This window comes from Bacillus sp. XB1, assembly GCF_053557995.1.
The window spans coordinates 173,014-230,684 of sequence record NZ_JBNRIL010000003.1 but is presented as its reverse complement, the minus strand read 5'-3'; the positions used below and the strand labels follow the sequence as shown (position 1 = coordinate 230,684).

The window sequence follows — 57,671 nt, the reverse complement described above, 5'->3', positions numbered from 1 at the left end:
AATACTGCACCTTCAAGTGTTTCCTTTTCATCTGCAGCATTCACTTTTGTTAACTCAATACCGCCTTTTGTTAAGCTGTTTTTAGCGGTAACAGTAGCCTGAGTTGTTTGACTTTCTGTAATCGTAAATTTAATTGGTTTTGTATTTTTGTCGTAATACTTCGGTGCTGTTACTTCGATAAATTTATAATCGCCAGGGCGTAAGCCAGTAGCGATAGCTTTACCATCCGCACCAGTTTTTACATTTTCGCGAATGACTTTCTTTTCATCATTTGCATCAACAATTTTAAATACAGCACCTTCAAGAGCTGTACCATCGATATCATCAACTTTTGTTAATTCAACATCTCCTGGTTTTAAAGCATTTTCAGCTTTCACAAGTAGAGTTTCTTTCTGACTTCTATCGATTGTAAATTCAATAGGTTCTGCTCGTAAAACGTAATGTTCAGGAGCAGCTATTTCAATGAATTTATACGTACCAGGACGTAGGTTACTAACTTTAACTTTACCGTGTTTATCAGTAGTTAAGTTAGTGTAAGGGGAAACGTCATTATTATTTGTATCGACAAGCTTGAATACTGCACCTTCAAGTGGTTTTTTCTCACCAAACTCATCAACTTTTAATAATTCAACTTCGCCCGTTTTTAAGCTGTTATTTGCCGTAACAGTAGCAAGAGCTTGTTGGCTTTTATCAATTGTAAACTCGATAGGGTTTGTACTTAACGTATAATCCTTAGGAGCTTCTGTTTCGATAAATTTATAAACACCAGGCTCTAGATCTTTAATGGTAACTTTTCCATCTGAACCTGTTTTTATATTTTCACGAATTACTTGTTTCTCGTCATTCGCATCGACAATTTTAAATACAGCACCTTCAAGGGCAGTGCCATCGACATCATCGACTTTCGTTAAAGTGACACCACCTTTAATGAGGTGATTTGTCGCGGTAACAGTAAGTGCTTTCTGTTGGCTTTTTTCAATTGTAAATTTAAGCGGTTTTTTATCTATTTCATAATGTTCAGGTGCTTTCTCTTCAACAAACTGGTACTCTCCAGGAAGTAAATTTTTCGCTTCGATTTGTCCGTTACCATTTGTCGTTAATTTGGTATAACCAGGAATTCTTTTGTTATTTTGGTCCCGTACACTAAATACAGCACCTTCTAAAGTATTACCCTCTTTATCAACTTTTGTTAGGATAGCTGAGCCTCTAATTAAGCTGTTTTGGGCCGTTTTATTGATTACTGTTGTTTGATCTTCCTCGATTGTAAATTCAATAAGTCGATCATCTAATTGATAATGCTCAGGAGCCTTTATTTCTTTTAAATAGTAAGTTCCTGGTTTTAAATTATCTACAGTAATTTGCCCTTTATCATTTGTTGTTAATTTTTCGTGTTCTGAAATTATTTTTTTATCTTTATCAAGTAGTGTGAAAACGGCACCTTGCAGTGTGACGTTTTTATTCAGGTCATCAGACTTTGTTAAAACTACTTTACCGACAAACTTCTTATTTGCAAGTTTATATGTTGTAGTCTCTTGTGTACCAAGTTCAACAATTTTCCCTTGTTTTAAATCCCAGCTAATTACATAGCCTTCAGGAGCCTTTGTTTCTTTTAATAAATATTTATCGCGTTTTAAATTATTAAATTTAGCGATACCGTCTTTGTCTGTTGTAATTTTACGGATAACAGTTTTACCTGTACGATCGTATAAAGTAAATTCTGCCCCAGCTAATAGTGCGTTTTTATTGTCGTTATCTACCTTTATAATTTCAAGGTTTCCACGGCCTTTAGTAGCAGATCCTCCGCCTGAACCAGAAGACATTCTCACTTCAATCGTTTCAGTAGTTTCTGTGTTTTTAACTGTCAACTTATTGCCTGTGATTTTCGCTTTATTACTTACTTTTTCTTTATCGTCTGCATTAATAAGTGAGCGATATTCTAAAATATAAGCTCGATCAATTTTTTTCAAGAAGGCAATTTCGAAATGTTGCTTTCCGGTATTATTGTCTGTTGTTATTTTGAGTTTATAGTCTGTTCCTTCTTTTAATTCGTTTACTGTATCTTTTGTTAAATTTCCATATGGATCAACAGTTGTAGGATATAAGTGGAATGAATCTTCCACAATTACCTGATTTTCGGTTGGGTCATCTGTTACAACGGCATCTGCAATGGTTGATTGGCTTTCGTTAATTGCGATACTCCAATTAATATAGTTGTCGTCTTGCACAGCTTTTTTAGTAACGAAGCTGCCACCTTTATTTACTTGAGTGTCACCTGTAAGGGTGTTTACAATTTTAGAGCCATCTTTTAAATCTGCCTCGTTTTTGTAGGTGCCTTGGATAAGTTCACCATCAAGGCTTGTTTTAAAGATAATATAGTAAGGTGAATTAATTGATTGTTTGAAATGAACCTTTAGGGTGTTTTTATTGTTCTCTGTAGGTTCTTCAAGTTCATATTGCTCAGTTGGTACAGCATTACCAGGTTGTGCATTATTAGGATTTCCATTTAAAATCATATCGCGCACTTCAATGGATCCAGGCACTAACTTTTGTTTATCTTGTATGACGTCTATAACATAAGGATCTTTAATCTCAACATTATTATAGTTAAAGCCTATTATCCAAGTAATTTCCTTCGTTTGGGCGTTATAAGAACCGTATTTATAACCATTTGCTTTTGTGAAAGTATCAGGATCAAAATTAGCTTCAACCTTATTTGATTGTGGATTAGAATCCGTATCTATCCAAGATAGGTTACCTGTATTTTTAAATGAAGTTTTACCACTTTCTAGCTTTGTATAATCAAAGTCTGTCGTATATTTTACGACTAATGTCTTTGTCATATTAGACTGATACGTACCTATAAGAGTAATTTTGAAGCCTTTATCTGTTGTATCTAAAATATAGTCAGTCCCAGCCTGAAGGGTATAATTTCCGTCTTTAATTTCTAGTTTCTTATCTTTTAATTGTAATCCACCATGATCAAAGGTGTCCGTAATGATCGCGTTGTTTAATGGATAGTTGTTATTATTTACTATAATTGTCCAAGTTGTTGTTTTGTCTTTATAATTTGTTTCAGCTTTATTATTAGATTTAATAATATTTTGCTGCTTGAAGCTAGCTTCATTTTCTTTACTTGAATCATTATCAGCTGTAACTTTATTTTTTACTTTTCCATCTTCTATAACTTTATTAGTTGGCTTGGTTTTATAGGTAATCACATAAGCACTATTAATATCATCATTAAACTGTAAATCGAAGCCATTCTTCTTGTTACTTACAGTGTAATTATTAACAGCGTCTCCTGTTACAAGCGTTCCTTTTTCATTATATGAAGCGTTTTTTACAACAATAGAATTTGCATCTAGTTCGTGTGTATCGTCAAAAATATCTTTTAAAATCGCATCTGCTTTTTTGATCTCTCTTTGATCACCATTGTAAGTAATTGTCCACTCAATTGTTTGCGTCTTTGGATCATATTTACTTGTTTTATTTAAGTGTGTACCATGAGAAACCGTTACAGTAGAGCTTGCGTTTTGTTGCTTTTGATTATCACTCGTTATCGTAACGTTATTTCGGAAACTTTTAATATTTTCATCAGTAATTTTTGTGGCATATTCGATTTGATATGCTTTATTGATAGAATCTTTAAAAGCAATCTCCAATTTTGAGCCATCTGATGAAATAATATTGTAATCTGTTGGCTCAGCTTCTGCACCACGCGTTACATTCCCATTAACATCAACTTCTAAATAATAAACTTTAATAGAATCTTTATTTAAGTTTGTACCTTGTGGAATGTTATCTTTAAAAACAGCGTTTTTAAGGGTGTCTTGCGTTTTGTTCATCTCTACTTTCCAATTAATTTCATTTGTATTAATTGGTCTATCAGGTAATCCTTTTTTATTCGTAGCTGTTTGTACATTAGGCTTAAAGTCAACTGTAATAGAAACATCCTTATCTTTAATCGGGAAAGGAATTTCTTGTGTTGTTGTACCTTTAATTTCAGCTTTATTAAATTCTGTCTTTAATTGTAGGTTACCAGCAACATCTGGATGCTCTTCAACATAATCGTTGAATGTCATCGTGACTTTTCCATCTTTTGTAACAGTAAAATTACCAATTTGATGGTTTTCACTATCATATAAAGGACTGTTAATTGTATTGTAAATCTTAAAATGTTTAGGAAGATCAAAAATATAGTAATCTCCATTTTTCACATTCATTGACTTTAAAAGTTCCCATGTAAACTCAATATTGGCAGGGGAATCTGTACTTGGACGGTTATCCTCTGTAAATGGTTTTCCGTCTTTATCCGTCAACTTTACACCGGTTAAAATGTTTGTTGTTATTTGCTTTGGACCTGAATTTGTATTCTCAGCAGGGTCGCTTGATAGCTTTTGTTCTGGATTGTCAGTAGCAATTTTAGCTGCTAGGTTTTGTTCCGGATTATCAGTGGCAGTTTTAGCTGCTGGGTTTTGTTCCGGATTATCAGTGGCAGTTTTAGCTGCTGGGTTTTGTTCCGGATTATCGGTAACAGTTTTAGCTGCTGGGTTTTGTTCCGGATTATCAGTAACAGTTTTAGTTGCTGGATCTTGCTCCGGATTGTCAGTAACAGGTTTAGCTACTGGATCTTGCGCTTGTTTATTAGTATCCTGTTTGGTGCCATCTTCTTTAGAGTTTTCTACTTGAACAGGAACTGATATAGGCTGAACCATTGTTCCTAAAGGAAAAGCGATTTGAACTGATTTTTCCCCAGGTTTTAAAGTTGAGTTAAACACGGTATCAACTTTAATTTTTCCTTTAGCGTCTTTCAAATTTTCTACTTGATCATTAAATATTAATTTTAATTTATTATCTTTAGCTGTTATAAAATATTGACCAATATTTTTTTGATCTGTTACTAAATCCCCTTGCAAATCTTTAGATACTTTTAATGCAAGTGGTATTTGAACTACTGCTGTATCATTTGCGTGTGCAACTTGTTGATCCTTTATTGACCAAGCGTATTCTACTTGAATGGTTGATCCTATCTTTATTAAATTGTTAGGATTTTTTGATTCGTCAATAATATGATTCGTCGCATCTTTCATTTCAACAGTGTCAAATAAGGAATCTCCTGTTAAGGTTTCCGCTCTTACTTGATTGTATGGAAAACTAGCAAGTTGCGAAAATAGTACGAATACAATTAAACATACATTAAAAAGTTTTTTCATTTTTCCTCCTCTGAACATTCATTTGTCCATTGGGGACTTATTCCACATGAACAAATGGAATATTAAAAGTATTTGTTATAAGCTATTTATTTTTGTTATCCCTCCGTTTCTATACGCGTTCTCAGACAAACAGAATTATGTTCAAAGCAATATTATTTAACGTAAAACAAAATGTATATTTACACAGTTCTATGGAAATATACACAATTCGACAAAAAATGTCGAAAAAAATACTGATATAAATAATGATATCAGACCTTTATATGTGAGATAGTTTTCATGTATATCTAGTAAAAAAGAATGGTTATAAAGGTAAGTTTTACGATACATACTAACCAATGTAGTGTATCCCTTTGTGAAGGCTTATTTTTGCCTTAAAGTTATGTGGAAATAAAAATCTAGATAGGGTTGGTTTTGGTCAGAATGAAGACAATATGTACTTTGAAAATAGTCATTTATTTTGTCTAAAGAGAGTTGTGCGATTAGTGGACCGAAGTTGAAAGGTGATAGTTTCTTACATTGTTAGAGAAATATAAGGATTACAGAATATTCGACTAACACGTTACTGCGGTCATTTTTGAGCCTGTTTAAACAATAGGAAAGAAGGTGTTTTACTCCTTAGTTACAATATCTTTTTAGTAAAGATAAGCTTAAGTAACCTCCGCTAAAGATTATATACTTAAATGATAAAGAGTTCAACACTAGTTCACATATTTTCCCAAAAATAAAAAACGGCTGTTTTATGTGGAATAAATCTACAAAACAGCCGTTTTTGGTATTAGATTTCTGTTAAGATTATTGGTTCACCGCGTGTTACGACAACGGTATGTTCACATTGTGCAACAAGACTTTTATCTGGTGTAACGAATGTCCAACCATCGTCACCACGTTCAATAATATGATCAGCTTTCATAGAGATGAACGGTTCTACAGCGATAACAAGACCGTCTTTTAGAAGCGCATTATCCATTGGGTCATAGTAACTTAAAATGTGATTTGGTGCTTCATGTAAGCTAAGACCAATGCCGTGACCAGTTAAGTTTTGGATAACATTGTATCCACTTTTATGTGCGAAGTTTGAAACAGCACGACCAATTTGATTTTGTTTTGAGCCAGCTCTAACCTTTTTCATTGCTGCCCAAAATGCATCAACCGCTGCTTGGCAAAGTTTTTCTTTTGCCTCGTCTTCTCCAAGAACAAATGAAATGCCTGTATCTGCATAATAGCCATCAAGTGCAGCGGATACATCGACGTTTACTAAGTCGCCTTCTTTTAATACACGATCTCCTGGAATACCATGAGCAACTTCTTCATTTACACTAATGCAAGTTACACCTGGAAAATCATATTCTTTTTCAGGTGCAGAAATAGCACCATGCTCATCTAATACTTTTTTACCGATCAAATCAAGCTCTTTCGTTGTCATACCTGGCTTCGCTTGTTTTTTCATTTCTTCACGTGCAAGCGCAACGATGCGGCCGATTTTTCGTAAGCCTTCTAAATCTTGTTCATTACGAATAATCATGAAAACCACTGTCCTTCCTCGAATATATATCTTATCCGATTGTATCATGTTTATTTTCGTCCTGCTACTCGCTTGCGGTATGCAGGTTGATTCCTCTCATAAAGAATACATGACAATTGTCATATCGATGTCATGACGCATCATACTGTTTCCTAAGTTTTCCAAGGAATACAATGTAAATATAAGAAACAGCGGGGGTGGAGAGATGGAAAAGATTATTGAAGTAAATGATGTTTCTAAAACATTTAAACATAAAAACGCAGTAAATAATGTTTCATTTCATGTAAATAAAGGGGAAATAGTAGCGTTGCTTGGTCCAAATGGTGCGGGGAAAACAACGACGATGTCGATGATGCTTGGATTAAAGGAACCAACGGAAGGTAAGGTCTCTATATTTGGAAAGAGTCCAAAGCATAAAGATGTTCGTAATAGCCTCGGTGCGATGCTGCAAGAAGTAAGTGTCATTGATAGTATTACGGTGGAAGAGGCAATTGAGTTATTCCGTAGTTATTATACGAATCCTATAGAGAAAGAAACATTACTGCAGTTATCAAATTTAGAATCAGAGCGAAAGCAAAGATGTGAGAAATTATCAGGTGGGCAAAAAAGAAGGTTAAACTTTGCACTTGCACTTGCGGGAAATCCGGATTTGTTATTTTTAGATGAGCCGACAGTCGGAATGGATATTACGTCTCGAAGAACGTTTTGGGAAACGATTCGAAAGTTAGCAAGTGAAGGGAAAACGATTATTTTAACGACGCATTATTTAGAAGAAGCAGATGCTTTAGCAAATCGTATCTTATTATTTGCGAACGGAAAGATTATCTCAGATGGTACACCAGACGAAATGAAAGCAACGATTTCGAGAAAAACAATCACATTTTACTCAAAGGAAAGCATTCCTACAAAATTACTAAAGGAATTACCAAATGTAATAGAAGTAAAGTCAAACGAAGGCCGCTTCATTTTAACAACGGAGGATACGGATGCAACTTTAAAAGCCATTTATCAAAGGAGTTTACCTGTAACAGATGTTTCAGTTGAGCGTGGAAGTCTTGATGAGGCATTTGAACAATTCGTTGCAAATCAGAAGGAGGAAATCGCATGAGAGCGTTATGGATGCAGTGCAAAATAGAAATTTTACGTACATTCCGCAATAAATTATTTATCTTTTTCTCATTATTAATGCCTGTTATGTTTTACTACATTTTCACAAATGTTGTTCAAGTACCACAAAACGGAGATGCGTGGAAAGCACATTATTTAATTTCGATGGCAACTTTCAGTATTGTAGGGACTGCACTCTTTAGTTTCGGTGTAAGGCTTTCTCAGGAAAGAGGGCAAGGATGGACACATCTTCTAAAAATTACACCGCTTCCAGAGGGAGCATATTTAACAGCAAAAATTATCGCTCAAACAGTAGTAAATGCTTTTTCAATATTAGTTATCTTTATTGCAGGGATACTAATTAATCATGTTGAGTTAACGGTAGGGCAATGGATTGGTGCGGGGTTATGGTTATTGTTAGGGGTAACACCATTTTTAGCGTTAGGAACAGTAATAGGTTCCATTAAGAAGGCGGACGCAGCTGCTGGCTTAGCTAATATTTTAAATATGAGTTTAGCTATAGTTGGCGGGTTATGGATGCCGATTGAAGTATTCCCAAAAATATTAAGAACGATTGGTGAATGGACACCAACATACCATTTCGGAAGTGGTGCGTGGGATATTGTAGCTGGAAAATCAATTGGATGGGAAAATATAGCGGTATTAGGAGGTTATTTCCTTATATTTGTTGTAGTATCAATATATATAAGAAAAAGACAGGAAGCGGTATAAATGATAGAGAAGAAGAGGATTGAGATTTTTCCGAAACATATGGGATTCTTTCCGTACATGTGGTTTGTTTATCTATTATTTCCAATTTATCACTTAGCACAAGCATCAGGATGGAAGCTTGTGCTAGGGAGCGGTATGTTGATACTTTTTATTATCACATACCGTCAGCTTTATTTTGTTCAGAAGACGTTTATTTTATGGGCATGCATTCAAATGATACTCATTTTTTTATTTGCTTTATTTTATAATCCTTTTATGATATTTTTTGGCTTTTTCACAGCAAGTGCGATGGTATTTGCGCCGAATAAGAAAGTATTTCAAGTGCTGTTATGCTCGTTAGTTATAATGCTTGGAGCATTTGTATTTGTAAATATGAATCAACTAACACCAACAAGTTTAGTAAATATCGTCCCGATGTTTATTTTAATGCTTCTTACGCCATTTGGTATGCGTAATTTTAATCAGAAAAAGATGTTAAGAAATCAATTAGATGAGGCGAACGAGCAAATTAAAGACTTAGTAAAACGTGAAGAACGGCAGCGGATTGCAAGAGATCTTCATGACACATTAGGACATACGCTATCTCTTATTACTTTGAAAAGCCAGCTTGTAGAGAAGTTAATTGTGAAAAATCCGGAGCGTGCAAGTGTGGAAGCGAAGGAAATTACACAAACGTCTCGTACAGCCTTAAAACAGCTGAGAGAATTAATTTCTGATATGCGTATGATTACGGTAGAAGAAGAGCTAGAGCAAATAAAAGCAATCTTACAAGCAGCTAATATTGAATTAGAAGTGAGGCAAGAAGCAAGATCGAGCTCGTTATCACCAATTGAACAAAATATTGTCGGGATGTGTTTACGTGAGGCCGTTACAAATGTTGTAAAACATAGTAAGGCGACGCGGTGCGCAGTTTCTGTATTAGAATCACAAGGTGAACTAATTTTGAAAGTAGAAGATAACGGAATTGGTTTAACAGATCAAAATCATGATGGAAATGGTATTCGTGGCATGAAAGAACGAATTGCTCTTATTGATGGATTTGTTGAACTAGGTACAATCAATCCAGGGACGTTGTTAACAGTAAAAGTTCCAGTTGTTATTAGAACAGGAAAAGATGAGGTGAGGGCATGATCCGAATTATTATTGCAGAAGATCAGCGGATGCTTCGTGGTGCGTTAGGGGCTCTGCTTGATCTAGAAGATGATATCGAAGTAATTGGACAAGCGGCAAACGGGGAAGAGGCGCTAAAATTAATTGAATCGTTAAAACCGGATATAAGTATTATGGATATTGAAATGCCGATTCAAAGTGGATTAGATGTTGCTGAAGCGTTAAAGAAAGAAAAATCATCATGCAAAGTAATGATTTTAACAACATTTGCACGGCCGGGATATTTTGAAAGAGCAATGAAAGCTGGTGTGCACGGCTATTTATTAAAGGATAGCCCAAGTGAAGATTTAGCGGCAGCAATTCGTAATGTAATGAAGGGGAAACGAGAGGTCTCCCAAGATTTAATGTTTGGCTTATGGCAGGAGCAAAATCCGTTGTCAGATCGCGAAAAGGAAGTATTGTTGCTTGCGAAAGAAGGAAAGACGGCAAACGAAATTGCGAAGGCACTTTATCTTTCGCCGGGCACAGTACGTAATTATATTTCTGAAGTATTAACGAAGCTCGATGCGAAAAATAGAATTGAGGCAATTACAATTGCGGAAGAAAAGGGTTGGATATAAAAAGAAGGTTACCTATGAGAGGTAACCTTCTTTTTATAATTATTGTACTTCTATTACTTTATTTACTTTTTGTAACGGTTTGTAACCGTGTGCTTCAAATGCTTTTGCAAATTCATTTGATACGGCAGTGTCATATAAATCTTTTGCAGCTTGTACGATATGAGATTGAAGTGATTCAAAGTCTTCAGCGGAAGTTGCATAATTTTGCAATGCACGCATAACAACTTTACTTACTTTTTCATTTCCTTGTTTTTGAACAGCAACACCGTTATATGTTTTACCTTCAGCTAATTGATATAATACGTGACTGATAATACCAGAATTCACGTGTGATTCTTGATTATTACCATCGTTATAGAAATCTTGTAAATTTGTATATAATTTATGACCGCCGTCACCAATTTCCCTTGGGATATCACGAATTGTTAGGTCACCTAATGTATCGCCCATAATCCAGTTTCCTTTATCTTTCTTTACGTAATATTCGATTTGTGTACCCCAGAAATCCGCTAATCCCTCGTTTAGTGCAGATGTTTCAGCGCTTGGATATCTCACGACTTTATTTTTCGTCGTGCCACTGAATACAGCATGTCCAAATTCATGAGCTGTTACATCAAGAGCGGATGTTAGTTTTCCGCCTAAACCATCACCAAATACCATTTGGTTCCAAGCGGGATGCCAAAATGCATTTACATAGTCTTCTTTTACACCATCACTAACTTCAGTAGAATCAAAACCGTGTACACTAGCAACAACTTTTGAATCTTTATTGTCGTAACTTTTTAGATTATGTTCTTTTTTAAAGTAATCGTAAATATCACTCATATTCTTCATAGCGCCCGCGGCTTCTTTATCTGCAAAATTAGGATTGCTACTTGAAATTAGTGTCCCTGGATAACCAGCTTGACTATATCCTCCGAGGGAATCGGCGTAGTTTGCATTATAAATATAAATACCATTTCCGCGTGATAAATCCGCTAAATAAAATTTCCCATCAGTTCCTTTGGCAATATTGAAAGAGATGTTTTCTTGAAGTGCATTTTTCCCAGTTCCTTGCTCACTTGCAGGGGATAATCTAGGTGATGTTACTTGATTTATAGTCTTATTCTCTTTGTTTTTAATGAACTTTTCTTGGAAAAGTACTTCGCCAGTTTTTAGATCAACGATAGCATTGCCGTTTATAATTTGTTCATTGTTTTCATAAGTAAATGTAATAACAGTTGCGAATGTATAATAGCCATCTTTTTTCTTATAAACAACGGTTTCGCTAGAGAATTCTGTCTCAACTGCATCACTTGGAATTTGAACTATATCGCGTAATTTAGATTTTACTTCATTTTTCGACAAAAAATTTGTTATAGTAAGATTAGGTTGTTGATTTAAATTCTGAACAACTTTACCACTAACAGTTGTGATCACTCCATTTTTATCTACTTTTACAATGAGATCTTGGCCATATACTTTATAGTTTTTATATGTTTGTGCAAGGCGAACTTCGGTTTGATTTTCTTTAGTTTCTTTATTTGTAGGTTGGAAATCTACATTTTTTTCAGTAGTGACTTGTTCTTGTTGAGCTTTCGCCCCATTTACCTCACCTTTTAAATACTTTTTAGCAATATTTTCTTTCGTATCATTTTGAGGTTGTGTTAATTTCCCGATTGTTAAACCAGGCTGAGCAATTTCAACTTTGACTGCACTTTTGTCTAACTCTTGAGCATGAATAGCTTCTGTTGATAAAGGGCAAAGAAGACCGAATGTAACGAAAGCACTAGCAAGTTTTCTATAATTCATCTATAACACTCCTAATCTATTATTGTATGTGAGATGAATTGTATGAAAAATTTGCCGAATTATATATATATTATGCATTATTTCATATCAAAAATTGTCGAATTCACATTATTGTAGTGGTATGACAACTTAAAAAATTAGATTGTTATAATGGGATGGTGAGTAAGTATGCACGCAGAAAAATTAGGAAGTGAAATTAAGAAAATTAGGGTGATGAGAGGATTAACACAAAAACAGTTATCCGAGAACATATGTCATCAATCGGAAGTAAGTCGAATTGAATCGGGCGCGGTATACCCAAGTATGGATATATTGCAAGGTATTGCAGCAAAATTACAAGTTCCCATCATTCATTTTTATGAGGTACTTATTTATTCTGATATTGAGAGGAATAAGCAGTTAAAAGATCAAATTATTCTGCTTTGTAAGCAAAAAAAATATAAAGAAATTTATAATAGAGTATGCAATGAATTGAAAAAGGAAGAATATCATCCCGAGCTTCAGCAATTTCTTCAATGGCAATATTATGTAGCTGCTTACGTATTGAAAAAAATCGATTACGAATATTGCATTTTAGAATTAAAGAAATTGCTCAATCAACAACTGGTAGGAATAGATGTATATCAGAACCTTTATATTGAAAACGCAATTGCAAACATTTATGCTGAAAACGGCTATTTGAAGCAGGGTATTGATTTGTTTGAAAATATATTAAAACAATTAGAGGCATTGCATGATAATAAAGAGTTTGATGTGAAGGTGAGACATAATCATGCAAAAGCATTATACATAGACAATCAATACGAAGAAGCGCTTTGTCACGCAAATAAAGCCATTGACCTATCTTGTCGAATTAACAGTATGACATTGATTGGACAGTTATACTTTCGAAAAGGTGAATGCTTAGCAAAACTTGGGTGTGATAGAGCAGAAATTGAAGATGCTTACGAAAAAGCATGCTTCTTTTTTGATATATTAGGAAACCATGAATTAAAAGAATCACTTATAAAAAAAATGAAGAAATAAAAAAGACATAAAGAACAAATATGCATAATTGCATAAAGTCTGGATAATTTTTCATGATATATTTAAAGAAAAAATGCGGGTGATGGAATATGAAAAAACTACTTATTGGTAGTTTACTAACGTTAGCGATGGCATGGGGTATTTCATTAGGAGATACAGCATTAGAGAAAAACCAAATAATTTCTCATAATAATCAAGAGATACAATTAGCTAATGAAGTACCTTTTGAGTTCTAAAAAACAACCGTCTTACTTAGACGGTTGTTTTTTTATGGAGTAACATCCAAACGTCTTTACTAGAAACAGGTTTGCTAATAAAGAATCCTTGAATGTGATCACAATTTTGTTTATGTAAAAATTTCCATTCTTCTTCTGTTTCTACACCTTCTGCAATCACTTCTAAATTTAGTTCTTTTGATAGTGTAATAATGGAAGAGACAATTGCTTCTTCTAAAGGGCTAGTTGTAATTCCACAAATAAACTCTCGAGCGATTTTTAATGTGTTGATTGGATATTTTGTTAAATAAGCTAAAGAACTATAACCAGTTCCAAAGTCGTCGATTGAAATTTGAATACCGAGATTTTGAAGTTGTTCTAGTTTTGCAACTACAGATTGATTTTGATTAATTGCGATGCTTTCCGTAATTTCAATATCTAGTGCTTCTGGTTTCAGTTCTGTTTCTTCCAACACCTTTGAAATAGTTGGGATTAAATCTGCATGGTTAAATTGAACAACAGATAAATTTACACCAACTTTTAAGTGAGAAAAACCTTGATTATGCCATCTTTTTGCCTCTAAGCAGGCAGTACGTAAAATCCAATTGCCAAGTTCAATAATAAAACCAGTTTCCTCTGCTAGAGGGATAAATTGGGCAGGAGATACGATACCGAGTTTTGGATGCTTCCAACGTATTAATGCTTCAAAACCGATAATTTGTTTTGTTTTTGTGCTTACTTGTGGCTGGTATTCAAGGAAAAATTCATTTTGTTGTAATGCTTTTGAAAGTTCACCTTCTAAGAATTGAATTTCATTTTGAGCGATACTCATTTCTTTTGAGAAGAAAACAAATCTGTTTTTTCCATTTGCTTTCGCACGGTACATAGCCATATCAGCATTTTTCATTAACTCATTTACATTAGTTCCATAATCAGGGTACATCGCAATTCCGATACTTGGTGTAATAGAGAGTTCTTCGCCTTGAATGAAGAATGGTTTGTTTAAAATAGTTAAAATCTGTTCAGCTATAAAAATTGCACTTTTTTCTGAGTACATTTCTGGTAATAGAATTGTAAACTCATCTCCACCTTGGCGAGCGACGATATCTTTTGAACGCAAGCAACCGCGTAATCTTTTTGCTACTTCAATTAATAATAAATCTCCGACGTCATGACCAAGTCTATCGTTAATTTTTTTAAATCGATCTAAATCAAGGAATATGACGGCAACATCATTTGCGTTAGTTTGGGCTGTATTTAAAATGGCTTTTAAATCTTTTTCGAACTTTCGGCGATTTGGTAATCCAGTAAGTGCATCGTGAAAGGCTAAATGCTCTACTTGTTTTTGTTTTTCATATAAAGTTGTAATATCACGCGCTATCCCAAACATTCCGACCACTTCTTTGTTTATAAAAGTAGGGATAAGTGTAATATGAAGATAATAATAATAGCCTTCTTGTTCTTTTGTACGAACTTCTAACGTTTGTGGCCTACCTTCCTTTGTTATTTGTAAAGCCTTCTTCAGTAGTTCGTGGTCTTTTGAATCAATGAAGTGTAGCAGAGAATAGCTTGCCACTTCGCAATAATAGGCAGTAAATAAGCTTTCGCATGCCTTATTAGATTGTTGAAAAATGCCATTCATATTTAAAGAGAAAACGGCATCGGGATGATCTTCGAATAAAGACTTATAGCGTTGTTCACTTTTTGATAATGCAAATGCACCTTCTTCAACTTCGTCCTCTAGTTGTGTAGTCAACTGTTCATATGTAAGGATTAGTGCTTGATTATCTTTCCACATGTAAAGTTGCCGCAAGAATAACAAAATAAGTGATAATACGAGACCAATTAACATAAATTTATCATCCCAAGGTTGAATGATAATAAAGGAAAAAGTAATAATTATACTAAAATAAGGTAGTATAAAACGTACATAATCGAATCGATAATATTTTGCTTTCGTTTCATGTTGCATTGGTTTATCCAAGATATATAGTATGGAAGAAAGTCCAATTAATAAAATAGAAGCAGTGTGTATTAAATAATTAAATTCAGGAGAAGTTTTCATCCCAAAATTTAATTGAAACAGATGAATGTAACCGTATACGAGTATAATAGTGAAACCGATAATTAATGCGATTCTACTCGAAGAATATTGTTCTCTTCTATATAGACTAATAACGGCGTAAATTACTAATGATTGTGCAATGAAATAGCCAATTAAAATCCAAGTTTCCTTTGTTAACATACGGAAGTTTGAAAGGTCCAAGATAAAAGTTAAAGTGAAATAAATGTTCATAATAACAATAAAGATGCTATCGAATGAAAATTGAGCAAGACCCTTAATAGAGTAAATTTTTATAAACTTTATAGCAAATCCAACAAAGAGTAAAACATATTGTATGATAAAAAAAGGTAATGCTTTATATGAGAATATAACTTGCTTATGAATAGAAAGTGAAGGAAGAAATAAAGTTATCTCCATAGCTAACCCACATAGACAAGTACATAATAATAAAATCCAAAATAATTTATCACCATGCGTCATTTTTCTAATCGCTTTACATAAGCAATAGCAAGAAAAAAGTGCAGCGAAACAGAATAAGAAAAGAATCCCGATTTCTTTTATATTCGTCTCATTTGGTATAAGGAATATCCAAAGAGCAAATATAAATATGTATATTATGACAGATTGTATATACTTTTTTTGATTAATCATATTGTGACTCCGTTTCAATAAAGTTGAATCTCGGGGAGAAAATGCTAATTTAAATAATAGCATATAAAATAGAATATTTTTTACTATAAAAATTACTTTTTTGAAAAAATGGTGCAAAGTTACAATTTACCACTGTAACTTTGCACCACCTATTCTTTTCATTCCTCTTATAGCAGAAAGTTCATCTATTAATTGGAATAGTGCTAAGTCTTTTTGTTTACTTTCAATCATAATATCGAAATTATGATTGTTTTTTTTCGCAATGTGTAAGAAAGGCTTAATAAACTCTAAATCGATATATTCAGCATGGGCCCTAAATTCTTTTTCCGATCTCGGGGAGGAAATGTGAACTTTAGGAGAGATATTTGTATGTGACCAAGTTTCAAAAATTGCAGGAAGCAACTCTTCTAGTGGTTCTTCGCAAAGATTGGCCATATGATGATGATAATCAAATACAAATGGGATATTTTCTTTTTTGCAAATTGATAAAGTTTCAGCGGTTGTATAGGTTTTATCATCGTTTTCAAGAGTCATTTGTTTTTTTATATGTGTAGGAAGTTTTTTTATGTTTTCATGGAAGCGCTCAATTGCCTTTTCTTTATTTCCATAGGCTCCACCTACATGAATATTAATGTAAGAAGAATCTGCAATGCCTATAGCATCCAATATTTTATAATGATAAGTCATATCCGTAATAGCGTTAGTAGTAATATGTGGTTTGTCGCTTGTAAATAGCGTAAATTGATTCGGATGAAAACTTATTCGTAAATTGTGTTCTTTAATTAAAGCCCCTATTTTATGCCAAAGTGGTGTGAATACCCCAATATAGTCAAACTCGACTTCGGGATGTGTTGCAAGTGGGACGATGGAAGACGATAGGCGATATAGTGGGATTTCATGTGCTATATTGTAATGAAGGATACGTATTGTGTGCTCTAAATTTTGCCTTATAATATGGTACAGTTTGTCTTCTCGTTCTTGCTTGCTAAGTTTCTTAAAGCTTGTAAACGTCATTGTTTTGGCAGGAGAACAGTCCCAGAGTGCCATTGCATGTGAGACATATCCAAACCGTATAATCATATGAGATACACCTCTTTTATTCATTGTCTTTCCTATAAAAAGAAAGCAAACATTGTTCCAATCCATTCCTTTCCTCTATCGATAAGAGAAGGCGGGTTTACATCGCTATAGGAAAGTACGGATGCATTCTCTAGATCTTCATGGAATTTATTTTTTACTGTTTGAATGAAATGTTTATTATATAACAGGCAGTTTATTTCATGATTAATATATAAACTTCTCATATCAAAGTTTGCCGTTCCGATATCACAAATATCATCGTCCACTATAATAATTTTGGCGTGAAAAAACCCTTGTTGAAATGCATAAATATTGCAACCAGCTTGTATTAATTTTCGGCAGTACGGGAATTTTGCTTCCCGAACGAGAGGGTGATCAGCTTTTTCTGGAACAAGAATTGTGATTTGAACCCCTCTTTCTCTTGCTTTTAATAAGGCATTCATAATTTTTTTTCCAGGAATGAAATATGGTGTACCGATACAGATTTCTTTTTTTGCCGCGTTAATTAAATGTAAAAAAGTATGCTGTAAATAAGCACCATCAGTCGGAATAAATTGATGCAGGATGGTACCTGGTTGTTGTTTTGGAAAATAAAGAGAAGCATCCAATAAATTCTGTTTCGTATCATCAAACCAATCATGTAAAAATTGCTTTTGTAAATCTTGAACCCCTTCTCCTGTAAGACGTAAATGATAGTCTCGCCATAATCCTAAGTGTTCATTATGCCCTAGATACTCTTCGCCAATATTAAATCCCCCGATATAGCCGGTTTTCCCATCAATCACTGTAATTTTTCTATGATTTCTTTGATTGGCAGAAAAGAAAGGAAGAGGAAATTTTACCTTATGACAAAATGAAAAAGATACACCATGTTTTTGCAGGGAGCGAATAGCTTCGTTTGATAAAGAATGGCTGCCAAATCGATCAAGTAAAAGTCGTACTTCAATTCCTTCCTGAGCCTTATCAATCAACAATTTTAAAAATTCACGACTGATTTTATCGTTTTTTACAATGAAGAATAAAATATGAATGTGGTGCTGTGCTTGTTTTATGTCAGTAAATAAAGCGTCATATAAATCTTTCCCGTATGTATAAAGGCGAAAATCACTTTGACGTAAAGGGAAAGTGCGAGAGCTTACTCGTTTTAAATGAAGAAGTCGCCCGTATGAAAGGTCAATTGTAATCCAAAGAGCAACGGATATTAACAAAAGAGATAAGTAGAGCATCAGTGAATTCCCTCCTTCGCATTCTTTTCACCTTCAGTGTGTTACAAATGATATGGGTAGCACGGCTGTTATTATAAATTTCTTTAGAGGATAGATGTTGTACTGGTTAAAGTTTCACTTTATCCCGTTTTAACGGGCAGTAAGCTTCCCACCTCAAAAACTGTTGGATAAGTAGAAGTTAGTTTGGAAATCAACTGCCCGTAAAAGCCCGATTGGTTCAACTAATAATCAGCGGGGGAAGAACCGCCCCTACTGATTAAAGTTTCACTTTATAGTTTCACCGAAATAAACAGCTTTATGAAAAAATGTGTTGTTCTATAACAAAAAACTGTTGACTGAATGCTCACTCATTATATAATGGGGATAGGGGATATAATTCAGAAAATTATATATTTTTGAAGATTCAAAAAGAAAGAGGGCTTACAAAGAGAGGGGTAGCATAAAAATGAATAGCTTACTGATTATTAATTGGCTGGCTGCCATTGCTGTTATTGCTTATGCAGGATATTTGTTTGTATATCTTATACGAACGAGAATGGCCTACATACAATTAGGAAAAAAAATTGAGTTTGACCGTCGTTTTAAAGAGCGTTGGGATCTCCTTAAGGTCAATGTTTTCGGTCAGAAAAAGCTGCTGAAAGATAAGAAAAGCGGCATCATTCACGTTATGTTCTTTTACGGATTTATTCTTGTCCAATTTGGAGCAATTGACTTCGTTTGGAAAGGACTCGCACCAGGATCACATCTTCCACTTGGACCACTATACCCTGCATTTACATTCTTCCAGGAAATTGTCACACTTGTTATTTTAATTGCAGTATTTTGGGCTTTTCATAGACGTTATGTAGAAAAGCTTGTTCGTTTAAAACGTAACTTCAAATCAGGTCTTGTTCTTATCTTTATCGGTGGTTTAATGATTTCTGTGCTACTTGGTAACGGTATGGGACTTATATGGCATGGCGAGGAGCTTTCATGGAGTGAACCAATTGCTTCTGCAATCGCTTACGTTTTTAGCGGGATAAATGAAACCGTAGCCATTTCAGTGTTCTATTTTTCTTGGTGGGTGCATTTACTAATTTTGTTAACGTTTTTAGTGTATGTTCCACAATCAAAACATGCGCATTTAATTGCAGGACCAGCTAATGTATTCTTCGGTCGTCTTTCAAACCCAGGAAAGCTTGAAAAGATTGATTTTGAAGATGAAACGCAAGAAACATTTGGTGTTGGTAAAATTGAAGACTTTAGACAAAATCAACTTATTGACTTATACGCTTGTGTAGAGTGTGGCCGTTGTACAAATATGTGTCCTGCAACAGGAACAGGAAAAATGTTATCGCCGATGGACTTAATTTTAAAACTTCGCGATCATTTAACTGATAAAGGAGCTGCGGTAACATCAAAAGCACCGTGGGTTCCAGTAGTTGCCTTCAATAATACACAAGGAAATCAGTTAGCGATGATGGCAGCTGGAAAAGGACAACAAGAATCAGCGTCTACAACGCTCGCTTACGATCCGAGTTTAATCGGAGATGTTATTACAGAAGAAGAGATTTGGGCATGTACAACGTGTCGTAACTGTGAAGATCAATGCCCAGTTATGAATGAGCATGTTGATAAAATTATTGATTTACGTCGATATCTCGTTTTGACTGAAGGGAAAATGGACGCGGAAGCACAACGCGCGATGACAAATATCGAGCGTCAAGGAAATCCGTGGGGGCTGAACCGTAAAGAGCGTGAAACATGGCGCCAAGGTGATGACGAAGTAACAGTTCCAACTGTAAAAGAAAAATCAAAAGCTGGGGAGGAATTCGAGTATTTATTCTGGGTTGGTTCAATGGGATCATACGACAATCGTAGTCAGAAGATTGCGATATCGTTTGCGAAGTTAATGAACGAAGCAGGCATTTCATTCGCAATTCTCGGTAATAAAGAAAAGAATTCTGGAGATACACCACGCCGCCTTGGAAATGAATTTGTATTCCAAGAGATGGCGACAAAGAATATCGAAGAATTTGAAAAGGCAGGAGTGAAGAAGATCGTTACGATTGATCCTCATGCTTATAACACATTTAAAAATGAGTATCCGGACTTTGGCTTGCAAGCAGAAGTCTATCATCATACAGAATTGTTAGCTCAGTGGGTGAAAGAAGGGCGCTTAAAGCCTGTTCACGCTATTGAAGAAACAGTTACGTACCATGATTCCTGTTATTTAGGAAGATACAACGAAGTGTATGAAGCGCCACGTGACATTTTGAAAGCGATTCCTGGAGTGAATCTTGTAGAAATGGCACGTAACCGTGAAACGGGAATGTGCTGTGGCGCAGGTGGTGGCTTAATGTGGATGGAAGAAACAACAGGTTCACGTATTAACGTTGCTCGTACAGAACAAGCATTAGCTGTACAGCCATCGATTATTGGTACAGGTTGTCCATATTGCTTAACGATGATCAGTGATGGAACGAAAGCGAAAGAGGTAGAAGAGAAAGTTCAAACTCTTGATGTGACAGAGATTTTAGAACGATCTGTTATCGGACAGAAAAAAGAAGCGATGTAATTTGTAAGAATGTATACAACTTTAGAAAGAGGTGCAATGATTGCACCTCTTCTCAACGTAGGGATACCGAGCGAGCGCTCAGTGTTAAAAAATGAAATGGGGGAAAGAAACATGAGTAAAACAGTTATTTTAAGTGCTGCAAGAACACCAGTTGGAAAATTTGGAGGATCTTTAAAAGATGTAAAAGCGACGGAACTTGGAGGAATTGCAATTAAAGCAGCGCTTGAAAGAGCAAATGTTGCGGCTAGTGATGTTGAAGAAGTTATATTTGGAACGGTTATTCAAGGTGGACAGGGGCAAATTCCATCGCGCCAAGCTGCGAGGGCTGCTGGAATCCCTTGGGAAGTGCAGACGGAAACAGTGAATAAAGTTTGTGCATCAGGACTTCGTGCGGTTACGTTAGCGGATCAGATTATTCGTACTGGCGATCAATCACTGATTGTAGCCGGCGGTATGGAGTCGATGAGTAACAGTCCTTACATTTTACGCGGAGCAAGATGGGGATACAGAATGGGTAACAACGAAGTTGTTGATTTAAACGTTGCTGACGGTTTAACATGCGCATTTTCAGGTACACACATGGGCGTTTATGGCGGAGAAGTTGCGAAGGAAGATGGAATTTCTCGCGAAGCGCAAGATGAATGGGCATATCGTAGCCATCAGCGTGCGGTTTCAGCGCATAAAGAAGGGCGTTTTGAAGAGGAAATCGTGCCAGTAACGATTCCGCAAAGAAAAGGCGATCCTATTGTCGTTGCAAAGGATGAGGCGCCACGTGAAGATACAACGATTGAAAAGTTAGCAAAGTTAAAACCTGTATTTGATAAGACAGCGACGGTGACAGCTGGTAATGCGCCGGGACTAAATGATGGTGGTGCCGCACTTGTATTAATGAGCGAAGACAGAGCGAAGCAAGAAGGAAGAAAGCCATTAGCGACAATTTTGGCGCATACAGCAATTGCAGTGGAATCTAAAGATTTCCCAAGAACGCCAGGTTATGCAATTAACGCATTGCTTGAAAAAACAGGCAAGAAAATTGAAGACATCGATTTATTCGAGATTAATGAAGCATTTGCAGCGGTAGCAATTGCAAGTACAGAAATCGCAGGAATTGATCCGGAAAAATTGAATGTAAATGGCGGCGCGGTAGCGATGGGACATCCAATTGGAGCAAGCGGAGCGCGCATTATCGTTACACTAATCCATGCACTTAAGCAGCGCGGCGGCGGAATTGGAATTGCTTCGATTTGTAGCGGTGGCGGTCAAGGGGACGCAGTGATGATTGAAGTCCATTAATTAAAGTTCGAGGGTATAAAATTTATTAACAATTAAGGGGGAAGAAAAAATGGGTGTACAAAACATTGTTGTAATTGGTGCAGGGCAAATGGGATCAGGAATTGCACAAGTATGTGCAATGGCAGGATATGACGTGAAGGTACAAGATTTAAAGCAAGAGCAATTAGATAGAGGAATGGCTATCATTACGAAAAACTTAGCGCGCCAAGTAGAAAAAGGACGCATGAAGGAAGAAGAGAAGGAAGCGACATTAAATCGTCTTACAGTAACGCTTGATTTAGATTGTGTGAAAGAAGCGGATCTTATTATTGAAGCAGCTGTTGAGAAAATGGATATTAAAAAGAAAATCTTTGCGAATCTAGATGAAATTGCTCCAGAACACGCAATTTTAGCGACGAATACGTCATCTCTGCCAATTACAGAAATTGCAGCGGTAACGAAGCGTCCGGAAAAAGTAATCGGTATGCACTTTATGAATCCAGTTCCAGTTATGAAGCTTGTTGAGATTATTCGTGGTTTGGCTACCGATGATGCGGTATATGAAGCAATTGAAGATATTACGAAAAAAATTGGGAAAGTACCAGTTGAAGTGAATGATTTCCCAGGTTTTGTATCAAACCGCATTTTACTACCGATGATTAACGAAGCAATTTATACGTTATATGAAGGTGTAGCGACGAAAGAAGCAATTGATGAAGTCATGAAGCTTGGTATGAACCATCCGATGGGGCCTTTGACACTCGCTGATTTTATCGGTTTAGATACGTGTTTATACATTATGGAAGTGTTGCATGAAGGGTTAGGAGATAGTAAATATCGCCCATGTCCATTATTACGTAAGTATGTGAATGCAGGATGGTTAGGGCGTAAAACAGGTCGTGGATTCTACGTTTACGAATAAATGCCCCCTTTGTTACAACATAGTGGTCTTACCAAATTATTTAAAGGATATATAGCAAATGGAGGCGGAATATATGAACTTTCGTTTTAATGAAGAGCAGCAAATGATGAGGAAAATGGTTCGGGATTTTGCACAGAAGGAAATAGCCCCCTTTGTTCCTAGTATGGAACAAGGGGTGTTCCCGAAAGCGATTTTGCAAAAGATGGGTGAGCTTGGATTAATGGGTATTCCAGCGCCTGCAAAATACGGCGGGGCAGAAATGGACTTTATTTCTTACATTCTAGCAATTGAGGAAATCTCAAAGGTAAGTGCAACAGTTGGTGTAATTTTAGCTGTACATACGTCAGTTGGAATGAATCCGATTTTATATTTCGGAACAGAAGAACAGAAGAAAAAATATGTTTCTAAACTTGCAACCGGGGAATATTTAGGTGCATTTGCTTTAACAGAGCCAAATGCAGGATCAGATGCAGGGAGTTTGAAATCAAGAGCTGTGAAAAAAGGTGATCATTATATTATTAATGGATCGAAAGTGTTTATTACAAATGGTGGTGAAGCAAGTACATACATTGTATTCGCTTCTACAAATCCAGAGGCAGGAAAAAGTGGTATTTCTGCATTTATAGTAGAGAAAGATACACCTGGTTTAATCATTGGAAAAGATGAACATAAGATGGGACTTCTCGGTTCTCGTACAGTACAACTTACTTTTGAAGATATGAAAGTGCCAGCTGAGAATTTACTTGGGGAAGAAGGACAAGGATTCAAAGTGGCGATGGCGAATTTAGATGTTGGGCGAATTGGAATCGGTGCGCAGGCGTTAGGAATTGCTGAAGCGGCGCTTGGCTGTGCAATTGATTATGCGAAAGAACGTGAGCAATTCGGAAAACCAATTGCGGCGCAGCAAGGGATTGGCTTCAAGCTTGCAGATATGGCAACAAGTGTCGAGGCAGCAAGGTTACTCGTATATAGAGCGGCATCTCTTAGGGCACAAGGATTACCATGCGGTAAAGAAGCATCTATTGCGAAATTATTTGCTTCTAAGACAGCGGTTGAAGTCGCGATTGAGGCGGTGCAAGTATTTGGTGGTTACGGTTATACGAAAGACTATCCAGTAGAACGATTTTTCCGTGATGCGAAAATTACGCAAATATATGAAGGAACAAGTGAAATACAGAAACTTGTTATTAGCCGTGCTTTATAAAAGGGCGAGGGGGAGACGGAGATGCATTTTAAACTATCAGAAGAGCATGAAATGATAAGAAAAATGGTTCGAGATTTTGCTAAAAATGAAGTGGCACCAACAGCAGCTGAGCGTGACGAAGAAGAGCGATTTGATCGAAAGTTATTTGATCAAATGGCAGAGCTTGGTTTAACTGGTATTCCATGGCCTGAAGAGTACGGCGGAATTGGAAGCGATTACTTAGCATACGTAATCGCTATTGAAGAATTATCTCGCGTTTGTGCTTCAACAGGTGTAACACTGTCTGCGCATACTTCACTTGCGGGATGGCCAATTTTTAAATTTGGGACGGAAGAGCAAAAGCAAAAGTTTTTACGACCGATGGCTGAAGGGAAGAAAATTGGTGCATACGGCTTAACGGAACCAGGATCTGGATCGGATGCTGGTGGAATGAAGACGATTGCTAAAAGAGATGGAGACCATTATGTATTAAATGGATCAAAAATATTTATCACTAATGGTGGTATTGCTGATATTTATGTTGTTTTTGCGCTAACTGATCCTGAATCGAAGCAGCGCGGTACGAGTGCATTTATTGTAGAAAGTGATACACCGGGATTTTCAGTTGGGAAGAAGGAGAGCAAGCTAGGGATTCGCTCTTCACCAACGACTGAAATTATGTTTGAAGATTGCCGTATTCCTGTAGAGAATCTACTTGGAGGAGAGGGGCAAGGGTTTAAAGTTGCGATGCAAACATTAGATGGAGGTCGTAACGGTATTGCGGCGCAAGCTGTTGGTATTGCACAAGGGGCTTTAGATGCTTCTGTAGAATATGCAAGGGAGCGCCATCAGTTTGGAAAACCAATTGCGGCGCAGCAAGGGATTGGCTTTAAACTTGCGGATATGGCAACAGATGTAGAAGCAGCACGCCTTTTAACATATCAAGCGGCTTGGCTTGAATCAGAAGGGCTTCCGTATGGAAAAGAATCAGCGATGTCAAAAGTATTTGCAGGCGATGCAGCGATGAAGGTGACGACTGAAGCGGTGCAAGTATTTGGTGGTTACGGTTATACGAAAGATTATCCAGTAGAGCGTTATATGCGAGATGCAAAGATTACACAAATATATGAAGGAACACAAGAGATTCAGAGGCTTGTAATTTCTCGTATGTTAACGAAGTAGGAACGAAAGCGTAGGTATTTTCCTACGCTTTTTCCTTCCAAAAAATAATAGAGAGAGGTGAAGGGAATGGTTAAACATAATGTGCATGCATCGGTGAAAGATGAAAAATTAGTTGCGTTAAGACGTGAACAAATGATTAAAGGTGCGGTGCAACTGTTTAAACAAAAAGGATTTCCGCGTACAACAACGAGAGAGATTGCAAAAGCGGCTGGGTTTAGTATAGGGACACTTTATGAGTACATTCGTACCAAAGATGATGTTTTATATTTAGTTTGTGATAGTATATATGAACATGTAAAAGAAAGATTAGAGGAAGTAGTGTGTACAGAAAAAGGGAGTATAGAAAGTTTAAAGATAGCAATAACGAATTACTTTAAAGTGATGGACGAATTACAGGAAGAAGTATTGATAATGTATCAAGAGGTACGCTTTTTACCGAAAGAATCACTTCCGTATGTATTAGAAAAGGAGTTTCAAATGGTAGGAATGTTCGAGAATATTTTAGAACAGTGTACGGAAAATGGAACATTTACATTAAATAAAAAAGAAATACAGCTTCTTGCGCATAATATTTTTATACAAGGACAGATGTGGGGATTTAGACGCTGGGCGCTGCAAAAACTGTATACGCTCGAAGAATATACAGAAATGCAAATTAGGTATGTATTGCAAGGGGCCCATATGCTTCCGAAATAAGGAACAGACAAATTATAATTTTACTACCCTATAAAAGTTTCCCGTTTTTTTTGTAGCATATTTGTGCGACTTTTGTTTATAATGAATAGTATGGATTTTTTTAAGCAGGCCGTTATATATAAGGTTATATTTGATGAAAGGAAGTGCCGCATAAGTGGATTTTAAGCAATATTCACCAGAAGAGCTAAAAGAATGTTCAATGATTGAAGTTGTACATAGCGTTTTAGGGGATAAAAAACAAGCAACGACATTCAACGAGTTGGTTCAAGAAATCGCTCAAGTGCTGGGACTATCTCAAGAGCAAGTTAATGCGAAAATCGCACAATTTTATACAGACTTAAACATCGATGGACGTTTCATTAATTTAGGAGAAAATCGTTGGGGACTACGCAGCTGGTACCCATATGAGCAAATTGATGAAGAAATCTTGCCTCAACCAAAACCGAAGAAGAAACGTAAAGTTGAAGAAGACGGTTTTGACGACTACATTGAAGAAGACGAAGATGACTTCGACGATGCAGACGTAAGTGAAGATGAAGACGATGTAGAAGATTTGGACAAGGTTCTTGAAGAAGAAGACGGAGATGACGACGATCTTGATGATTTAGACGAAGATGACGACGACTTCGCTGAAGAAGAACTTGAGTATGATGAAACTGAAGAAGAAGAAGAGGAAGAACTGTAGTTCTTGACTTTTCATTATCGTCCATGTAGAATCATTTTTGGGCTCTTTAAAAAAGGACGATAATACTTTTAAAGTGTAAATATAAAAGAAAATTGCTCCCTACTTATTACTTTTTGTGATGAGGGGAGCAATTTTCTTTTTTGTTTTTTGTTTAGAAAATAAAAAGAGTCTAACAATAAGATGGATACAGTGTTATCTACATACGTTGCGCTTTGCAACGGTGATTATATAACAACAGAGTAGAAGGGAGCTTTTTCATGACTAAGTATATTTTTGTAACAGGCGGTGTAGTATCGTCTTTAGGAAAAGGTATTACAGCAGCATCTCTTGGAAGACTTTTAAAAAATCGTGGTTTAAACGTAACGATTCAAAAGTTTGATCCATACATTAACGTAGACCCAGGGACTATGAGCCCATACCAACACGGTGAGGTATTCGTAACAGATGATGGCGCTGAAACTGACTTAGACCTTGGTCACTATGAGCGTTTCATCGACATTAACTTAAACAAATACAGCAACGTAACAACAGGTAAAATTTACTCTTCAGTTCTTCAAAAAGAGCGTCGCGGTGAATATTTAGGAGGAACAGTTCAAGTTATTCCTCACATTACTAACGAAATTAAAGAGCGCGTATATCGTTCTGGCCGTGAAACAAATGCGGATGTTGTTATTACAGAAATCGGTGGAACTGTTGGTGATATCGAGTCTCTACCATTCTTAGAAGCAATCCGTCAAATTAAGAGCGACATCGGTCGTGACAATGTAATGTACATTCACTGTACGTTAATCCCATACTTAAAAGCAGCGGGTGAAATGAAGACAAAACCAACACAACATAGTGTTAAAGAACTTCGTAGCTTAGGTATTCAACCAAACATTATCGTTGTTCGTACAGAAATGCCTGTTTCTCAAGATATGAAAGACAAGCTTGCATTATTCTGTGACATCGATACAAAAGCAGTTATCGAAGCTCGCGATGCAGATACTTTATATGCGGTTCCATTATCTCTTCAAGAACAAAACATGGACCAAATCGTTTGTGATCACTTAAAATTAGACAATCCAGCTGCAGATATGACAGAGTGGACTGCGCTAGTTAACAAAGTGCGTAATCTTTCTAAGAAAACAAAAATCGCTCTTGTTGGTAAATATGTAGAACTTCAAGATGCTTATATTTCTGTTGTAGAAGCACTTCGTCATGCTGGTTACTCATTCGACACAGATGTAGAAGTAAAATGGGTAAATGCTGAGCATGTAACAGCAGAAAACGTAAAAGAATTAGTTGGCGATACAGATGGTATCCTTGTACCAGGTGGCTTCGGCGATCGTGGTGTAGAAGGTAAAATCGTTGCGATTCAATATGCTCGTGAAAACAAAGTTCCATTCTTAGGAATTTGCTTAGGTATGCAACTTGCATCAATCGAATTCGCACGTAATGTATTAGGTTTAGAAGGTGCTAACTCTTCTGAAATCAACCCTGACACACCATATGCAATCATCGACTTATTACCAGAACAAAAAGATGTAGAGGACCTAGGTGGTACACTTCGTCTTGGTCTATACCCATGTAAGCTTGCTGAAGAAACAAATGCTTACAATGCTTATAATGAGCCGGTTGTATATGAGCGTCATCGTCATCGTTATGAGTTCAACAATCAGTTCCGTCCGGATATGGAAAAAGAAGGATTTGTATTCTCTGGTACAAGCCCAGACGGCCGTCTAGTTGAAATCATTGAATTAAAAGACCACCCTTGGTTCGTGGCAGCACAGTTCCACCCAGAACTTGTTTCTCGTCCAAACCGTCCACAACCATTGTTCCATGACTTCGTAAGAGCTTCTATTACGAATAAAGAGAGCAAGTAATAAAAAAAGCGCCTGAAATAAGGCGCTTTTTTTAATATTCATTTAACATTTCATCGATTGTAAATTTGATTCCGTGATAAGCAAATAAAGCTACTATTAAACTTGGGAATCCGTAGCGATTACCTTCATCGTCTGGAATAAGACCTTTTAACAGTTTTGTATCAATATGTACGTCTGTATATCGTTCGAGTGATTCCGTACCTTCTTGAAGAGCAGAAATGCCGACAATAGAGTGTCCATCTGCTTGTAGTCTTTTTGCTATTGCTACAACTTCTTCATCTGTTGAAAAACGGCTAATAAGAAGTACACGATCTGCAGAAGTTACTTCTACTTCTTTACCATTTTCAAATAATCGTTTTGCTTGCTTCATTGGTTCAGCACCGAATAGTGCTTCAGCAACGACACCCTCCATTTCATTTGTACCATGTAAATAAATGAAACCTTCGCCAATTAATGCTTGAGCAAGTAGACGGGCGCTATCTTCTATATTCATTTCCTCTTTTTGAGAAACTCTGGAGAAATAACCACTTAATTGAGTTGAAAAAATTTTTAACATAATGTTACTCCCTTCGTACGTGTTTACCGGCTTTCATTATAGTGTATTTTTTTAGAAAGGTGAAATTGAATGGTGGCATAACAAAATAGGAAACGGTAAAATAAGAAAGAATAGGAAGGAATTTGCCAAAGAATAGCGAAAATTAATCGTTAAGATATAAGAAGCTTTAAATCTTGTACTTACACAGAAAGGTTGGGAGTTATGGAAGGGAAAATTTTAATCGTTGATGATCAATATGGCATTCGTGTGTTATTACATGAAGTGTTCCAAAAAGAAGGTTATCAGACATTCCAAGCAGCAAATGGATTTCAAGCTTTAGATATCGTGAAAAAAGATAATCCAGATTTAGTTGTGTTAGATATGAAGATTCCAGGTATGGATGGTATAGAGATTTTAAAGCATGTAAAAGAAATTGATGAGAGTATTAAAGTAATTTTAATGACTGCTTATGGAGAGCTTGATATGATCCAAGAAGCAAAAGATTTAGGTGCTTTAATGCATTTTGCTAAACCATTTGATATTGATGAAATTCGTCAAGCTGTGAGAAATGAGCTCGCTGTAGAGGCGTAAAAATGAATTTTTTATAAAAAATATGGAAAAAAGCGTTTACATGGACTATTGTGCAGGTGAATACGGTTGAGTTTTTGAGTACAAGTTGTTATCCTATTGAGTGTAGAAAAAAGTCCGGTATGTATATATACATATTTTACCTTATTCTGGTCATACTACCAGCGATAAGAACTTATCGGATACAAAAAACGTTTTTTAGGAGGATTCACCATGCCTTTAGTTTCTATGAAAGAAATGCTAAACAAAGCACTAGAAGGAAAATACGCAGTTGGTCAATTCAACATGAACAACTTAGAGTGGACTCAAGCTATCTTAGCTGCTGCGGAAGAAGAAAAATCTCCTGTAATCCTAGGTGTATCTGAGGGTGCAGCTCGTCATATGACTGGTTTCAAAACAGTTGTAGCTATGGTTAAAGCTTTAATCGAAGAAATGAACATCACTGTTCCTGTAGCGATTCACCTTGATCATGGTTCAAGCTTCGAAAAATGTAAAGAAGCAATCGATGCAGGTTTCACATCTGTAATGATCGACGCTTCTCACCACCCATTCGAAGAAAACGTTGAAACTACTAAACAAGTAGTAGAATACGCACACGCTCGTAACGTATCTGTTGAAGCTGAGCTTGGAACAGTTGGCGGACAAGAAGACGACGTAATCGCTGAAGGCGTAATTTACGCTGACCCAGCAGAGTGTAAGCACCTTGTTGAAGCAACAGGTATCGATTGCCTAGCTCCAGCTTTAGGTTCTGTACACGGTCCTTACAAAGGTGAGCCTAACTTAGGATTCGCTGAAATGGAACAAGTTCGTGACTTCACTGGCGTACCTTTAGTATTACATGGTGGTACTGGTATCCCAACTGCTGATATCGAAAAAGCTATCTCTTTAGGTACTTCAAAAATCAACGTAAACACTGAGAACCAAATCGAGTTTACAAAAGCTGTTCGTGAAGTATTAAACAAAGACCAAGAAGTTTACGATCCTCGTAAATTTATCGGACCTGGCCGCGACGCTATCAAAGCAACTGTTATTGGTAAAATTCGCGAATTCGGTTCTAACGGTAAAGCGTAAGAATAAAATTCCGTTTTGGAAACCGTCTAGTCTTTTAGACGGTTTCCTTTCGTTGTATAATGAAAGCGTGAACAAGTCTAAAGATTTTATCATTTTTGTTTTTAAATAGAAAATAATGTGCATATTCCTATTAATAAATGTGATAACGTATCTAAATTGATAAAGTGCATTCGATGAATAGTTGATCTTTATCTATTCGTGCTACAGGAGAAATGAAGATAATGGTTTCCTATTTATTGAGTTTTGGGATGGAAAGAGTAATTGAGATTCTTAAGGGGAGCTTTCTATAAAAAGATAGAAAGTAAATACATTCACAAGAAGGGAGCTCAATATGGAAAAATTGCTAATTGAAGGCGGAAGAGCTTTAAATGGAACAATTCGAGTAAGTGGTGCAAAGAACAGTGCCGTTGCATTAATTCCAGCGACAATTTTAGCAGATACTCCAGTAACTATTGGTGGTGTCCCTAATATTTCGGACGTGAAAATGTTAGGAGACTTACTAGAGGAAATTGGAGGGAAAGTAACTTATGGACAGGAGGAGGAGATGGTAGTCGATCCTTCTAACATGGTTGCAATGCCTTTGCCAAATGGAAAAGTGAAAAAATTGCGCGCTTCTTATTATTTAATGGGTGCAATGCTTGGCCGTTTTAAAAAAGCTGTTATTGGGCTTCCGGGTGGATGTCATTTAGGACCGAGGCCGATTGATCAGCATATTAAAGGGTTTGAAGCGCTAGGTGCACATGTTACGAATGAACAAGGTGCCATCTATTTAAGAGCAGATAAGCTACGCGGGGCACGTATTTATTTAGATGTTGTTAGTGTAGGAGCTACGATTAATATTATGCTAGCAGCTGTACGAGCAAAAGGTAGAACTGTTATTGAAAATGCAGCGAAAGAGCCTGAGATTATTGATGTAGCTACATTGTTAACAAGCATGGGGGCACGTATTAAAGGTGCTGGTACAGATGTAATCCGAATAGATGGTGTGGACTCTTTACATGGTTGTCACCATACTATCATCCCAGATCGTATTGAAGCTGGTACGTATATGATTCTAGGAGCTGCATCAGGAGGAGAAGTAACGGTTGATAATGTTATTCCTCAGCATTTAGAATCAGTTACTGCAAAGCTAAGAGAAGCTGGTGTTCAAGTTGAAACGAACGATGATCAAATTACGGTGAACGGTAATAGAAAGTTAAAAGTAGTTGATATCAAAACGCTTGTATATCCAGGTTTTCCAACAGATTTACAACAGCCGTTTACGACGCTTTTAACAAAGGCGCACGGAACGGGAGTTGTAACAGATACGATTTACGGTGCCCGTTTCAAACACATTGATGAATTACGTCGTATGAATGCTCAAATTAAAGTAGAGGGTCGTTCGGCAATTGTAACTGGTCCTGTGTTACTGCAAGGTGCAAAAGTGAAGGCGAGTGATTTACGAGCGGGAGCGGCACTTGTTATTGCAGGATTAATGGCAGATGGAATTACAGAAGTAACAGGACTGGAGCATATTGATCGAGGTTATGAGAATATAGTGGACAAGCTTAAAGGGCTTGGAGCAAACATTTGGCGAGAACAAATGACAAAGCAAGAAATTGAAGAAATGAAGAACGCATAAGTGATACTTCCGCAAGGGGAAGTGAAGCATCACTACTTGCGGAAGTACACTTTATAGAAAAACACGGTTCACAAAATACGGCAGAAATATAAAGACTTAAAGGAGAGGGATTATCGTGGAGAGAAGTTTATCTATGGAGTTAGTACGTGTAACAGAGGCTGCAGCTTTATCATCAGCGCGTTGGATGGGGCGCGGGAAAAAGGATGAGGCAGACGGTGCAGCAACATCAGCTATGCGTGATGTATTTGATACAATTCCGATGAAAGGGACAGTTGTAATTGGTGAAGGTGAGATGGATGAAGCACCAATGCTATATATCGGAGAGAAATTAGGTACAGGATATGGACCACGTGTAGACGTTGCGGTTGATCCTTTAGAAGGGACAAACATCGTAGCAGCTGGTGGCTGGAATGCTCTTGCTGTTATTGCAATTGCAGACCACGGTAATTTGTTACATGCCCCTGACATGTACATGGATAAAATCGCGGTTGGCCCAGAAGCAGTTGGGGCGGTCGACATTGATGCGCCTATTATTGATAACTTACGTGCAGTTGCGAAAGCGAAAAATAAAGATATTGAAGATGTTGTAGCGACAGTTTTAAATCGTCCACGTCATCAAGAAATTATCGAAGAAATTCGTAAAGCTGGTGCTCGCATTAAATTGATTAATGATGGAGATGTAGCTGGAGCGATTAATACAGCGTTTGATCGTACAGGTGTAGATATTTTATTTGGATCTGGTGGAGCACCTGAAGGTGTATTAGCAGCAGTTGCTTTAAAATGTTTAGGTGGAGAAATTCACGGAAAACTATTGCCACAAAACGAAGCTGAATTAGCGCGTTGTAAAAAAATGGGTATAGAAGACATTAATCGTATCCTTCGTATGGAGGACTTAGTAAAAGGTGACGATGCAATCTTTGCAGCAACAGGCGTAACAGATGGAGAACTATTACGCGGTGTTCAATTTAAAGGTAGCGTAGGAACAACGCAATCCCTTGTTATGCGCGCAAAATCAGGCACAGTACGCTTCGTGGATGGACGTCATAGCTTGAATAAAAAACCAAACTTGGTTATTAAATAAAAAGCGTAAGCAGCTCGTTCAGAATGGGAGGGGGATGGAGCTTCTGACGAAGAGGCGTTTTGTGCCTCGCAGGAAGGGGTGAAATGACTGATCCTTCTAGACACCGGAGCTGGATTAAATAAAAAGTGCAAGCGGCTCGTTCAGAATCGCAGGCTATTTGGAGCTCTCGACCTTGAAGCGCTCTTTGCTTCGAGTGAGAGAGTGAAATGGTCGACTTTTCTAACTATCGGAGCTGGAACTAAATTAAATAAGAAGCGAAGACAAATTTTCTTGTCTTCGCTTCTTGTATTTGTGTTCCAACGTATTGATTAAAACTAGATAAAAGGGTTACAATAGTGAATATTACCCTACTTGAACTTATTGCCTTTCATTATTAATTATTTGCCTTCCGTATTTTTTCCCTTTACCCATGAAAAAAGAGAATAACGTTAAAGTGTGGTGTCTGAATGAATTTGTCAATTGCAGCATTAGAAAACATGAAATTAAAAGAGTTATACGAGCTTGCGAAAGAATTTAAGATTTCGTATTATAGCAAGTTAACGAAAAAAGAGTTAATTTTTTCTATTTTGAAAGCTCGAGCAGAAAAAGAAGGTTTCTTTTTCATGGAAGGCGTATTAGAAATTATTCAATCAGAAGGATTTGGATTCCTACGTCCTATCAACTATTCTCCAAGCTCAGAAGATATTTATATCTCAGCTTCGCAAATTCGTCGTTTCGATTTACGTAATGGAGATAAGGTTTCTGGTAAAGTACGACCTCCGAAAGAAAATGAACGCTATTTTGGGTTATTACAAGTTGAAGCTGTAAACGGAGATGATCCAGATTCAGCAAAAGAGCGTGTGCATTTCCCTGCATTAACACCATTATACCCAGATCGCCAAATGAAATTGGAAACGGAACCTAAAAAGTTACCGACACGCATCATGGATTTAATCGCACCAGTTGGATTTGGACAACGTGGTTTAATTGTTGCGCCTCCAAAGGCTGGTAAAACAAGTCTATTAAAAGAAATTGCACATAGTGTTACAACAAATCATCCGGAAGCAGAATTAATTGTACTTTTAATTGATGAGCGTCCAGAGGAAGTAACAGACATTGAACGTTCTGTTAAAGGAGATGTTGTAAGTTCTACTTTTGATGAAGTACCAGAAAATCATATTAAAGTAGCTGAGCTTGTGTTAGAACGTGCGATGCGTCTTGTAGAGCACAAGAAAGATGTTATCATTTTAATGGATAGTATTACCCGTTTAGCTCGAGCTTACAACCTCGTTATTCCACCAAGTGGTAGAACATTATCAGGTGGTATCGATCCAGCTGCCTTCCATAGACCGAAGCGTTTCTTTGGAGCTGCGCGTAATATTGAAGAAGGCGGTAGCTTAACAATTTTAGCAACAGCCCTTGTTGATACAGGATCCCGTATGGACGATGTTATTTACGAGGAATTTAAAGGAACTGGAAATATGGAACTTCACTTAGATCGTTCATTAGCTGAACGTCGTATCTTCCCGGCGATCGATATTCGTCGCTCTGGTACACGTAAAGAAGATCTATTAATTCCAAAAGAACATTTAGACAAGTTATGGGGCATTCGTAAAACAATGCGTGATACACCAGACTTCGTTGAAAGTTTCTTACGTAAGCTTCGTCAAACGAAGACAAATGAAGAGTTTTTACAAAACATTGTTGCAGACTCAAAAAGGTATGTAACAACTAAGTAAAGGGAAAAAATCAGGACTCGCTTATTTTATAGTAAGCGAGTTTTTTATGCTGTTTAGGTGATATTAAAGAGAGAGAGAAGTGAGAGAAACTTAGCCAGTCAGAGCTAAACGAGCCGTCTCCACTTTAAGATAATATCCAGCTTCAGCGGCTAGAATGGTCGGTGGCTTCGCGTCTTCCTACGAGGCAAAAAGCGCCTCTACGTCAGAAGCTCCATCCCCCTCCCATTCTGAACGAGCCGCTTGCGCTTTTAAAATTAAAAAGACAAAAACAGGTAGTTGCAAAATGAAGTTAGCCTTGTTATAATTTCATCATATGTGTTTCATCAATATAGTTGTGTATGCAGCTGAAGATGAAAAACTCTGTTTCGAAAATGATTCAGGGCGGAAGGAGATGAAAAGAATGAAAGCAGGAATTCACCCAGATTACAAGAAAGTTGTATTCATGGACACAAACACAGGCTTCAAATTCTTAAGCGGATCTACTAAAGGATCTAACGAAACTGTTGAGTGGGAAGATGGTAACACTTATCCATTACTAAAAGTTGAGATCAGTTCTGATTCTCACCCATTCTACACTGGACGTCAGAAGTTTGCTACTGCAGACGGACGCGTTGACCGCTTCAATAAGAAATACGGTCTTAAGTAATAAAAACATAAAACAGGCAAGTGTATGTATTCGCTTGTCTGTTTTTTTTGCGAAAATATTATACCTTTACCCTACTTTTAACTGAAAAGTAGATGAAAGGAGAGCTTCATGTACTTAATAAATCAAAATGGCTGGATTGAAGTGATTTGCGGTAGTATGTTTTCTGGCAAGTCAGAAGAGCTAATCCGCCGTGTGCGCCGTACGCAATTTGCAAAACAACATGCAATTGTATTTAAACCATGTATTGATAATCGATATAGTGAAGAAGATGTAGTATCACATAATGGATTAAAGGTAAAAGCAGTTCCTGTTTCAGCTTCAAAGGATATATTTGAACATATTACAGAAGAGCTGGATGTTATTGCAATCGATGAGGTGCAATTTTTTGATGGGGACATTGTGGAAGTGGTGCAAGTATTGGCAAATCGTGGCTATCGTGTCATTGTAGCTGGTTTAGACCAAGATTTCCGTGGTCTACCATTTGGACAAGTTCCTCAGCTGATGGCGATTGCTGAACATGTAACAAAACTACAAGCAGTATGTTCTGTATGTGGATCTCCAGCAAGTCGTACACAACGATTAATTGATGGAGAACCAGCGGCATTTGATGATCCAATTATTTTAGTTGGAGCTTCAGAATCGTATGAACCGCGTTGTCGTCATTGTCATGCAGTACCTGCAAACAAAGATAAGTAAAACTCGCTGCGCAAGGCGGGTTTTTTTCAAAATAGAGAGAATGAGCGGTGTGAGCCGCTTACGCTTTTAAATATATCTAGTTCTGGTGGCTAGCTCTTCGCATCTAAGAACCTTCCGCCCAAAAGGTAAAAAGCACCTTTAGGTCGAAAGAACCTTAGCTGGTCAGAGCTGAAAGAGCCACCGCCACTTTTAAATATATTATCTAGCTCCAGCGGCTAGAATCTCCGGCCATTTCACTCTCTCGCTCGAAGCAAAGAGCGCTTCAAGATCGAGAGTTCCAATGTCCTGCGATTCTGAACGAGCCGTTTGTGCTTTTAAATATAATTTGCGTTTTTTTGAGTAAGTACCATATACTATTTGTATTAGATACTAGGATGTAGAGGTGAATGATGTGTTAGATCGTTTGCAAGCTGTAGAAAATCGTTATGAGAAGTTAAATGAATTGTTAAGTGATCCAGCGATTATTAGTGATTCAAATAAGCTTCGTGAATATTCAAAGGAACAGTCTGATATACAGGAAACGGTAGAGGTGTATCGTGAGTATAAGGATGTTCGTGAGCAATTAAAAGATGCGAAAGCAATGTTAGAAGATAAGTTAGACGCAGAAATGCGTGAAATGGTAAAAGAAGAAGTTTCTGAGTTAGAATCACAAGATAAAACATTATCAGAGCGTCTGAAAATTTTACTTGTTCCAAAAGACCCTAATGATGATAAGAACGTTATCGTTGAGGTTCGTGGAGCTGCTGGTGGAGACGAGGCAGCTTTATTTGCTGGTGACTTATACCGTATGTATAGCCGTTACGCTGAGGTACAGGGCTGGAAAACGGAGATTATTGAGGCTAGCTATACAGAGTTAGGTGGATATAAAGAGATTATCTTTATGATTAATGGTAAAGGTGCTTTCGCGAAGCTGAAATTCGAGAATGGTGCTCACCGTGTCCAACGTGTTCCTGAAACGGAATCTGGTGGACGTATTCATACATCTACAGCAACTGTAGCTGTATTACCAGAGGCAGAAGAAGTAGAAATTGATATTCATGAGAAAGATGTTCGTGTTGATACATTCGCTTCTAGTGGACCTGGTGGACAGAGCGTTAATACAACGATGTCAGCGGTGCGTTTAACGCATTTACCGACTGGTGTAGTTGTATCTTGTCAGGATGAGAAATCACAGATCAAGAATAAAGAAAAAGCGATGAAAGTATTACGCGCACGTGTTTATGATAAGTTTAGACAAGAAGCGCAAGCTGAGTATGATCAAAACCGTAAACAAGCTGTTGGTACGGGAGATCGTTCAGAGCGTATTCGTACGTATAACTTCCCGCAAAACCGTGTTACAGACCATCGAATCGGTTTAACGATTCAAAAGCTAGATCAAATCTTACAAGGTAAGTTAGATGATTTCATCAATGCCTTAGTGATGGAAGATCAGGCTCAAAAGATGGAGGCAGCTGAGTAATGCGTGTCTATGAAGCCCTGAAATGGGCTTCTTCTTTTTTACAGGAAAATGGACGAGATGAAAATGCGGGAGAAATTGTCCTTTGTCATGTATTAAAGGTGAACAGAACAGGATTACTTATGAATATGCGTGAAGAAATAACTGAGGATCAAGAGAAAAGCTTTACGGAGTTTATCCACAAGCATGTAGAAGGTATTCCTATTCAATATATGATTGGTTATGAAATGTTTTATGGACGGTCTTTCTTTGTGAATGAAGAAGTATTAATACCAAGACCGGAAACAGAAGAGCTTATAGTGGGAGTATTAGAAAGAATCGAGCGCCATTTTGGTGATGAGAAACTACATGTAGCAGATATAGGTACAGGTAGTGGAGCGATTTCTATTACGCTTGCTTTAGAAAATGAAAATCTTCATGTTTATACAGTAGATATTGCACAAGAGTCGATTGAAGTTGCAAAAGAAAATGCAAAAGCTTTAGGTGCAGAAGTAACGTTCTATCACGGTGATTTATTGTCACCATTTCATAAAACGGGTCAAAAGCTAGATGTTGTTGTTTCAAATCCTCCATATATACCGGAAGAGGATTGGCGTGGTCTTTCTCCTGTTGTGAAAGAGCATGAGCCGAAGAGAGCACTTGTTGGTGGTGAAGACGGATTAGATTTCTATCGCCGTTTTATGGAAGAATTGCCGAATGTGTTGCAGAAGAAAGCGATTGTGGCGTTTGAAATTGGAGTAGGACAAGGTGAGGATGTAAAAAGATTGTTACAACAAGCTTTTCCACATGCTCATGTTGAGGTTGTTTTCGATATTAACGGAAAAGATCGTATGGTATTTGCAGAGATGGAGTAAGGTTCACACCTTACTCTATTTTTTTGTGGAAAAATTCATATAGATTTTGAATTTAATAGTTTAGAAAGATGAAAGTCTGTCCACACTGTTTGTAGAAGGGACGGTGGAGGAAATGAAAAAACAAGTTATTGCTTATCTTCTTATACTATTAATTGGTGCACAGTTACTTGTGCAGTTTGGATATATGAAAGCTGATGCGAAAGGGCCTTCAGTTATTCCGAAAGAGGCCGTTCGATTACGAATTTTAGCAAATAGTGATTCAGATAAAGACCAGGCATTGAAACGTAAAGTGCGTGATGAAGTAAAAGCACAAATTGATGGGTGGGTAGCGGATTTAACTTCATTTGAAGAGGCACGCAAAGTAATTCAAAGTCATATTCCAGAAATCGAGAAAACGGTGGAAAATACGTTAAAAAGAGAAGGAAGTAAAGATTCATTTCAAGTTAAATTTAGTAAGAATGTAAAGTTTCCTACAAAGGTATACGGGAATTTTATTTATCCAGCAGGAGAATATGAAGCAGTATTAATCACAATTGGAGAAGGTGAAGGGGCGAACTGGTGGTGTGTATTATTTCCGCCAATGTGTTTCTTAGATTTTTCGAGCGGGACAGCTGTAAGAAAAGAAGAGCACGTTGTGAAGGCGGAATCTCCTGAAGAGGAGCAGGTGAAACAACTAGATGAGGAAGTAATAGATAAAGAAGAGAAGAAAGTAGATAAGGTAAAAGAAACGAAAGCTGTAAAGCAGGAAGTAGTAAAAAGAGTAACAGCTTCTGAAAAGAAAGTAGTAAAAAATGAAACAAAAGTCGAAGAGCAGCCTGTAAGTAAAGAAGAAATGAAAACTGTGGAAAAAGTGGAGAAACCTGTGGAGAAAAAACAAGAAAAGCAAAATGAGTATGTAAAAGTAGAAGAGGAAGAAGAAAAGCCAGAAGTTAAATTGTTTATTGTAGAAGCTTTTACATCTTTATTCTCTAAATAGTACTATTAATAAATCCCTCTTCATATATAAAAATGAGGAGGGATTTATTATGAAGAAAGTGTATTTTGCTACGAAAGCAGATGTGGAAAGATTACATTCTTTTTTCGGACAAGCTAATAAAAAAGATGATAAAATAAATGAGTTGTACGCACAATTTATGATTTTGGAAGAGGCGGAAGAAATACGAGCTGTAATTGGTTATGAACAAAGTGGGGAAGATGTGCTTATTCGTTCTTGTTTATTCACACCTCATGTGGATAAACAGACTTTCTTATATTTTTTTGAAATGTTTTTGCAGTATATGAAAGAAAAAAGTGTTCAACAATTGTACTTACTAACAAATCATCCACAATCTGTACCGATCTTTCAGTTTTTTGACTTTTTTACTATAGAAAAGGATGAGGTTCCAGAGGGAATTCAACAACTAGAACATTTTTGTAAAAATATAAAAGAGCAGAATGCAATAATACTAAATTGTCAGCTATTCACAAAGTTATCCACGGATTAATTAGGTTTATCCACATTTTGTGGATAAACCTTGTTTGTCTTTTGGATAAATCTCATAGTAAACTAAAAATATACAAGTATTTAAGGGTAGAAAAGGACGTGGAAAAAAATGCATACAAACATGTGGGTTGTGGATAATGTTGTGGAAAGAAAAAAATATTATCCACAGTTACAAGAAGCAGCAAAATTATTAAGAGAAAATGAGGCGGTGGCTTTCCCTACGGAAACAGTATATGGGTTAGGTGCAAATGCGATGGATGATGAAGCAATCGCGAAAATTTTCGAAGCGAAAGGAAGACCGAGTGATAATCCACTCATTGTCCATATAGGTACAAAATCTCAGTTAGATGGGATTGTGAAAGAAATTCCACCAGTTGCAGAGAAGTTAATGGCGCATTTTTGGCCAGGACCATTAACAATTATTTTGCCGAGAAAAGAAGGGATTTCAGAGAAGGTGACGGCAGGACTTAATACGGTTGGAGTAAGAATGCCTGATCATCCAATTGCACTTGCTCTTATTGAAGAGGCGAATGTACCTGTTGCAGCACCAAGTGCGAATCGTTCAGGGCGTCCAAGTCCAACATTAGCTTCTCACGTATATGAAGATTTGAATGGGAAGATTGCAGGTATTGTTGATGGTGGTGCAACTGGAGTAGGCGTTGAATCAACTGTAATTGATTGTACAAGCGCGGTTCCAACAATATTACGTCCAGGTGGGATTACGAAAGAACAATTAGAAGCGGTGATAGGTACTGTTTCTTTAGATCCAGCTTTAAAGGATGAGAAGGAAAAACCGAAATCGCCTGGAATGAAATACACACATTATGCGCCGAAAGCACCACTTAGTATTGTTGAGGGTTCACGTGAGTTTATTCAGCATCTTGTGGATGAGAAAAAGGAAGAAGGATTTAAAGTAGGCGTATTAACGACAGAAGAGTATCAGCATGTATATAGTGCAGATGTTATATTATCTTGTGGTGTTAGAAGTGACTTAGCTAGTGTTGCGACTAAATTATATGATGTACTTAGAACATTTGATGCAAGTGAAGTGGATGTTATTTTTAGTGAGTCATTCCCTAATGAAGGAATAGGGAATGCAATTATGAATCGTTTAACAAAAGCGGCAGGACATCATATTATTATTGAATGATAAGGTAAGATTAGCAAACAGAATATTTCTCCTTGGATAAGCATATTGTGAAGTAGCACGTCCAAGGAGGGGCATGAATGACGTTTGAACAGCTAATACCTTTAATAATTATGGCATTCGCCTTAGGGATGGATGCGTTCTCGGTGAGTCTTGGTATGGGGATGATACCCCTAAAGTTAAGACAAATCCTGTATATTGGTATGACGATAGGGATATTTCATATTATTATGCCGTTTATAGGAATGGTACTAGGTCGTTTTTTATCAGAGAAGTATGGAGATATCGCACATTTTGCGGGTGCTATTTTATTAATCGGACTAGGGTTTTATATCGTATATTCGAGCATTTTACAAAATGAAGAGACTAGAACAGCCCCTATTGGAATTAGTTTATTCGTATTTGCATTTGGCGTCAGTATAGATAGTTTCTCAGTAGGACTTAGTCTTGGTATTTATGGGGCACAAACAATTATTACGATTTTACTTTTTGGATTTGTTAGCATGTTATTAGCGTGGATGGGTTTATTAATTGGGAGACATGCGAAAGATATGCTCGGTACATATGGTGAGATAGTAGGTGGTATCATTTTGGTTGGGTTTGGATTATATATCCTTTTTCCTATATAATTTTATGTAGCAGGGAATTATGAACAAGCTATTGGAATGGTATGTTAAATTTTTAACCTTCTACCCTCGATGGCTAAGAAGACTTATAATTTGGGGTATTATTTTGCAAATTTCGATGTTAGGTTGGATTAAGTTAATTCGTGAATGGTGAGATAGTTCCTTTCTGTGAATATTTTGTTTGTACTATATTTATTGCGCTAAAAATTACAGATATAGAAAGGATGAGATGAATGACGAGATTGAAGCAAGTTTTTGGTATTATTATTAGTTTTTTTGTTTTTTGGTTTAGTATGCTCGGTGTACAAATGTTTGCTGAGTTTTTAGATATTGAGTCATTGAAATTTGTTGCGGGAAAGACTGAGGCGGCGCGTGCCTTTTACTCTCCGTACCCGTTTTTAATTGTTTTTCTTATTACATTGCTTTCCCTATACTTCTTCGTAATTAAGCTAGGGAAGCCGAAAAAAGAGAAAATGCCTACTTTAGAGGAAAAGAAGGAAGAATTACAATGATAAAATCCCCTGCTAAAAAGCAGGGGATTTTATATTTGAGTGATGGGAGGAATCTAGCCGCCTTGCTTTTAAATATATCCAGCTCCAGCGGCTAGAATGGTCGGTGGCTTCGCGTCTTCCTGCGAGGCAAAAAGCGCCTCTACGTCAGAAGCTCCATCCCCCTCTCATTCTGAGCGAGCCGCTTCCGCTTTTAGATATTATCCAGTTCCAGCGGCTAGAATGGTCGGTGGCTTCGCGTCTTCCTGCGAGGCAAAAAGCGCCTCTACGTCAGAAGCTCCATCCCCCTCTCATTCTGAGCGAGCCGCTTCCGCTTTTAGATATTATCCAGTTCCAGTGGCCAGCTCTTCGCATCTAAGAACCTCCCGCACGAAAGGTAAAAAGCACCTTTTGTGCGAGAGAACCTTAGCTGGTCAGAGCTAAACGGGCCACTTCCACTTTTAAAGATTATCCAGCTTCAGCGGCTAGAATCTCCGGTCATTTCGCTCTCTCGCATGAAGCAAAAAGCGCTTCAAGGTCGAGAGCTTGAAGTGCCCTGCGATTCTGAACGAGCCGCTTCCGCTTTTAGATTGGCCTAACCAATTCAAATTGTTCTCCTAATTTTGCATAGTTGTGTCCTGCTAGGCGGCTTATTGGTTTGAGTCCTTCGGCGTGAATGCGCCCTTTTTCATATAGATGTTCGGCAACGTGGAAACGAACGACGCGTCCAATTAGTAGATCACAAGCTGGTGAGTCTTCCGTTCCGCCAAGTGGAATTGCACGTTCTAATACGCATTCCATTCGAATATTTGCTTCTTTTACACCTGGAACAGAGATGACTTCACTTTCGATTGGTGTTAGTTTTGCTAGTTCAATTTCACTTTCATTTGGCGGGAGATTAGCTGCTGTTTCGTTAATTGCTGCTACATATGATTCGTCAGAAATATGTACGACAAATTCTCCTTTTTCAATTGCGTTTCGGGAAGTGTCCTTTCTTTCTCCGGCTTTTCGTTGTACAGATACTGAGATAAGTGGTGGATTAGCAGCGACAATATTGAAATAACTATATGGTGCTCCGTTTAGTACGCCTTCTTTTGTTACAGAAGTAACGAATGCGACAGGACGAGGGATGATACTTCCAGTAAGTAATTTGTAATTATCTTTTTCAGTTTGTTCATTTGGATTAATGGATAACATGCTTGTAATCCCCTTTCTAAATATGAATACTTATTGTTTGTTTACAAGATAACGATGAGAAAATCCTGCTGGAAATAATATTTTGTTTCATAAAAAGAACTTACTTCAATTGTAATGAAGTAAGTTCTTTTTTCAAGAATCTCAAATTTGAGATAAAAATTAAAGTAAAACGTATGCGCCAGGTCCGATTAAAGCTACACCAACAGCGACAGCAATTAACATTAAGTTATATTCATATCCGTTTTGTGTTACCCAGTAACCATTTTTTCCGTGAACAGTGAAGATAGCCATTAACATTGTTCCAACGATAAATAATGAACCAACTAAAATGAAAATACCTGATGCAAATAAGAAACCACCTAGTAATTCAGTTGCGCCAGCCATAAATGCCATAAATACACCAGGACGTAAACCGATTGACTCCATCCAGCCACCTGTTCCTTTTAAACCGTAACCGCCGAACCAACCAAATAATTTTTGAGCGCCATGACCCATGAATGTAATTCCTATAATAAGACGAATAATAAGTAGACCGAAATCCATCATTTTTAAAAACCTCCTAAAAGTTATTAACTTACCTTACGTAAGTAATAATAAGATAGTTACTTACTTTAGTCAAGTTGATTTTGAAAAAAGTTTGAATTAAATTTTACAAATTAACAACAAAAAATAAAATGTAGTAAAGACCTCTAGACAAGTTGGGCAAAAAAAGAGAAAATATAAATAGAAGTTAACTTCTAATTGTTATTCAGACAATCAGAATTGACTGGAATTTTGTGAAGCGCTACAATAAGAGTCTATTAGTAATGACGTAATTTATTTCGAAAGCGTTTTTACAGTATAATATTCGAAGTATGAAGTCTTACATGTATCCCGAGCTTTACTAGGGATTGCCCTATAAACTTTTAGGTAAATTATAAGGAGGACTATCCTATGTTTAAAAAATTATTCGGTCTTGGTTCAAAAACAAATGAAGAAACAATCGTAGCTCCATTAACTGGAGCAGTGAAAAATATTGAAGAAGTACCAGATCCAGTATTTGCTGGTCGTATGATGGGTGACGGTGTTGCAATCGATCCTACTGAAGGTGTAGTTGTATCTCCAGTTGATGGTGAAATCGTACAATTATTCCACACAAAACATGCTATCGGAATTAAAGCGAAAAACGGTACAGAAATTTTAATCCACGTTGGATTAGAAACTGTAAAAATGGAAGGCGAAGGTTTCGAAACTCACGTTTCTGAAGGCCAAGCTGTAAAAGCTGGAGATAAATTAATCTCATTCGACTTAGAATTAATCCGTGAAAAAGCGAAAAGCACAATTACTCCAATTGTTATTACAAACACAGATGCAGCTGAGTCTATTAAGACAACTGTAGGCGTAGCAGCTACAAAAGGTTCAACAGAAGTAATGAAAGTTACAATGAAATAATTGCAATATAAGAGGAATCCGTTTCGTATGAAATGGATTCCTTATTTTGTTGCATGTTCAGCATGTATGTTAAAATACTCTAGGCACTTGGAAATAGGGTTTCACATATATGTGGATAAGGCGCATTTTTCTTAGAAAAGATATAAGAGAAATGCGCCTTTTGTATATTCACATTTCTTTTGTTCTATTCTAATGTAAGTTATGATGAATGGTAAGAAATCGAATATAGGGGTGGGTTTGAATGAAACGAGTGTTATTTGTTTGTACTGGCAATACATGTCGTAGTCCAATGGCTGAGGCGTTGCTTCGTCATCACGGAGGAGATAAGTTTGAAGTGCAATCTGCTGGTGTTTTCGCCTATCCTGGGAGCGATGCATCGATACATGCGAAGGAAGCTTTAGCTGAAAAAGGAATTTTAATTGATCATGCGGCGCAGCAAGTAAATGAAACTTTGCTTGATTGGGCTGATATTGTCGTAACGATGACAGAAAACCATAAGCAAATTGTACTTGGACATTATCCGAGCGTTGAAAAGAAATTAAATACGTTATATGGATTAACTGAAGGTATAGGCAAGGACATTTCAGATCCCTTTGGAGGCTCGCTTTCTATTTATAAAGAAACGTTAGATGAGATGGAAAAACTTGTACAAACTTTACTGAAAAAACATTCAGTAGGTTGATGTTTCGTGTATAATACGATATTGGAGATCACTTCTTCCTATGTGAGGTAGCGAGTGTGAAATGAAGATAATTGATTGAAAATTTGGAGGGGTAAAAATGAAAGTAGTAATAGCATCTGATCACGGCGGTATGAATATCCGCAAAGAACTTGTAAGTTTATTAGAAGAGTTAAATATTGAATATATTGATTTAGGTTGTGAATGTGAAGCTGGTTCTGTTGATTACCCTGACTTTGCGTTTCCAGCAGCTGAAATGGTAGCGAATGGTGAAGTAGATCGTGGTATTTTAGTTTGTGGGACAGGCATTGGTATGTCAATCGCAGCAAACAAAGTAAATGGTATCCGTTGTGCGTTAGTTCATGATACTTTCAGCGCGAAAGCAACGAGAGAGCATAATGACACTAACATGCTAGCGATGGGCGAGCGTGTAATTGGTGCTGGTCTAGCGCGTGATATCGCGAAAATCTGGTTAACAACTGACTATGAAGGTGGTCGTCACGAAAACCGCGTAGGAAAAATTAAAACATACGAAACAAAGTAATAGATTCTAACTATCAGTAGTGTGAAATATAATTTGGTGAACCAACCTGTGAAAGGAAGAGGCGTAATGACAGAAATCGTAAAGGTAAGAGAACAGCTACAAATGTCGCTTTCTGATTTCCAAGAACAAGCTTCATTACAAAGCGGTCAAATTTTTGTAGTGGGTTGTAGCACGAGCGAAGTGCTAGGCGAAAGAATTGGAACATCAGGAACGATGGAAGTAGCAGAGGCGATTTTCTCTGAGTTAAAACAATTTCAAGAGCAAACAGGTATTGAATTAGCGTTTCAATGTTGTGAGCATTTAAACCGTGCTTTAGTAGTTGAGAGAGAAGTAGCGATAAAATATCAATTTGAAATTGTAACAGTTACGCCTGTTAGATCAGCAGGTGGTGCATTGGGGACATACGCGTATCACAATTTGAAAGATCCGGTAGTAGTTGAGTTTATTAAAGCTGATGCAGGAATGGATATTGGTGATACATTTATCGGTATGCATTTAAAGCATGTAGCTGTTCCGGTTCGTACAAGTGTGAAGGCAATTGGAAGTGCGCATGTAACGATGGCCAAAACACGTGGAAAACTAATTGGTGGAGCGCGTGCTGTCTATGCGGCAGTGGAAGAGACTACCACTTGCCGTTAAATATGAGAAATTAGGAAGTCATATAGTAACTGTTTATCATAAGATAAAAGGTATGTTGTCTGACTTTATAATAGAAGAAAGAAAAGACCGATTTTCGGTCTTTTTTTTCTTTTATGATATAGAAAGTCATGTTAGAATGTAGTTGAAAACATGAAGGTTCGAAAGAATTACAACCTGAATTTTCGTTTTTTCTGAATAAATAAGAAAAAACTGTTGGGAATCGATGTAATTCGTTCAGAAAAGGGGGATTTTGGTGGATCATTTAAAACGTCAAGATGAAAAGGTATTTGCTGCAATTGAGGCAGAACTAGGAAGACAGCGTTCAAAGATTGAGTTAATTGCTTCGGAAAACTTCGTAAGTGAAGCAGTAATGGAGGCACAAGGTTCTGTTTTAACGAATAAGTATGCTGAAGGATATCCTGGAAAACGTTACTATGGTGGCTGTGAACACGTAGACGTAGTAGAAGATATCGCACGTGATCGCGTGAAAGAAATTTTCGGCGCAGAGCACGTAAATGTTCAACCACACTCTGGTGCACAAGCGAACATGGCAGTATACTTCACGATTTTAGAGCAAGGCGATACAGTACTTGGTATGAACTTATCTCATGGTGGTCACTTAACACACGGAAGCCCTGTTAACTTCAGTGGAGTACAATATAATTTCGTAGAATATGGCGTGGATGCTGACTCTCACCGTATTAATTACGATGATGTATTAGCAAAAGCGAAAGAACATAAACCAAAATTAATCGTTGCAGGTGCAAGTGCATACCCTCGTGTTATCGATTTCAAGCGATTCCGTGAGATTGCAGATGAAGTGGGCGCTTATTTAATGGTTGATATGGCACATATCGCTGGTTTAGTAGCTGCTGGTTTACACCCAAATCCAGTACCACATGCACATTTCGTTACAACGACAACACATAAAACGTTACGTGGTCCGCGTGGTGGTATGATTTTATGTGAAGAGCAATTTGCAAAACAAATTGATAAATCAATCTTCCCTGGTATTCAAGGTGGTCCACTTATGCACGTAATCGCTGCAAAAGCTGTTGCATTTGGTGAAGCACTTCAAGATGATTTCAAAACATATGCACAAAATATCATTAACAATGCGAACCGCTTAGCTGAAGGTCTTCAAAAAGAAGGACTTACACTTGTTTCTGGCGGAACAGACAATCACTTAATCTTGATTGATGTTCGTAACTTAGAAATCACAGGTAAAGTAGCAGAGCACGTATTAGATGAAGTTGGTATTACAGTGAACAAAAATACAATTCCATTTGAAACAGCAAGCCCATTTGTAACAAGTGGTGTACGTATCGGTACAGCAGCTGTAACATCTCGTGGTTTCGGTTTAGAAGAAATGGATGAAATTGCGTCACTTATTGCTTATACATTAAAAAATCATGAAAATGAAGTTGCATTAGAAGAAGTACGTAAGCGTGTAGAAGCGTTAACTAGCAAATTCACAATGTATCCAAATCTATAATAGATTGAAGAAGACTGCCGAGACTTAATTGTTTTGGCGGTCTTTTTTGTGGACATATATTATTTTTAAAGTATGTATACAAATGATGAATAAATTTTGGCGATATAATGAAGGATACAGCTCCCATAATTGGTAAAGATACTAGATAGATTCATCGTAAAATCATGATTTTGCCAAATTTGCCCTTGAATATTAGTAGCGTTTTCTTTACAATCGTAAATAGTGTAAAAAAGCGTGCAAACGCATGAATATCATCTAAAGGAGAGATTCACATGGGAAAACTGTATGTATTTGATCACCCGTTAATTCAACATAAGATTACATATATTCGCGATAAGAATACAGGTACGAAAGATTTTCGTGAATTAGTGGACGAAGTAGCAAGTTTAATGGCTTTCGAAATTACTCGCGACCTTCCACTTAAGGACATTGAAATTGAAACACCTGTAAGCAAAGCGACAACAAAAGTGATCGCTGGTAAAAAACTTGGTTTAATTCCGATTTTACGTGCAGGTTTAGGAATGGTTGATGGGATTCTGAAATTAATTCCAGCAGCAAAAGTAGGACACGTTGGTTTATACCGTGACCCTAAAACATTGCAACCGGTAGAATACTATGTGAAACTTCCAACGGATGTAGAAGAGCGTGACTTTATCGTACTAGATCCGATGCTAGCAACAGGTGGTTCTGCGGCTGAAGCAATTAACTCTCTGAAAAAGCGCGGTGCGAAACAAATTAAATTAATGTGTATCGTTGCAGCTCCAGAAGGGGTAAAAGTAGTACAAGAAGAACATCCTGATGTTGATATTTATGTAGCAGCATTAGATGAGAAATTAAATGACCACGGATATGTAGTACCAGGTCTTGGTGATGCTGGTGACCGTTTATTCGGAACGAAGTAAGACAACTGACGAGCAGGGGAGATTCCCCAGCTCGTCTTTTTTGTTGTAAGCAAGTAGGGGAGGGGGAGAGGATAAATATACATCGTATATACAACATAAGTTGCATACACCTCACATATAATATAGAAGTCTTACGTCTGAGGAACACTATATTATGGAAGAAAAGCGTTATATCTCGAAAATATAATAGTGACAAACTTGTGAACATTTCCTTCTATTATAAAGAGAAAACTGTTAGAAATTGCATATATGTAACCAGTATTTAGAAGGGGAACGTTTTCATTTTTGGGAGGAAATGCCTAATACTCAAATTTTTAGATTTTTTACGATTTCTCGTTGACACTGTTAATACCCTATTGTATGCTAACAACGGGGATAGATGGTAGGGCTTTCAGTGACAAAATTACATCTATTCCGTGACGAAAATGTAAACTTTTTGTTTTGTATAGGATTTATGCAAAAAAATGAGTTATTATTAACACATCGTGAATGAGGGTTACATATTGGAGGGATGAATCCTTGCAAAAAAACGATCGCAGCCATATAAAAGCTTATGCTTTAATGTCAGGTATTCTTGCTCAATTAGTCGGTTCTATTCTTGTTGGAATCTTTGGTGGGCAGTGGATTGATAATAAGGTTGGAACGTTTCCGTTGTTTCTTATTATAGGGTTATTACTCGGACTAGGAACAGGGGTATACGCAATGATTCGACTCATTCGACATTACTATTCGGGAGAGCAATGATGATAGACGTACATGGACTTGTCCAAAGACAAAAGAAATATATGTACTACTTGCTTGCGCTTCTAGTGCTAGGATGGGGATTTACCTCTTACAAGGATGTATTTCTTGGACTGATTATCGGGACGATTTTCAGTTTTCTTAGTTTGCGCATCATTGCACGTAGAACAGACAAGCTGCTAGATCGCGTAACAAATGGAGAAAACGTGAAGTTCAAGGCAACAGCGGTAAGTACATATTCAAGATTCGCCACGATTGGGTTATTAATTTTATTTGCAGCCAAATATCAAGAGTTAATCGCGATGTGGGGCCTAGGTGTAGGATTGCTGACAGGATACCTTGTCATGATCATAGATTTTCTTTATTTAGAGTATAAGAGCAGGGAAGAGAGGTGAATTACTAGTGGAACACGGTAAATTAGTTGAATTTCTAGGTTTAACGTTCGATTTGTCATCAGTTATGATGGTTACTGTAGCAGCAGTTATTGTTTTCTTAATCGCTGTTATCGGAACTCGCAGCTTAGCTCTTCGCCCAACCGGGATGCAAAACTTCATGGAATGGGTGTTTGACTTCGTGAAAGGGATTATCAATAGTACGATGGACTGGAAAACAGGTGGACGTTTCTTAACGCTTGGCGTTACGCTTATCATGTTTATCATCGTATCGAACTTCCTTGGTTTACCATTCATGTATTCAGCAACTGAAGCTGGCGAACATATTGCATGGTGGAGATCACCAACGTCTGATCCAGCAGTTACATTAACATTAGCCGTGATGGTAGTTACCCTCACCCATTATTATGGAATTAAGATGAAGGGTACGAAAGAGTACGTAAAAGGTTATTTCCAACCTATGAAATTCTTATTCCCATTAAAGGTTATTGAGGAGTTTGCTAACACATTAACGTTAGGTCTTCGTTTATTTGGTAACATTTATGCAGGTGAGATCTTATTAGGATTACTTGCTAAGTTGGGCGGAGCATCATTCCTTGGCGCATTAGGTGCACTTGTACCTATGTTAGCGTGGATGGGATTCAGTGTATTCGTTGGTTCAATCCAAGCATTTATTTTCGTTATGTTAACGATGGTTTATATGGCTCATAAAGTAAGCCATGACCATTAATATAATTTAAGTAAGAAAAAATTTATTTTTTTATAATACAAAGGAGGACAAATTAAATGAGTTTAGGTGTAATCGCAGCTGCAATTGCAATTGGTTTATCAGCATTAGGTGCAGGTATTGGTAACGGTCTTATCGTATCACGTACAATCGAAGGTGTTGCTCGTCAACCAGAACTAAAAGGCGCACTTCAAACAATTATGTTCATCGGGGTTGCTTTAGTTGAGGCACTTCCAATCATCGGTGTAGTTATTGCTTTCATCGTAATGAACAAATAAGGGAGACTCCCCTTACATAGATGGCGAAGAGTGTTTTTCCGAACTTTCTTCGCCATTGCTTTATGAATGAAACGTATGTCTTTTTTTTTCATATGATCAATTTAGATATTTTGAAGGGAGTGAATCCTTGTGCCAACTTTATTATTAGGTGCTGCCATTCCATTTGGAACGATTGCTTATACATTGTTCATTTTCTTACTTCTATTAGTAATGCTACGCAAATTTGCGTGGGGTCCTTTAATGGGAATTATGAAAGAACGTGAAGAGCATGTTACTAATGAAATCGACGCTGCAGAAAGAAGTAATGCTGAGGCGAAGAAGTTAGTAGAAGAACAACGTGAAATGTTAAAACAATCACGTGTTGAAGCACAAGAGTTAATCGAAAGAGCGAAAAAGCAAGCTGTAGATCAAAAAGATGTTATTGTTGCTGCTGCGAAAGAAGAAGCAGAATCAATTAAAGCATCTGCTGTACAAGAAATTCAACGCGAAAAAGAGCAAGCAATTGCTGCTTTACAAGAACAAGTTGCTTCTTTATCTGTTCAAATTGCTTCTAAAGTAATTGAAAAAGAATTAAAAGAAGAAGATCAAGTGAAGTTAATTCGCGATTATATTAAAGAAGTAGGAGAAGCGCGATGAGCAATGGGATTGTAGCAAAACGTTATGCTGTCGCTCTTTTTAAAATTGCTAAAGAAAAACACGTATTAGAAATGTTTGAAGAGGAATTACGCCTTGTACAAAACGTTTATGTAAAGAACGGAGAACTACATAGCTTTTTAACGCAACCGAACATTTCAAAGGAACAAAAGAAAACGTTTCTTGCAAACGTATTCGGATCTGTTTCTGAATCTATTTTAAATACGTTATATATTTTAATTGATAACAAACGCATTGATATCTTACCTGAAATTGCAGATGAATATGTTGTTCTTGCTAATGAAGAACGTAACGTAGCGGACGCAACTGTATATTCTACTCGTCTTCTATCAGAAGAAGAGAAGCTTAACATTGCAGAAGCATTTGCGAAGAGAACAGGAAAAGATGCAATTCGCGTGAAAAATGTTGTAGATGAAGATTTACTAGGCGGAATTAAAGTACGTATTGGAAATCGCATTTATGACGGAAGTTTACAAGGAAAATTAGCACGTATTCAGCGTGAATTAATGAAGAATAGATAGGGGTGAAGCACATGAGCATCAGAGCTGAAGAAATTAGCGCACTGATAAAGCAACAAATCGAGAACTATCAGTCTGAAATCGAAGTTAGTGATGTTGGTACAGTTATCCAAGTTGGTGACGGTATCGCGCGTGCTCATGGTCTTGATAACGTTATGGCTGGTGAACTTGTAGAGTTCTCTAACGGCGTTATGGGACTAGCACAAAACTTAGAGGAAAATAACGTAGGTATTATCATTTTAGGACCTTACACAGAAATTCGTGAAGGTGACGAAGTTCGTCGTACTGGTCGCATCATGCAAGTACCGGTAGGAAAAGAACTAATTGGTCGTGTTGTAAACCCATTAGGTCAACCAGTTGATGGTTTAGGCCCAATCAATACAACAAACACTCGTCCAATTGAAAGTCCAGCACCAGGTGTAATGGATCGTAAATCTGTTCATGAGCCACTTCAAACAGGTATTAAAGCGATCGATGCTCTTGTACCAATTGGCCGTGGTCAACGTGAGTTAATCATTGGTGACCGTCAAACTGGTAAAACAGCAGTTGCACTTGATACAATCATTAACCAAAAAGATGAAGATATGATTTGTATCTACGTAGCAATTGGACAAAAAGAATCAACTGTACGTAACGTAGTAGAAACACTACGTAAGCACGGTGCATTAGAGTACACAATCGTTGTAACTGCATCTGCTTCTCAACCAGCTCCATTATTATACCTAGCTCCTTACGCTGGTGTAACAATGGGTGAAGAGTTCATGTACAATGGTAAACACGTATTAGTAGTATATGATGACTTATCAAAACAAGCAGCGGCTTACCGTGAGCTGTCATTACTATTACGTCGTCCTCCAGGTCGTGAAGCTTACCCAGGGGATGTATTCTACTTACATTCTCGCTTATTAGAGCGTGCAGCAAAATTAAGTGATGCAAAAGGCGGCGGTTCTTTAACTGCACTACCTTTCATCGAAACACAAGCAGGGGACGTATCAGCATACATCCCAACAAACGTAATTTCTATTACGGATGGACAAATCTTCTTACAATCTGACCTATTCTTCTCTGGCGTACGTCCAGCGATCGATGCGGGTACTTCTGTATCTCGTGTAGGTGGATCTGCTCAGATTAAAGCAATGAGTAAAGTATCAGGTACACTTCGTCTTGACCTTGCATCTTACCGTGAGTTAGAAGCGTTCGCTCAGTTCGGTTCTGACCTTGATAAAGCAACTCAAGCGAAATTAAACCGTGGTGCTCGTACTGTTGAGGTATTAAAACAAGGATTACACAAACCATTACGTGTAGAGAAACAAGTTATCATTCTTTACGCTTTAACACGTGGATTCCTAGATGATATCCCAGTAGTAGATATCACTCGTTTTGAAGAAGAATTCCATGCTTGGTTAGATTCTAATGCGACTGACTTATTAGAAGAAATCCGCACAACTAAGAAACTTGCGGATGACGACAAATTTGCAGCAGCAATCAATGGATTTAAAAAAGTATTTGTAGCTTCTGAATAATAATAAAAAGTGAAGCCGACTGTTCAGCCCCATCGGCTAAGGTTCTTTCTCACAGAAGGTGCTTTTTACCTTCTTGTGGGGAAGGTTCTTAGACGAAAGGGGCTAGGAGGCGGAACTAGATTAATAAAAGCGGAAGCGGCTCGTTGTGAATGTGAGGGGGATGGAGCTTCTGACGAAGAGGCGGTGTTTGCCTCGTAGGAAGAAGTGAAGCCACCGAGCATTCAAGCCGCTGGAGCTAGATAGTATATATAAAAGGCATCTCGGGCTCTGAGATTGCTAAAGGTCATGTAAAGGAAAAGAGTAGGTGCACCTATTCTTTTCCTTCAATCATGAGCAAGAATATCTTGCAACGTAGATTAGGAAGAGGATTCTTACTAATCGTGCCAACTTCCGGAAAAAAGGTGGTGAAAACCTGTGGCATCTTTACGCGATATAAAAGCGAAGATTAACTCGACAAAGAAAACGAGTCAAATTACGAAAGCGATGGAGATGGTATCTGCATCTAAGTTAAACCGTGCAGAGCAAAATGCTAAATCTTTCGTTCCGTATATGGAAAAGATTCAAGAAGTAGTAGCGAGCATTGCGCAAGGAAGCAAAGGGATTAATCATCCAATGCTAAATGCGCGTCCTGTAAAGCGTACAGGATACATCGTTATTACGTCTGATCGCGGACTAGCAGGTGGTTATAACAGTAACGTATTACGTACAGTAAGTAACGTAATTCGTGAACGTCATAATATGGATTCAAACCAATATTCTATTATTGTGCTTGGACGACTAGGACGTGATTATTTAAAACGTCGCGGCTTTAACATTATTGATGAAGTAGTTGGATTATCTGACCACCCATCATTTACTGATATTAAAGACCTTGCTTCTCGAGCAATTGCGATGTTTGCAGATGGTGCTTATGATGAGCTGTACATCTACTACAACCATTACGTAAGTAAAATTTCACAAGAGGTAACGGAAAATAAAATTTTACCGCTTACTGATGTGGCGTCTGACAAACCGACGACAGCTTATGAATTCGAACCTTCTGAAGAAGAAATTTTAAAAGTACTATTGCCACAATACGCAGAAAGCTTAGTGTACGGTGCATTACTAGACGGTAAAGCAAGTGAACACGCAGCGCGTATGACAGCAATGAAGAGTGCTACAGACAACGCAATGGAAGTTATCGATTCACTTACACTTTCATTCAACCGTGCGCGTCAGGCAGCGATTACGCAAGAAATTACGGAAATCGTTGGTGGAGCAGCAGCGTTAGAATAGTATTAAAAGGCGGAAGCGGCTCTGTCAAAAGAGTCGCGTAAGCTATAAACCAATAAAAAATTAAAAGCTAGCTGCTCGTAGAAAGTTGGCTAATTAAAAGAAAGCTAGGAGGGAACCCGATGAATAAAGGGCGCGTTACGCAAATCATGGGTCCGGTTGTAGACGTTAAGTTTGATGGCGGAAAGCTACCAGAAATCTACAACGCCCTTACGGTAAAACAAAGCAACGAAAACGGAAGTATTAACTTAACATTTGAAGTTGCACTTCATTTAGGTGATGATACAGTTCGTACAGTTGCAATGTCTTCCACAGATGGACTTGTTCGTGGCACAGAAGTAGAAGATACTGGTAAACCAATCTCTGTACCAGTTGGTGATGTAACACTTGGTCGCGTATTTAACGTATTAGGTGATGCAATTGACTTAGATGGTGAGGTTCCTGCAGATGTACATCGTGATCCAATTCACCGTCAAGCACCTGCATTCGAAGAATTATCTACTAAAGTAGAAATTCTTGAAACTGGTATTAAAGTAGTAGACTTACTTGCTCCTTACATTAAGGGTGGTAAGATCGGCCTATTCGGTGGTGCCGGCGTAGGTAAAACAGTATTAATTCAGGAATTAATTAACAACATCGCACAAGAGCACGGTGGTATCTCTGTATTCGCTGGTGTAGGTGAGCGTACTCGTGAGGGTAATGACTTATACCACGAAATGAGCGATTCTGGCGTAATCAAGAAAACTGCGATGGTATTCGGACAAATGAACGAGCCACCTGGAGCACGTCAACGTGTTGCATTAACAGGTTTAACAATGGCTGAGCATTTCCGTGATGAGCAAGGACAAGACGTACTTCTGTTCATCGATAACATCTTCCGTTTCACGCAAGCGGGTTCTGAAGTATCTGCCCTTCTTGGTCGTATGCCATCTGCGGTAGGTTACCAACCAACACTTGCAACAGAAATGGGTCAATTACAAGAGCGTATTACATCTACAAATAAAGGGTCTATCACGTCTATCCAAGCGGTATATGTACCAGCCGATGACTATACTGACCCAGCACCAGCTACAACGTTCGCTCACTTAGATGCAACAACAAACTTAGAGCGTCGTTTAACGCAAATGGGTATTTACCCAGCCGTAGATCCATTAGCATCTACATCTCGTGCACTTTCTCCAGAAATCGTAGGAGAAGAACATTATGAAGTAGCTCGTCAAGTACAGCAAACTTTACAACGTTATAAAGAGCTTCAAGATATCATCGCTATCTTAGGTATGGATGAGTTATCTGAAGAAGATAAGTTAGTTGTACATCGTGCTCGTCGTATTCAATTCTTCTTATCTCAAAACTTCCACGTAGCTGAGCAGTTTACAGGTCAAAAAGGTTCTTACGTACCTGTAAAGAATACAGTTAGTGGTTTCAAAGAAATTCTAGAAGGAAAATATGATGACCTTCCAGAAGATGCATTCCGCTTAGTAGGTGGCATTGAAGAAGTTATTGAAAACGCGAAGAAAATGATGGCGTAAGGCCTTAGGAGGGACGAAGTATGAAGACATTTCCAGTCAGTATTGTAACTCCTGATGGACCGGTTTACGAAAAAGAAGTAGAAATGGTAAGTGTAAAAGCAGAGAGTGGGGAAATGGGGATCTTACCAGGTCACATTCCAACTGTTGCACCATTAAAAATTAGTGCAGTTCGTCTGAAAAATGGTGGACACACTGATTATGTAGCAGTAAGCGGTGGCTTTATCGAAGTTCGTCCAGATAAAGTGACTGTATTATCATCATCTGCTGAAGAAGCAAACCATATCGATATCCATCGCGCAAATGAAGCGAAGCGTCGCGCTGAGCAACGTCTGCAAGATAAACAAGCACATGTTGACTTTAAACGTGCAGAAATGGCATTACAACGTGCCGTGAACCGTTTAAACGTTTCCGATATGA

General features: G+C 37.4%; 54 protein-coding genes (2 of these 54 only partly in view). 45 read left to right on the top strand and 9 right to left on the bottom strand.

Annotation, left to right across the window (positions count from 1 at the left end; genetic code table 11):
- Positions 1-5,213, bottom strand: partial view of a SpaA isopeptide-forming pilin-related protein gene (locus tag ACK1U5_RS22345; RefSeq protein ID WP_448814838.1) — the 5' portion only. 3,346 nt of this gene lie to the left of the window's left edge; only the first 5,213 of its 8,559 coding nucleotides appear in the window; it begins with the start codon at positions 5,211-5,213; the stop codon falls past the left edge of the window.
- Between the two features lie 778 nt (positions 5,214-5,991).
- On the bottom strand, positions 5,992-6,786 hold the full coding sequence (map, locus tag ACK1U5_RS22340; RefSeq protein ID WP_003313889.1) for a type I methionyl aminopeptidase: 795 nt from the start codon (positions 6,784-6,786) through the stop codon (positions 5,992-5,994).
- 157 nt (positions 6,787-6,943) lie between these two features.
- Here map and ACK1U5_RS22335 point away from each other — a divergent pair, with 157 nt between their 5' ends.
- Genes ACK1U5_RS22335 through ACK1U5_RS22320 form a run of 4 tightly spaced genes read left to right on the top strand, consistent with a single transcriptional unit; the run spans position 6,944 to position 10,307 of the window.
- Positions 6,944-7,846: an ABC transporter ATP-binding protein gene (locus tag ACK1U5_RS22335; protein ID WP_000411110.1), complete on the top strand. Its 903-nt coding sequence runs from the start codon at positions 6,944-6,946 to the stop codon at positions 7,844-7,846.
- A complete protein-coding gene (locus ACK1U5_RS22330) occupies positions 7,843-8,577 on the top strand; it encodes an ABC transporter permease (protein ID WP_001202431.1) in 735 nt (244 codons plus the stop codon). The genes ACK1U5_RS22335 and ACK1U5_RS22330 overlap by 4 nt, the downstream gene beginning before the upstream one ends.
- Entirely contained in the window at positions 8,578-9,708 is a 1,131-nt protein-coding gene (locus tag ACK1U5_RS22325; RefSeq protein ID WP_113710547.1) for a sensor histidine kinase, read from the top strand.
- On the top strand, positions 9,705-10,307 hold the full coding sequence (locus ACK1U5_RS22320; protein WP_000619245.1) for a response regulator transcription factor: 603 nt from the start codon (positions 9,705-9,707) through the stop codon (positions 10,305-10,307). The genes ACK1U5_RS22325 and ACK1U5_RS22320 overlap by 4 nt, the downstream gene beginning before the upstream one ends.
- Positions 10,308-10,346: 39 nt before the next feature.
- On the opposite strand, the gene ACK1U5_RS22315 is transcribed toward ACK1U5_RS22320, so the two are convergent.
- Positions 10,347-12,098, bottom strand: a complete 1,752-nt coding sequence (locus ACK1U5_RS22315; RefSeq protein WP_069604710.1) for a M4 family metallopeptidase — start codon at positions 12,096-12,098, stop codon at positions 10,347-10,349.
- Positions 12,099-12,266: 168 nt separating this feature from the next.
- Here ACK1U5_RS22315 and ACK1U5_RS22310 point away from each other — a divergent pair, with 168 nt between their 5' ends.
- Together ACK1U5_RS22310 and ACK1U5_RS22305 are read left to right on the top strand one after the other, a co-directional pair.
- Positions 12,267-13,124 carry a helix-turn-helix domain-containing protein gene (locus ACK1U5_RS22310; protein ID WP_000542925.1) on the top strand — a complete coding sequence of 286 codons (858 nt, stop codon included), beginning with the start codon at positions 12,267-12,269 and terminating at the stop codon, positions 13,122-13,124.
- 89 nt (positions 13,125-13,213) lie between these two features.
- A complete protein-coding gene (locus tag ACK1U5_RS22305) occupies positions 13,214-13,360 on the top strand; it encodes a quorum-sensing peptide PapR (RefSeq protein WP_000734726.1) in 147 nt (48 codons plus the stop codon).
- Between the two features lie 16 nt (positions 13,361-13,376).
- On the opposite strand, the gene ACK1U5_RS22300 is transcribed toward ACK1U5_RS22305, so the two are convergent.
- The 3 genes from ACK1U5_RS22300 to cls all read right to left on the bottom strand — a co-directional run bounded on the left by ACK1U5_RS22300 (position 13,377) and on the right by cls (position 18,361).
- A complete protein-coding gene (locus tag ACK1U5_RS22300) occupies positions 13,377-16,055 on the bottom strand; it encodes a DUF4084 domain-containing protein (RefSeq protein ID WP_000609934.1) in 2,679 nt (892 codons plus the stop codon).
- Positions 16,056-16,181: 126 nt separating this feature from the next.
- On the bottom strand, positions 16,182-17,135 hold the full coding sequence (uvsE, locus tag ACK1U5_RS22295) for a UV DNA damage repair endonuclease UvsE (RefSeq protein ID WP_033685829.1): 954 nt from the start codon (positions 17,133-17,135) through the stop codon (positions 16,182-16,184).
- A gap of 32 nt (positions 17,136-17,167) precedes the next feature.
- Entirely contained in the window at positions 17,168-18,361 is a 1,194-nt protein-coding gene (gene cls / locus ACK1U5_RS22290) for a cardiolipin synthase (RefSeq protein ID WP_000966427.1), read from the bottom strand.
- Positions 18,362-18,806: 445 nt separating this feature from the next.
- On the opposite strand from cls, the gene ACK1U5_RS22285 reads away from it, so the two are divergent.
- The 8 genes from ACK1U5_RS22285 to pyrG all read left to right on the top strand — a co-directional run bounded on the left by ACK1U5_RS22285 (position 18,807) and on the right by pyrG (position 28,723).
- A complete protein-coding gene (locus ACK1U5_RS22285) occupies positions 18,807-20,918 on the top strand; it encodes a heterodisulfide reductase-related iron-sulfur binding cluster (protein ID WP_001086776.1) in 2,112 nt (703 codons plus the stop codon).
- Between the two features lie 9 nt (positions 20,919-20,927).
- Positions 20,928-22,211 (top strand): acetyl-CoA C-acetyltransferase, encoded by a 1,284-nt coding sequence (locus tag ACK1U5_RS22280; RefSeq protein ID WP_002005994.1) that lies wholly within the window; start codon positions 20,928-20,930, stop codon positions 22,209-22,211.
- Between the two features lie 49 nt (positions 22,212-22,260).
- Positions 22,261-23,112 (top strand): 3-hydroxybutyryl-CoA dehydrogenase, encoded by an 852-nt coding sequence (locus ACK1U5_RS22275; RefSeq protein WP_000538880.1) that lies wholly within the window; start codon positions 22,261-22,263, stop codon positions 23,110-23,112.
- A gap of 73 nt (positions 23,113-23,185) precedes the next feature.
- The gene (locus ACK1U5_RS22270; RefSeq protein ID WP_001011165.1) at positions 23,186-24,316 is read left to right on the top strand and encodes an acyl-CoA dehydrogenase; all 1,131 of its coding nucleotides are present in this window, start codon (positions 23,186-23,188) and stop codon (positions 24,314-24,316) included.
- A gap of 21 nt (positions 24,317-24,337) precedes the next feature.
- The gene (gene acdA, locus ACK1U5_RS22265; protein WP_069604709.1) at positions 24,338-25,477 is read left to right on the top strand and encodes an acyl-CoA dehydrogenase AcdA; all 1,140 of its coding nucleotides are present in this window, start codon (positions 24,338-24,340) and stop codon (positions 25,475-25,477) included.
- A gap of 66 nt (positions 25,478-25,543) precedes the next feature.
- Positions 25,544-26,173: a TetR/AcrR family transcriptional regulator gene (locus ACK1U5_RS22260; RefSeq protein WP_000238599.1), complete on the top strand. Its 630-nt coding sequence runs from the start codon at positions 25,544-25,546 to the stop codon at positions 26,171-26,173.
- 154 nt (positions 26,174-26,327) lie between these two features.
- On the top strand, positions 26,328-26,858 hold the full coding sequence (rpoE, locus tag ACK1U5_RS22255; RefSeq protein WP_000346280.1) for a DNA-directed RNA polymerase subunit delta: 531 nt from the start codon (positions 26,328-26,330) through the stop codon (positions 26,856-26,858).
- 257 nt (positions 26,859-27,115) lie between these two features.
- Complete coding sequence (pyrG, locus tag ACK1U5_RS22250; protein WP_000170460.1) at positions 27,116-28,723, top strand: CTP synthase; 1,608 nt, start codon at positions 27,116-27,118, stop codon at positions 28,721-28,723.
- Between the two features lie 31 nt (positions 28,724-28,754).
- On the opposite strand, the gene ACK1U5_RS22245 is transcribed toward pyrG, so the two are convergent.
- Complete coding sequence (locus tag ACK1U5_RS22245; protein ID WP_000912393.1) at positions 28,755-29,279, bottom strand: DUF2529 domain-containing protein; 525 nt, start codon at positions 29,277-29,279, stop codon at positions 28,755-28,757.
- Between the two features lie 201 nt (positions 29,280-29,480).
- Here ACK1U5_RS22245 and spo0F point away from each other — a divergent pair, with 201 nt between their 5' ends.
- From spo0F to ACK1U5_RS22175, 14 genes are all read left to right on the top strand, one after another.
- The gene (gene spo0F / locus ACK1U5_RS22240) at positions 29,481-29,849 is read left to right on the top strand and encodes a sporulation initiation phosphotransferase Spo0F (RefSeq protein ID WP_000398594.1); all 369 of its coding nucleotides are present in this window, start codon (positions 29,481-29,483) and stop codon (positions 29,847-29,849) included.
- A gap of 210 nt (positions 29,850-30,059) precedes the next feature.
- A complete protein-coding gene (locus ACK1U5_RS22235; protein WP_001131855.1) occupies positions 30,060-30,917 on the top strand; it encodes a class II fructose-bisphosphate aldolase in 858 nt (285 codons plus the stop codon).
- A gap of 331 nt (positions 30,918-31,248) precedes the next feature.
- Positions 31,249-32,538 (top strand): UDP-N-acetylglucosamine 1-carboxyvinyltransferase, encoded by a 1,290-nt coding sequence (gene murA, locus ACK1U5_RS22230; RefSeq protein ID WP_069604708.1) that lies wholly within the window; start codon positions 31,249-31,251, stop codon positions 32,536-32,538.
- 115 nt (positions 32,539-32,653) lie between these two features.
- Entirely contained in the window at positions 32,654-33,619 is a 966-nt protein-coding gene (glpX, locus tag ACK1U5_RS22225) for a class II fructose-bisphosphatase (RefSeq protein WP_000442340.1), read from the top strand.
- A gap of 446 nt (positions 33,620-34,065) precedes the next feature.
- Positions 34,066-35,337, top strand: a complete 1,272-nt coding sequence (gene rho, locus ACK1U5_RS22220) for a transcription termination factor Rho (protein WP_001053903.1) — start codon at positions 34,066-34,068, stop codon at positions 35,335-35,337.
- Between the two features lie 400 nt (positions 35,338-35,737).
- Positions 35,738-35,983: a type B 50S ribosomal protein L31 gene (locus tag ACK1U5_RS22215; RefSeq protein ID WP_000643433.1), complete on the top strand. Its 246-nt coding sequence runs from the start codon at positions 35,738-35,740 to the stop codon at positions 35,981-35,983.
- 108 nt (positions 35,984-36,091) lie between these two features.
- Complete coding sequence (locus ACK1U5_RS22210) at positions 36,092-36,679, top strand: thymidine kinase (RefSeq protein WP_000280859.1); 588 nt, start codon at positions 36,092-36,094, stop codon at positions 36,677-36,679.
- Between the two features lie 391 nt (positions 36,680-37,070).
- Entirely contained in the window at positions 37,071-38,138 is a 1,068-nt protein-coding gene (gene prfA, locus ACK1U5_RS22205) for a peptide chain release factor 1 (RefSeq protein ID WP_000887064.1), read from the top strand.
- Complete coding sequence (prmC, locus tag ACK1U5_RS22200) at positions 38,138-38,989, top strand: peptide chain release factor N(5)-glutamine methyltransferase (RefSeq protein WP_001267055.1); 852 nt, start codon at positions 38,138-38,140, stop codon at positions 38,987-38,989. Before prfA ends, prmC begins: the two co-directional genes overlap by 1 nt.
- A gap of 112 nt (positions 38,990-39,101) precedes the next feature.
- Positions 39,102-39,965: a stage II sporulation protein R gene (gene spoIIR / locus ACK1U5_RS22195; RefSeq protein WP_033685828.1), complete on the top strand. Its 864-nt coding sequence runs from the start codon at positions 39,102-39,104 to the stop codon at positions 39,963-39,965.
- A 49-nt stretch (positions 39,966-40,014) separates the two neighbouring features.
- Complete coding sequence (locus ACK1U5_RS22190) at positions 40,015-40,473, top strand: mechanosensitive ion channel protein (RefSeq protein ID WP_000758437.1); 459 nt, start codon at positions 40,015-40,017, stop codon at positions 40,471-40,473.
- A gap of 108 nt (positions 40,474-40,581) precedes the next feature.
- On the top strand, positions 40,582-41,622 hold the full coding sequence (locus tag ACK1U5_RS22185; RefSeq protein ID WP_000557351.1) for an L-threonylcarbamoyladenylate synthase: 1,041 nt from the start codon (positions 40,582-40,584) through the stop codon (positions 41,620-41,622).
- 77 nt (positions 41,623-41,699) lie between these two features.
- The gene (locus tag ACK1U5_RS22180) at positions 41,700-42,248 is read left to right on the top strand and encodes a manganese efflux pump MntP (RefSeq protein WP_000142463.1); all 549 of its coding nucleotides are present in this window, start codon (positions 41,700-41,702) and stop codon (positions 42,246-42,248) included.
- Between the two features lie 230 nt (positions 42,249-42,478).
- The gene (locus ACK1U5_RS22175; RefSeq protein ID WP_000197472.1) at positions 42,479-42,757 is read left to right on the top strand and encodes a DUF3935 domain-containing protein; all 279 of its coding nucleotides are present in this window, start codon (positions 42,479-42,481) and stop codon (positions 42,755-42,757) included.
- A 561-nt stretch (positions 42,758-43,318) separates the two neighbouring features.
- Here ACK1U5_RS22175 and ACK1U5_RS22170 read toward each other — a convergent pair.
- Both ACK1U5_RS22170 and ACK1U5_RS22165 read right to left on the bottom strand, forming a co-directional pair.
- Complete coding sequence (locus ACK1U5_RS22170; RefSeq protein ID WP_000949054.1) at positions 43,319-43,930, bottom strand: flavin reductase family protein; 612 nt, start codon at positions 43,928-43,930, stop codon at positions 43,319-43,321.
- 159 nt (positions 43,931-44,089) lie between these two features.
- Complete coding sequence (locus ACK1U5_RS22165) at positions 44,090-44,476, bottom strand: DoxX family protein (protein WP_047792089.1); 387 nt, start codon at positions 44,474-44,476, stop codon at positions 44,090-44,092.
- Between the two features lie 387 nt (positions 44,477-44,863).
- Between ACK1U5_RS22165 and ACK1U5_RS22160 the strand changes: the two genes are divergently transcribed.
- The 17 genes from ACK1U5_RS22160 to atpC all read left to right on the top strand — a co-directional run.
- Entirely contained in the window at positions 44,864-45,361 is a 498-nt protein-coding gene (locus tag ACK1U5_RS22160) for a PTS sugar transporter subunit IIA (RefSeq protein WP_069604707.1), read from the top strand.
- Between the two features lie 241 nt (positions 45,362-45,602).
- On the top strand, positions 45,603-46,043 hold the full coding sequence (locus ACK1U5_RS22155; protein ID WP_047387270.1) for a low molecular weight protein arginine phosphatase: 441 nt from the start codon (positions 45,603-45,605) through the stop codon (positions 46,041-46,043).
- A 97-nt stretch (positions 46,044-46,140) separates the two neighbouring features.
- Positions 46,141-46,584, top strand: a complete 444-nt coding sequence (gene rpiB / locus ACK1U5_RS22150) for a ribose 5-phosphate isomerase B (protein ID WP_000869542.1) — start codon at positions 46,141-46,143, stop codon at positions 46,582-46,584.
- A 66-nt stretch (positions 46,585-46,650) separates the two neighbouring features.
- A complete protein-coding gene (locus ACK1U5_RS22145) occupies positions 46,651-47,223 on the top strand; it encodes a TIGR01440 family protein (RefSeq protein WP_000136376.1) in 573 nt (190 codons plus the stop codon).
- Positions 47,224-47,476: 253 nt separating this feature from the next.
- Complete coding sequence (gene glyA, locus ACK1U5_RS22140; RefSeq protein ID WP_000349809.1) at positions 47,477-48,718, top strand: serine hydroxymethyltransferase; 1,242 nt, start codon at positions 47,477-47,479, stop codon at positions 48,716-48,718.
- A 272-nt stretch (positions 48,719-48,990) separates the two neighbouring features.
- Positions 48,991-49,620, top strand: a complete 630-nt coding sequence (gene upp / locus ACK1U5_RS22135) for a uracil phosphoribosyltransferase (protein WP_000517539.1) — start codon at positions 48,991-48,993, stop codon at positions 49,618-49,620.
- A gap of 379 nt (positions 49,621-49,999) precedes the next feature.
- Positions 50,000-50,113 carry a DUF4024 domain-containing protein gene (locus tag ACK1U5_RS22130; RefSeq protein WP_000232962.1) on the top strand — a complete coding sequence of 38 codons (114 nt, stop codon included), beginning with the start codon at positions 50,000-50,002 and terminating at the stop codon, positions 50,111-50,113.
- A 26-nt stretch (positions 50,114-50,139) separates the two neighbouring features.
- Positions 50,140-50,364: an AtpZ/AtpI family protein gene (locus ACK1U5_RS22125; RefSeq protein ID WP_001171223.1), complete on the top strand. Its 225-nt coding sequence runs from the start codon at positions 50,140-50,142 to the stop codon at positions 50,362-50,364.
- The gene (locus ACK1U5_RS22120; RefSeq protein ID WP_000567600.1) at positions 50,364-50,756 is read left to right on the top strand and encodes an ATP synthase subunit I; all 393 of its coding nucleotides are present in this window, start codon (positions 50,364-50,366) and stop codon (positions 50,754-50,756) included. Before ACK1U5_RS22125 ends, ACK1U5_RS22120 begins: the two co-directional genes overlap by 1 nt.
- A 7-nt stretch (positions 50,757-50,763) precedes the next feature.
- On the top strand, positions 50,764-51,483 hold the full coding sequence (gene atpB, locus ACK1U5_RS22115) for a F0F1 ATP synthase subunit A (RefSeq protein WP_000399870.1): 720 nt from the start codon (positions 50,764-50,766) through the stop codon (positions 51,481-51,483).
- A gap of 56 nt (positions 51,484-51,539) precedes the next feature.
- Positions 51,540-51,758: a F0F1 ATP synthase subunit C gene (gene atpE, locus ACK1U5_RS22110; protein ID WP_000052064.1), complete on the top strand. Its 219-nt coding sequence runs from the start codon at positions 51,540-51,542 to the stop codon at positions 51,756-51,758.
- Between the two features lie 129 nt (positions 51,759-51,887).
- A complete protein-coding gene (gene atpF / locus ACK1U5_RS22105) occupies positions 51,888-52,394 on the top strand; it encodes a F0F1 ATP synthase subunit B (RefSeq protein WP_001142618.1) in 507 nt (168 codons plus the stop codon).
- On the top strand, positions 52,391-52,933 hold the full coding sequence (atpH, locus tag ACK1U5_RS22100) for a F0F1 ATP synthase subunit delta (RefSeq protein WP_000064683.1): 543 nt from the start codon (positions 52,391-52,393) through the stop codon (positions 52,931-52,933). The genes atpF and atpH overlap by 4 nt, the downstream gene beginning before the upstream one ends.
- 11 nt (positions 52,934-52,944) lie before the next feature.
- A complete protein-coding gene (gene atpA, locus ACK1U5_RS22095) occupies positions 52,945-54,453 on the top strand; it encodes a F0F1 ATP synthase subunit alpha (RefSeq protein WP_000027518.1) in 1,509 nt (502 codons plus the stop codon).
- Positions 54,454-54,867: 414 nt separating this feature from the next.
- Positions 54,868-55,728, top strand: a complete 861-nt coding sequence (gene atpG, locus ACK1U5_RS22090; RefSeq protein ID WP_000157696.1) for a F0F1 ATP synthase subunit gamma — start codon at positions 54,868-54,870, stop codon at positions 55,726-55,728.
- Between the two features lie 119 nt (positions 55,729-55,847).
- On the top strand, positions 55,848-57,254 hold the full coding sequence (gene atpD, locus ACK1U5_RS22085; protein WP_001032593.1) for a F0F1 ATP synthase subunit beta: 1,407 nt from the start codon (positions 55,848-55,850) through the stop codon (positions 57,252-57,254).
- 20 nt (positions 57,255-57,274) lie between these two features.
- A protein-coding gene (gene atpC, locus ACK1U5_RS22080) for a F0F1 ATP synthase subunit epsilon (protein ID WP_000847211.1) crosses the window boundary here: on the top strand, positions 57,275-57,671 show its 5' portion. It continues 5 nt past the right edge of the window; 397 of the gene's 402 nt are visible here — the first part of the coding sequence; the start codon lies at positions 57,275-57,277; the stop codon falls past the right edge of the window.

Excerpts from the sequence above, each read along its gene's own strand:
- map (WP_003313889.1), bottom strand. The coding sequence starts at position 6,786 with ATGATACAATCGGATAAGATATATATTCGAGGAAGGACAGTGGTTTTC.
- ACK1U5_RS22335 (WP_000411110.1), top strand. The coding sequence starts at position 6,944 with ATGGAAAAGATTATTGAAGTAAATGATGTTTCTAAAACATTTAAACAT.
- ACK1U5_RS22330 (WP_001202431.1), top strand. The coding sequence starts at position 7,843 with ATGAGAGCGTTATGGATGCAGTGCAAAATAGAAATTTTACGTACATTC.
- ACK1U5_RS22325 (WP_113710547.1), top strand. The coding sequence starts at position 8,578 with ATGATAGAGAAGAAGAGGATTGAGATTTTTCCGAAACATATGGGATTC.
- ACK1U5_RS22320 (WP_000619245.1), top strand. The coding sequence starts at position 9,705 with ATGATCCGAATTATTATTGCAGAAGATCAGCGGATGCTTCGTGGTGCG.
- ACK1U5_RS22315 (WP_069604710.1), bottom strand. The coding sequence starts at position 12,098 with ATGAATTATAGAAAACTTGCTAGTGCTTTCGTTACATTCGGTCTTCTT.
- ACK1U5_RS22310 (WP_000542925.1), top strand. The coding sequence starts at position 12,267 with ATGCACGCAGAAAAATTAGGAAGTGAAATTAAGAAAATTAGGGTGATG.
- ACK1U5_RS22305 (WP_000734726.1), top strand. The coding sequence starts at position 13,214 with ATGAAAAAACTACTTATTGGTAGTTTACTAACGTTAGCGATGGCATGG.
- ACK1U5_RS22300 (WP_000609934.1), bottom strand. The coding sequence starts at position 16,055 with ATGATTAATCAAAAAAAGTATATACAATCTGTCATAATATACATATTT.
- uvsE (WP_033685829.1), bottom strand. The coding sequence starts at position 17,135 with ATGATTATACGGTTTGGATATGTCTCACATGCAATGGCACTCTGGGAC.
- cls (WP_000966427.1), bottom strand. The coding sequence starts at position 18,361 with ATGCTCTACTTATCTCTTTTGTTAATATCCGTTGCTCTTTGGATTACA.
- ACK1U5_RS22285 (WP_001086776.1), top strand. The coding sequence starts at position 18,807 with ATGAATAGCTTACTGATTATTAATTGGCTGGCTGCCATTGCTGTTATT.
- ACK1U5_RS22280 (WP_002005994.1), top strand. The coding sequence starts at position 20,928 with ATGTATACAACTTTAGAAAGAGGTGCAATGATTGCACCTCTTCTCAAC.
- ACK1U5_RS22275 (WP_000538880.1), top strand. The coding sequence starts at position 22,261 with ATGGGTGTACAAAACATTGTTGTAATTGGTGCAGGGCAAATGGGATCA.
- ACK1U5_RS22270 (WP_001011165.1), top strand. The coding sequence starts at position 23,186 with ATGAACTTTCGTTTTAATGAAGAGCAGCAAATGATGAGGAAAATGGTT.
- acdA (WP_069604709.1), top strand. The coding sequence starts at position 24,338 with ATGCATTTTAAACTATCAGAAGAGCATGAAATGATAAGAAAAATGGTT.
- ACK1U5_RS22260 (WP_000238599.1), top strand. The coding sequence starts at position 25,544 with ATGGTTAAACATAATGTGCATGCATCGGTGAAAGATGAAAAATTAGTT.
- pyrG (WP_000170460.1), top strand. The coding sequence starts at position 27,116 with ATGACTAAGTATATTTTTGTAACAGGCGGTGTAGTATCGTCTTTAGGA.
- ACK1U5_RS22245 (WP_000912393.1), bottom strand. The coding sequence starts at position 29,279 with ATGTTAAAAATTTTTTCAACTCAATTAAGTGGTTATTTCTCCAGAGTT.
- spo0F (WP_000398594.1), top strand. The coding sequence starts at position 29,481 with ATGGAAGGGAAAATTTTAATCGTTGATGATCAATATGGCATTCGTGTG.
- ACK1U5_RS22235 (WP_001131855.1), top strand. The coding sequence starts at position 30,060 with ATGCCTTTAGTTTCTATGAAAGAAATGCTAAACAAAGCACTAGAAGGA.
- murA (WP_069604708.1), top strand. The coding sequence starts at position 31,249 with ATGGAAAAATTGCTAATTGAAGGCGGAAGAGCTTTAAATGGAACAATT.
- rho (WP_001053903.1), top strand. The coding sequence starts at position 34,066 with ATGAATTTGTCAATTGCAGCATTAGAAAACATGAAATTAAAAGAGTTA.
- ACK1U5_RS22215 (WP_000643433.1), top strand. The coding sequence starts at position 35,738 with ATGAAAGCAGGAATTCACCCAGATTACAAGAAAGTTGTATTCATGGAC.
- ACK1U5_RS22210 (WP_000280859.1), top strand. The coding sequence starts at position 36,092 with ATGTACTTAATAAATCAAAATGGCTGGATTGAAGTGATTTGCGGTAGT.
- prmC (WP_001267055.1), top strand. The coding sequence starts at position 38,138 with ATGCGTGTCTATGAAGCCCTGAAATGGGCTTCTTCTTTTTTACAGGAA.
- spoIIR (WP_033685828.1), top strand. The coding sequence starts at position 39,102 with ATGAAAAAACAAGTTATTGCTTATCTTCTTATACTATTAATTGGTGCA.
- ACK1U5_RS22190 (WP_000758437.1), top strand. The coding sequence starts at position 40,015 with ATGAAGAAAGTGTATTTTGCTACGAAAGCAGATGTGGAAAGATTACAT.
- ACK1U5_RS22185 (WP_000557351.1), top strand. The coding sequence starts at position 40,582 with ATGCATACAAACATGTGGGTTGTGGATAATGTTGTGGAAAGAAAAAAA.
- ACK1U5_RS22180 (WP_000142463.1), top strand. The coding sequence starts at position 41,700 with ATGACGTTTGAACAGCTAATACCTTTAATAATTATGGCATTCGCCTTA.
- ACK1U5_RS22175 (WP_000197472.1), top strand. The coding sequence starts at position 42,479 with ATGACGAGATTGAAGCAAGTTTTTGGTATTATTATTAGTTTTTTTGTT.
- ACK1U5_RS22170 (WP_000949054.1), bottom strand. The coding sequence starts at position 43,930 with ATGTTATCCATTAATCCAAATGAACAAACTGAAAAAGATAATTACAAA.
- ACK1U5_RS22165 (WP_047792089.1), bottom strand. The coding sequence starts at position 44,476 with ATGATGGATTTCGGTCTACTTATTATTCGTCTTATTATAGGAATTACA.
- ACK1U5_RS22160 (WP_069604707.1), top strand. The coding sequence starts at position 44,864 with ATGTTTAAAAAATTATTCGGTCTTGGTTCAAAAACAAATGAAGAAACA.
- ACK1U5_RS22155 (WP_047387270.1), top strand. The coding sequence starts at position 45,603 with ATGAAACGAGTGTTATTTGTTTGTACTGGCAATACATGTCGTAGTCCA.
- rpiB (WP_000869542.1), top strand. The coding sequence starts at position 46,141 with ATGAAAGTAGTAATAGCATCTGATCACGGCGGTATGAATATCCGCAAA.
- ACK1U5_RS22145 (WP_000136376.1), top strand. The coding sequence starts at position 46,651 with ATGACAGAAATCGTAAAGGTAAGAGAACAGCTACAAATGTCGCTTTCT.
- upp (WP_000517539.1), top strand. The coding sequence starts at position 48,991 with ATGGGAAAACTGTATGTATTTGATCACCCGTTAATTCAACATAAGATT.
- ACK1U5_RS22130 (WP_000232962.1), top strand. The coding sequence starts at position 50,000 with ATGGTAGGGCTTTCAGTGACAAAATTACATCTATTCCGTGACGAAAAT.
- ACK1U5_RS22120 (WP_000567600.1), top strand. The coding sequence starts at position 50,364 with ATGATAGACGTACATGGACTTGTCCAAAGACAAAAGAAATATATGTAC.
- atpE (WP_000052064.1), top strand. The coding sequence starts at position 51,540 with ATGAGTTTAGGTGTAATCGCAGCTGCAATTGCAATTGGTTTATCAGCA.
- atpH (WP_000064683.1), top strand. The coding sequence starts at position 52,391 with ATGAGCAATGGGATTGTAGCAAAACGTTATGCTGTCGCTCTTTTTAAA.
- atpA (WP_000027518.1), top strand. The coding sequence starts at position 52,945 with ATGAGCATCAGAGCTGAAGAAATTAGCGCACTGATAAAGCAACAAATC.
- atpD (WP_001032593.1), top strand. The coding sequence starts at position 55,848 with ATGAATAAAGGGCGCGTTACGCAAATCATGGGTCCGGTTGTAGACGTT.